Source organism: Sorangium sp. So ce131, from assembly GCF_051519095.1.
In the GTDB taxonomy this organism is placed as follows: Bacteria; Myxococcota_A; Polyangia; order Polyangiales; family Polyangiaceae; genus Sorangium.
In genome coordinates, this window is sequence record NZ_CP150455.1 from 9957218 (window position 1) to 10014888 (window position 57671).

Below are 57671 nucleotides of genomic sequence, written 5' to 3' on the forward strand. Positions count from 1 at the left end.
CACGCCGGTCGAGCCCGCCGCGAGGAAGCTGCAGATCCGGCTGCCCGGAGGCCTCCCCGAGCGCATGACGCTCCGCCTCGTGCGCCCCTTCGGCGAACACGCGCCGCTGGATCAGCTCTTCATCGCGGTCCGCGCGGACAGCGCGGCGTCCCCTGGCGTGCGCCGCATCGCGCCGCCCCCGGCGGACGCGCTCGCGCGCCCCTCCACGGCGGGCGTGCGCGCGCTCGGCGCGCAGCTCAGCACGCCCGTCGTGCTGGCGGCGCTGGCGGCGGTCGCGACCATCGTCGGGCTGCTCCTCGGGCGTTGAGGCGCCGCTGAGGCGGGCGCTCCGGCCGCGGCGGATCCGGGCGAGCAGGCCCGCGAGGGCGCTCGCTGCCGTGTGCTGCCCATGCTAGCGAAGGCCCGCGGACGCGCGCGGGAGCCCACCGCGCCTCACGCCCGCAGGAGAGAACGAGAATGAGCCTCAGCGAGCCCATGCGCGCCAGGATCGCGGCGATGATCCGCGACAGCGACGTCGTCCTGTTCATGAAAGGGACGCGCACCATGCCGCAGTGCGGTTTCTCCGCCACGGTGGTGAGGATCCTCGACGAGCTCCTGCCCGAGTACCAGACCGTGGACGTCCTCTCGGATGCCCAGCTGCGCGACGGCATCAAGGAGTTCTCGAGCTGGCCGACGATCCCGCAGCTCTACGTGCGGGGCGAGTTCGTGGGCGGGTGCGACATCGTGAAGGAGCTGCACGCGACCGGGGAGCTCGTGAAGACGCTCGGGGTCGCGCAGGAGGCGGCGAAGGTGCCGTCGCTGCGCGTGAGCCAGGCCGCCGTCGCCGCGTTCGCGGCCGCGCGGGAGTCCGACGCCGACTTCGTGCACATCGAGATCGACCCCTCCTACAACTACGGCCTCTACTTCGGCCCGCGGCAGGCCGGCGACGTCGAGGTCGACGCCGGCGGCGTCGTGTTCCTCCTCGACCGCGCGAGCGCGCGGCGCGCCGACGGGCTGTCGATCGATTTCGTGGAGGGCCCCTCGGGCGGCGGCTTCAAGCTGGAGAGCCCGAACGAGCCGCCGAAGGTCAAGCAGCTCTCGCCCGCCGCGCTCAAGGCGCTGCTGGACCGGGGCGAGGCGGTGGAGCTCTTCGACGTGCGGACCGTGCAGGAGCGCGCGATCGCCTCGATCGAGGGGGCGCGGCACCTCGACGCGGAGGGGCAGCGTTACCTGGAGGGGCTCGACAAGGACACGCGGCTCGTCTTCCACTGCCACCACGGCGGGCGCAGCCAGGCGGCCGCAGAGCACTACCTCGCGAAGGGGTTCAAGGACGTCTACAACCTCCAGGGCGGCATCGACGCCTGGTCGCACAGCGTCGACCCCACCGTGCCGCGGTACTGACCGCCTCCACAAACGTCGAAAACGTCGACCCCGCCCTGCCGCGGTGCTGACCGCCTCCGCTCTCGCCCCCGCGCGCGCGCCCCCGGTGAACACCTGCTCCCTTCTGGGGAGCCCGGGGATCATGTATGTCTTTGGTGTGATAGCCGACGATCAGACGGGGAAGGCCGACGACGCGGTGCGGGTCGTCCCGGAGCCGCCGGTGCCGGGTCTGGTCGTCATCTTCACCCGCGGACAGCCCGCCTGCGCGCCGCTCTCGCTCAGGAAAGGGGCGATCGAGCTCGGGCGCGCGCCCGCGGAGGATCTCGTGGTCCTCGAGGATGATCAGGTGTCGCGCCGGCACGTCCGGGTGGCGCTCTCTGGTCAGGGCATCGAGGTCCGCGATCTCGGGAGCAGGAACGGCACCTTCGTCGACGGAAGACGCGTCCAGCATCAGGTCTTCTCGTCGCTGCCGCGCGTGCTCCGGCTCGGGAGCACGCTGCTCCGCTTCGCCGCCGACATCGCGCTGTTCCAGCGGGGCGGCGTGCTGGAGCACGAGGACGGCCTGGTCGGCCCGACGTTGCGGCACGTGCGCGAGAAGGTGATCCGGGCCGGGGCGCGGGGCGACACGCTGCTGCTCACCGGGCCGAGCGGCGCGGGCAAGGAGCTCGCGGCGCGCGCCTTCCACGCGGCGACCGGGCGCGGCGGCCCCTTCGTCGCCGTGAACTGCGCCGCCGTCCCGGAGGGCCTGGCCGAGCGGCTGTTCTTCGGGGCGCGCCGCGGGGCGTACTCGGACGCGACCGCCGACGCGGAGGGGTATGTGCAGGCGGCGCACGGCGGCACGTTGTTCCTCGACGAGATCGCGGAGCTCGACCCCGCGGTCCAGCCGAAGCTGCTCCGCGTCCTGGAGACGCGCGAGGTGGTCGCGCTCGGCGACACGCGCCCGCGCAAGGTGGAAATTCGGATCTGCGCGGCCACGCTGCGGGATCTCCAGGCCGAGGTCGCGGGCCGCCGCTTCCGGCAGGACCTGTATTACCGGATCGGCCGGCCCGAGGTGCGGATCCCGCCCCTGATCGAGCGGATCGAGGAGCTGCCCTGGTTCGTCGCGGCGGAGCTCCGTCGCACGGGCGCGGGGCTCGCGCCGACGGCGCTGTTCCTGGAGGCGTGCGCGGTGCGCCCGTGGCCGGGCAACGTGCGGGAGCTGCTGCGCGAAGTGCGGCAGGCGGGCCTGTCGGCGATCGCGGCCGGGCGCGCGGCGGTGGAGGCGTCGGATCTCTCGCCGACCGCGGGCCTCGACATCACCGACGTCGAGGAGCGCCCGGAGGCGCCGGCCGACATGCGGCGGGTCGCGATCGAGGCGGCGCTGCGGCGCGAGCAGGGGAACATCACGCGCGCGGCCCGCTCGCTCGGGATGCACCGCAGCCAGCTGCGGCGCTGGCTCGCCCGCAACGGCGTCGACGCGGCGGCGCTGGCGGACGCGGGCGTGCGGCGCGCGCCGCCAAAACCTGCCAAGGAGCCCTGATGACCCGAGAGATCACCTACCGAACCACCGACCTGTGTGATGAGCACCCGGAGGCCGTCCTCGTCTCCGATCCGATCTTCCGCGACTACGGCGGGGCGCGGCTCTTTCACGGGCGCGTCGTCACGGTCAAGGTCCACGAGGACAACGTGCTCGTCCGCAAGACGCTCGAAGGGCCCGGCGAAGGGCGGGTGCTGGTGGTGGACGGCGGCGGCTCCCTGCGCTGCGCCCTGCTCGGCGACAACCTCGCCGCCATCGCCCACCAGAACGGCTGGGCCGGCCTGGTCGTGTATGGCTGCATCCGCGACGCGGAGGCGATCGCCCGCATTTCGATCGGCGTGAAGGCGCTCGCGACACACCCGCGAAAGAGCGGCAAGCAGGGCGCGGGAGAGCGCGACATCCCGGTGACGTTCGGCGGGATTACCTATGTTCCAGGCGGATTCGTGTATGCCGATCACGACGGGCTCATCCACACGAAGGAACCGCTGACCTGAGCTGCTGTCGTGGCGTGACGGCCGGCCGAGCGAGGCGAAAGGGCACCGGAGGAGCCATTTCGCCACACCCCGGGTGCGGCGGTCGCCGCGGATAACTGGTGGATTGATGGGCTCGTCTCCTGCGAGCACGCGTCGTGCGTCGCGCGCCGCGTCGAAGCACGCCACCTGGCGCGGCCAATGCATTCTCGATCGGACCACCACACCTCACAGAACAGGGAGGAAGGAATGAGCAACATCACGTCCGATCTGAAGAATGAGCTCCAGAACAGCCTGACGTCGCTGCAGACCCTGCGCGACGAGATCCGGGTGCGGCTGCACCTGGCCGGCATGGAGGCGAAGGACGCCTGGAGCAAGCTGGAGCCCACGATCCTCGACGCCGAGAAGCTGGCGGGGGACGTCTCCGAGACCTCGCGGAACGCGCTGCACGACATCCTCCAGAAGCTGAAGGATTTCCGCTCGTCCCTGCCGGAGCGCTCCTCGTAGTCGGCGTTCCCGCGCGTCGTGGCGGCGGCCGGGGTCACCCCCGCAGCGCCGCCGCCATGACGCGCGCGACGGCGCCCCACCCAGGATCCGCCGCGCAGGCCGCGAGCCGCTCCCCCACGACGTGGGCGCGCCGGTGGTCGCAGAAGCTGGGCGGCCGCGGGAAGGTGGTGAGCGGGGCGCGGGCGATGGTCTTCTCGATTGGACCGAGCATCGCCGGGTTGTGGACGAAGCCGAGCCCGCTGTGGACGTCGGTGAGCGTCGCGCTCGGGTGGCCGCCCCAGGGCAGCGCGGCGGCGGCGTGCACGGCGGCCGGCGGCTGGTTCACGGCGATCACGCCGTACCGGAGCTCGAGCAGGGCGCGGCCCAGCGCGGCGCCCACGGCGGGGTCCTCCTCGCTGATCGGGTGCGCCACGATCGACGCGCTCAGGGTGCCCGGGAGGTGGTCGTTGCAGAGGCGCGTGGCCGCCTCCAGGAACTCGACCGGGTCGCTCGTCCCGACCTCGACGACGGCGAGGGCGCCTGAGAGCGCCTCCACGTCGCGCAGGGCGTCGCCGGCGTCGGCCTCCGAGAGCCCGGTGATCCACGTCCACGGGAGCTCGCCTGACCCGGGCGCGCCGAGGCGCACGATCCCGGGCGGAAGCGGCGCGTCGGCGGAGCCCTCGAGGCGCTCGCCCTCGAGCGCCGCGCGGCCGGCCGCGAGCGCCTCGCGCCGCGCCTCGGCGTGCGGATCGACGGCCGGACCGGCGGGCGGCACGTGGAGGCGCGGCGCGCCGGCGAGCGCGCGGCGGAGCATCCGGAGGAGCAGCGGCCGCTGCACGAGGCCCCGCGGCAGCACGAGCGCCGTGGCCTCCTGGCCGCCGGACGAGGCGCTGCGCGCGAGCTGGCTCGCGAGGCTCCTCACCTGGTACCAGAGCTCTTCCTCGCCGTAGAGCCACGGCATCACGAGGACCGGGCTGACGCCGCCGAGCACGGAGGTGATCGGCTTGTGGAACAACGGCTCTCCCGCGGCCCGCCGGCGCGCCGAGAGCGGACCCGGCGGCCCCCAGACGAGGGCGTCGTGCGCGGAGGCCGGGCCGGTGATGTGCACCGCGGACACGGCCGGATGGCCCGCGAGGGCCGCGCCCGCCTCCGGGCCGCCGCGCACGACGCGGAGCAGCCCGCGCGCGAGCAGCGGCGCGAGGGCGCTCTCGAGGAGGGGCCCGAGGGCGGCGTGGCGAGGGCTCAAGGCGAGCGCGGCGACCCGCCCCTCGACGAACAGCTGGTGGAGCACGTCCCGGAGGGGAGCGCCCGCGGCGGCGCCCGCGTCGAGCACGAGCGCGACGCCGCCCTCGGGGTCGCGCTGCTGGTAGAAGCGCGCCTGCGCTTCCCGGACGGAGTCCGGCGTCGCGCCGGGCTGCATCAGCACACGCGCGCGGAGGTGCCCGTAGAGCAGGGCGTCCTTGCGGTCCGCCGGGAACACGTCGACCTCGATCCTGCCGTCCGCGCGGGCGCGCACCGCGCCGCGGCCGAGCCGCGGGCGGCCGCGCGCGGCGATGTCCTCGAGCGCCTCGGCCAGGCGGCGCACGTACGTGATCGTCGCGCACGGCCCTGCGAGCCACACGTCGCCGCTGGCCGCGGAGCCGGGGTCGAGCCCCCTTGCGGCGCACGACGCCTCGACCTCCGGCCGCGCCGCGGCGAGCAGACCCGGGAGCAGCGAGCGGAGCAGCGCGGCCTTCTCGCCCGGCGGCATCCGCGCGAACCCGAGCGCCGCGTCGCCGAGCTCGGCGAGCGCGCGATCAAGCTCGACAGGCGATGTCTCCGCCCCGCGCGCGGCCTCTGGACCGGCAGCGGTCTCGAGGAACGCAGCGCTGCCCGCGGGGGCGGCGGAGGAGACGGAGTCAGGAAAAGGCGGCATCGGCGGGGAGGTTACAGGCTGGAGATCGCGCACGCGAGCGCAGCGACGGGTTGCAGCGCGCGTGTAGCCGGCCTGCGCGGGATTCGGTAGAGTCCGTCGCATGGATTGCGCTTCCACCACGGGCCGGGGCTCCGCGCGCGCGCCCTTCGCCAGGACGGTCCCCCGCGCGGCGGCGTGCGGCGCCCTCCTCGGCGCGCTCCTCTTCGCGCCCGCGGCGGCAGCGCAGGCGCCCGGTCAGCCGCCCCCGCAAGGCCAGGGGCAGGGCGGCGGAGCTGCCCAGCCGCGGACCGGGTACCCGCAGCAAGGCTATCCGCAGCCGGGCTATCCGCAGCAAGGCTACCCGCAACAGGGCGCTCAGCAGGGGTATCCTCAGCAAGGTGCTCAGCAAGGATATCCTCAGCAAGGCTACCCGCAGCAAGGAGCCCAGCAGGGGTATCCTCAGCAAGGCTACCCGCAACAGGGCGCTCAGCAGGGGTATCCTCAACAGGGCTACCCGCAGCAAGGCTACCCGCAGCAAGGCGCTCAGCAGGGGTACCCCCAACAGGGATATCCTCAGCAGGGCGCTCAACAAGGGTATCCCCAGCAAGGCTATCCCCAGGGCGCTCAGCAGGGATATCCTCAGCAAGGCTATCCGCAGCAGGGCTACGGTCAGGCCTATGCGCTGCCGGAGGGACCGCCGCCGCCCCCCAAGCCGCCCGAGTCGGCCTGCTGCCGCTGGTCGGTCCGCTACAACGCCTTCGATCTGCTGCTCGGGAGGATGACCTTCGAGGGCGAGCTCGCCGTCGTCGGACCGCTCACCGTCGGCATCTCGCCGTCCTGGATCTGGGGCTCGCTACTGGATGAGCAGCTCGACACGACGGGCTTCGCGTTCGCGGCCGACGTCGGCGTCTATGTGGAAGGCAAGCCGCTGCAAGGGTTCTGGATCAAGGGGCGCCTCGGGTACGAGTCGTTCGAGGCGACCGTCACCTCAAGTTACTCGGGCATCGATCCGGGCGTGGGCGACGTGAGCAGCGTCATCCTCGGCGGCATGCTCGGGAGCACGAACGTGTTCGGCCGCGACGGCGGCTTCGCGATGTCCGGCGGGATCGGCCTCAGCGTCGCGCTGGCCGATCCGGTCCTGGTCGTCACCGGCACCGACGACGACGATCCGCGTTACAGAGAGGCTTTCCCGTTCTACAACAAGGCCGACAAGATCAAGCTCCTGGGCTCGCTCTCGCTCGGCGTCGTGTTCTGACGTGCGCACCGCTCGCCGCGGCGCCGCGCGCGGGCGCCGCCGCGGCCTCGCGACCGCCGGCGGGCCAGGCGCCGCGGGCGGCCCAGGTGTCGCCGGCCGCCTCCGGGCCTCGGGCAGGCGCCCTCTCCGCCGCCCCGCCCTGCCCGCCCCATCCTCCCCGCCCCCCAGAACTTGGCCCTGCGCCTTGCGCCGTGGGACGTCTGCACCATGCCCCCTCGCATCGCCCGCCGCCCCGGGCCGGCGCTGCTCCCTTTGCTCGCGGTGCTCGTGTCGATCGCGCTCGCTCGTCCCGCGCGCGCGTGGGTCGAGGTGCACGTCGCCGGAGACGACGTGCGGCTCGCGATCGACCGGGCCGGCGTCGCCAGGGTCGAGCACAAGGTCACGCTGAAGGTCTCGGGCGGGCCGCTCCGCGCGCTCGACATCCAGGGCGTCGATCCGGACGCCCAGCTCGATCCGGGCAGCTACGCCGTGCCCCTCAAGGCCGCGGAGGCGAGCTCGCTCGCGTCCGCGACGCCGGTCGCCCTCGAGCTGCTGCCGTCCGACGGCCGCCCGCGCGAGGACGGCTCGCGCCCCCTGCCGTCGCTGCGGGCCCGCATCGACGGCAAGGGCCTGAGCCGCGGGGTCTTCGTGCTCTTCTTCCGCTACCGCACCGACCTCATGCGGCGCGGGCTCATCGCGCAGGACGGCCCCAGCGCGCGCGTCTCGTGGGCCGGCCCCCTCTGGGACGACGGCTACGACGCCGCGCGGCTCATCGTCGAGCTCCCGGCGGCGCCCGACGCGCCGCGCGTCGACGAGGCGCGCGTCGACGAGGCGCCCGCCGGCGAGGGGTCGGCCGACGGCGCGCTCGCGCCGCCGGTGACGCTGTCGACGCTCCGCCGCTCGCTCGACACGGACGAGCTCGAGCTGCTCCGCCCGTACGCCCCGAAGGGCGATCCGCTCCGCTGGGTGATCCGCGCCGACGCGCGGGCGTTCCAGCCCGCGTCCGCCGCCGCGCCGCCGGCCGCCGACGCCCTCGGCCGCCTCGCGGACGCCGCGGCGGAGGGCCGCGATCGCGGCCGCACCCTGTATTTCGCCGCGGGCGCGCTCCTCTTCGCGCTCTACAGCGCCCTCGTCGCGCTCAAGGCGCGCGAGCACGAGCGCCTCGCGCGCGCCGCCGGCGTCGCGCCGCGGCCGCTCGTGCCGATCCCGCTCGCGCCGCGGGCCGCCCTCGCGGGGCTCGCGCTCGTCGCGGGCGTCGCCCTGCAGCTGCTCCTGAAGGACGGCACGGCCGGCGCCGCGCTCGTGGCCGCGGCGACCGCGCTCGCCGCGCACCGCACGCCCCACCCCGAGCGCGCCGGCGGGGCCCTGCGGCGCCCGGGCAAGTGGCTCCCCGTCGCCGAGGCCGAGGCGTTCCGCGAGCCGCCGCGGGTGCGCGGCGTCTACCTCGACGTCTCGACGCGCGCCGGCAAGGCGCTCTTCGCCGCGCTGCTCGCCGCGCTCGGCGCGGGCGTCTATGCCGCGCACGGCGCCTCGCCGTACCACGCCCACCTGCTCGCGCTCGACGCGACGGCGCTGCTCGCGATCTTCTGCACCGGCCGCCTCGCCGAGCTCCCCCCCGATCCGGCGGCGGCCCCGGTCGCCTTCCTGCGCGACGTCGCGCGGCGCGTGCGGCGCGCGCACGAGAAGCCCGCGAAGGCGGCGGGCCGCGGGAAGGCGGCGGCGGACGCGGAGCGCCGTGCATCGAAGGCGCCCGCGGACGCGGAGCGCCGTGCATCGAAGGCGCCCGCGGCGCCCGAGCTCCGCGTGGTCGGCCGCCTCCGCCTCCCGGAGGGCAGCCCCGACGCCGACGAGCTCCGGCTCGGCCTCGCGCCGCGCGCCGCGCTCCCCGGCTTCGTGTCGATCGAGGTCGGCGTCGTCTACGCGCCCGGCGCCGGCGGAGCCATCGCGTTGCCCGAGATCCTCCTGCGCGTCGCCCCGGGCTCGCCGTGCGAGCGCGCGGTCGAGCGGCTCGCGCGCAGCGCCCGGTCCTCGCGCGGCCGTCGCCCCACCGAGCGCGTGCTCGCCTTCACGCCGCGGCTGCCGACCGCGCGGATGACGGCGGCCATCGCCGCCGCGCTCGTCCGCGCCGTCTCCGCCGCCCCGCCCGCGGACAAGACGCCGACGAAGCCGCAGGGCGCCGGCGCGCGCTCCGCCGCGGCGCCGCGGAACGGGAAGAAGGCGGTCTCCGCCGCGGCGTAGCCGGATTCGCGAGAGACCCGCCCAGCGTCTGTACGCGCTGCTCGCGGCCTCGTCCACGTGCCGCCCATGGTCGTGGGCCAGCACTTCCGCACCAGCCAGGTTCGCTCGGCGATGACCGCCGCCATGCAACGAAGCAGGACGACGCCATGACGCAGGCGCTCTGCGCGCTGATGATCCTCCTCGGCCTGGTCACCCTCGGTGTGGCCGCGCTCGGCCTCCACGCCCTCCTGCGGCGCCGGTAGGGTCGCGGGGCGACGCTCGGCCTGCTCGCTGTGGCGGGCGGCGCCGCGTGTGGGGTGCTCCCCGTCGTGCTCGCGTCCGCCGCGACGTCGGGCAGCGCGGACCCGGCGCAGAAGGCGCGACTGCTGGCGGAGACCGTCTCGACGCTGCTGAACTGCGGCGCGGCGGGGCTCCTCGCTTTCCCGCTCGGGGGTGTCGTCGCGCTGGTGGGCCTGGTCGGCAGGCTGAGGTCGCGACGCTAGCACCGCGCGGTGGTGCGCGTGACCGATCCGTACGCGAGGGGCGCCCACGCGGCCCCGGGGGGGGTGGTGGCGACGAGTTCATGATCGTCCTCGGAAGCGCCGGGTAACGCGCCGAGGACCCATGCCCGGCCGACGAGGAGCTCCGCGCCAGGGACGCACGGCGCGCGCCGCCGCCTGGTCTCGCTCTCGCATCAGCTCCGGACGGAGGTGGACGATGTGCAGGATTGCTATACCGGTCGGGTTGCTCGGTTCGGGAGCGGTGCTCACCGGTTGCACGGTCGCAACGACGCCTGGTCAAGGCTCTTCCGAGACGGGAGAGGCGGGAGAGATCGAGGGTGTGCTGGAACCTTCGATGTGCGGCTACCAAGCGACATAGCGGAAGAGACCGTCATTCCGAGGATTGTTGCCGCTTTCGGCCTCGGCCTCATGTGCGCAGCGTTCTGAGCGGTTCGGTCGAGGCGCGAGAAGCGATGAATTCAACCCTGAGGTTCACGGGCATCGTAGTTTCCGGTGCGTGGCGCCTCTTCACCGCAATGAACTACGAGAGCGCAACGAACAATCCCCACGGAAACGTCTGGTTGCGCGGGCTGGTCGTCCTCGGGTTGGTCGTTGCTCCTTGCATCTTCGCCCGGTGTTGGCTGGCCGAAGGCCGCGCGCGGGAACGAGAAGTCACACGCAGGGCCACACATAAAGCAGGGAGACACGGCTCGCGCCGTGTCTCTGCGGTGGAGGCGCCGGGAATCGAACCCGGAGACGAATCTGCGGCCCGCATGCGCGGGCCGTCCCTTGCGATTTACTCAATGCCGGTATGTGGTGCCGTGATCTGTGACCGCGTGGTGGGGGTTGCTCCAGGTGGCCGCGCCCAGTCCGAGTGGTACTTCGCCGGGCCCTTGGGCGTGTCCTCCAGCGTCCATGTGGACTGGGCTGGCGGCAGTAGTCGCGTTCTCCCCGGAAGTCTGGTTGTGATGGTGACCACTGGACCTGTTTGGAGATTTAGGGCAAGGTCGAAATGAATAGGCTATTTATTGTTCTGTGCTTCGGGCTCGCAGCGTGCAATTACGATGTGGGAGAGTGCTGGGTCCGCGGTGAGGGGAAAAGGCGCCGGCGGTAGCATCATCACCCCGACAGGAGGGAATGGGGCCTTCGGGGATGTGCCGGCAAGGCCGCAAAACGCACCGGTGGGAAGCGGCCCCTCTGAGCCGATGGCAGGGTGCACCCCCGACTGCCTAGAGGCGTGCAAGGAGAAGTGTGACAAGATATGGGAACTCTGCCGTGACAACTGCCCAAGGGGCGACACGACCTGCCTAAAACAGTGTACTGATGAATATCGTCGATGCCTCAAAGACTGCGACAGGAGATGCAAGTGATGCTCGAGCTGACCTTTAAGCTGACCCCAGAAGAGGGCGAGCCGCGCGACATCGTGGTTCGCATCCACGAGCCGACCCGAAACCCTCCGGAAAAAAAGTGGCCTTGGGCTGTCACTGTTGACATCGATGGACGCCCATCTACTACATACGGGGTAGACCCTCTCGATGCGGTTGAAAACGGAGCCCAGCACGCCGCGATCGTGTTGCGCGGGGTCCATGGCGATGCGCTCGACCCGCCCATCGAGCCGCGGATGAAGGAGGGCCAATAATCGACTCACGTATGCGCCAAGCCTGCCCATCGTCGGGACCGAGACGTACTCGGCTTCAGCCCCCTGGGTGCTGCTCGAAGAGGGACGACTCGCTCGGCTGTAACGGCCAGCCTTTGGGGGTGCCCTGGATAGAGAAAGCTCTGGATCGCCGCAAGGAAAAGTGTGACGAGATTCATGATCGATGCCACGAAGGCTGCACCAAACATGACCGCACCCAAAGCTGTCGCAAGAAGTGTAACGACGAGTATGCCTCGTGCCTCATGGACTGTGACCGAAGATGGCTTCACGTGGTCCGCTGCCGTTGATGTGCTTGGATTCAAGCATGATGACAGTGTGCGCCTGAAACAGGTAGACTGGGCGGCTGCGATTGAAGATGCAGGGCGATTCATCAAGAAGATGGTGGCAGACAAGGTGGAGCTTGCGGGCGGAGGCACGCTCAACCCGCCTATTCTTCCTCCGGAAACATAGACCTTCGACTACGCGATGCGGCGCGGCGACCATGGGGCCGGCGGCATCCGCAGCCTCTGGAGAGTCTGCGGTAGGCTGCACGAGTGTGGCATCCCGCGTAAGGACATCGTTGTCGTCCGCAGCTCACCGGCGCCTCGTCAGCCGATGCCGATGATGAGCCAATCGCCGGGTCGCGGCTCCGGCCAGCGCCGCCTCACCGGAAGCGCGGGGGCGGCTGGCTCTCCGGGCGGCGCCGACGGAGGCTCCGCCGGCGGGATGGCGCTCCGCGTCCGCTCACGGGCACGGCGCGCAGCCGCCGCCGCAATCGACGCCGTCCTCACCGGCGTTCTTCACGCCGTCCGTGCACGAGGACTCCTGGCAAACCCCCGCCCAGCACACCCCGCTCTCGCAGCTCGCGTCCGTCCTGCAGCCCTGACCCGCCGCGCAGGACGGGCACGGCGTCGCCCCGCAGTCGATCCCGGTCTCCTCCCCGTTCTTCACGCCGTCGCCGCAGGTCGCCGGCGCGCAGCGCGCCGCGTCGCAGACGTTGCTCTTGCAATCGGCGCTCGATCGGCAGGCCTCGCCGACGATGCAGGGGCGGCAGAGACCTCCGCAGTCCCTCGCGGTCTCCCCGAGCGCGAGATCAGCGACATCGTTCACGCAATGGAACGGCACACACAGCACGTCAAGGCACGCGAGGCCATTGGGGCAGTCGTTCATGGTCACGTCGCCTGCGAAACAGGCGACGCACGCGCCCGCATGGCACATCCCCTCCCGGGACACCGGGCACGCCGCGGCTTCGAGCAGCGGGGCATTGACCGGTCCGCTCTCGCCGCAGCTGTCGTACGTGCACTGCTCGCCATCGTCGTAGACGTCGGACGGGTCGTCGAGCACGAGGAGCTCGCCCGCGGTCGTGCAATCCATCCGCCGGCAATCGCCCCGGCGCTGCGAGACGATAGGCCCGACGTGGATCTCCACGGTGCACTGCCCTTCCACGCACCGGCCGGCGCCGCACTCGCGGCTGGGCGGTCCGGGGCACTCCGCGTCGCTCTGGCAGCCTGTATCGACGCCGCCAACCCCCTCGCATCCCGTGGTTCCCGCGGCGCACTCCGAGCACGGCCTGCATGCCAGAGAGCACTTCGAGTCCCTCGCCTCGCTGGGAAGACAGCAGATGTGGTAGTCCGGATCTTGGCACTCGCACCGCTCGTCGATGCAGATCGTGCCGGGGATGTTCTGGTAGTCGCTGTGACAATGGGCGTCCTTGTCGCAGTAGCCCCCCAGCCAGGGCGGATCCCCATCCCCAGCGCACGAGCTCACGAGACACGCGCCGACCGCGACCACAGGCGCGGCGAGCACCACGGCACGAAGCAGGGTGTTCATCGATTCACGACCTCCGGGGATTCACAAAGACCAGGGAAGGGCACACGAGCCGTCACACGCAGCCGCTTCTATACAGGAGCGGAGTCCCCAACGCGCGTAAGAAATCGACAGAAGAACGCTCTTAAAGGCAGGAAACTCGAATCACGTTGTCGGAACGGGTCGAGATGCGCGCCTGATCATCAAATCGGCACGAGATCCCCCTCAACAAAGAAAAACTGATTCACGTCGTCGGAATGGGCAGAACGACGCATCGCCCGAAAATTTGGCCAAAACCGCCCTCGACGAGGGAAAACCGGCTTACGTCATCGGAATGTGTCGGAACGCGCGCTTGGCCAAGGGTGCCCGCAGGAGTACCAGTCGGCGCCGCAAGGCGGCAGCGGCCCGTCCTCCGTGAGCGGCGGCGCAGGGATCACGGGCGGCGATGACGGAGGCGCAGCCGGCGGCGATGACGGAGGCGCAGCCGGCGGCGATGACGGAGGCGCAGCCGGCGGCAGCGACGGAGCCGCAGCCGGCGGCGACGCCGCCTCAGGCGCGCGGATCGTCCTGCCGGGCTTCCCCGTCCGCTCGACGGCCCACGCCGGCTTCCGGCCCGGCGGGCGCTCGCTCTCGAGAGGCGGCTTATGTGCCGGCGGAGCGTCGGCCGGCCTCGGGACCAGCACGACGGGGCGCGGGAGGCGCGCTACGGCGGGCACACGCGGGGCCAGCAGCGAGGCCTGCTGACGCCAGGCGACGATCACCGCCGCCGCGAGGACCAGCACCCCCGCGAGCGCGAGCGCCCATCGGAGCGGCCCGCGGCGCGGCGACGTCGATCCCCCCACGCGCGCGGGGGGCGCCGGCGCTGGCTCCGGCTCCGGCGTCGCCTGCAGGGGAGCACCTCGCGGCGGCTCGGCCTCGTCCAGGGGAGACGGCGCACGTTGCCCCGCAGGGCGCAAGGGCACAGCCGGCGGCAAGCCCTCCGCGCCCGAGGGCAACGTCGGCGGACCGGACGGCGCCGGACCCGACAGCGCCGGACCGGACGGCGCCGGGACCCGCCGCAACCACGCCCCCCGCGACCCCAGCCGCACGCCGCGCAACGCCGGCCGCGCACCTCGCAACACCGGCCCCAGGCTCCGCGGCGCAGGCCTCGCCGCCAGCGACGCGAGCCCCCTCCCCTGCGGCGCCGGCCGCTCGCGCCGCGCCTCGAGGACCTCGCCCGGATCCTGCTCGCCGCGCCAGCGACACCAGCTCTCGAGCGCCGCGTGGAGCGCCGCGATGAGCTCCTCCATGTCGCGGTAGCGCGCGTCGGGGTGCCGCTCGGTCGCCCTCCTGACGACGCCCGCGACCAGCGGCGGCAGCGGCACGAACGTCTCGATCGGCAGCGGCGTGTTGTGCAGCACGCAGCGGACGAGCTCCTCCGGCGCCCGCTCCGCGAACGGCTGGCGCAGCCCGAGCAGCTCGTAGAGCAGCAGGCCCAGCGCGTAGACGTCCGTCCGCTCGTCCAGCGCCGCGGGCGCCGCGAGCTGCTCGGGCGCCCGGTACGCCGCCGCCTTCGCCGCGCCAGCCGCGTCGAGGCCGAAGAGCTGCGCGACGCCCAGCCCGGCGAGCTGGAACGATCCGTCGCCGAGCAGGACCACGGCCTCCGGGCAGAGATCGCCGTGGAAGACCCCCGACGTGTGCGCGACCCGCAGGACCTCCGCGACCTCGGCGACCTGCGTGATCGCCCACGGCGGCGCGAGCCGCCTTGGCTCCTCCTCGAGGAGCACCCGCAGCGACGCGCCCTGGCAGCGCGCCACCGCCAGCCAGCAGAACCCGTCGCCGAGGCCACCGCCGAGCACCGCCGGGACCTCCTCCATGCGCCCGCTCACGGCGCGCAGCCGCCCGAGCCGCTCGAGGAACCCGTCCGGCACCCCCTCGCGCACGTAGAGCAGCGCGCCTCGACCCTCGCGGTCGACCGCGGCGTAGACGTCCGCGTAGCCGCGGTCCTCCAGCCGCTCGACGATCCGGTAGCCGAGGCCGGCGCCGTCTACCACGTCGCCTCCAGGCGGAGCCGTGCCCCTGACGCGGTCGCCTCCAGGCCAAGCCGCGCCCCCGCCGCCGTCGGCTTCAGGCGGAGCCGCGCCCCCGGCGCCGCCGTCCCGGGGCCGTCGCTCCTCGGAAACAAGGCATACACCAGCGTCCCGCCGGCCACGAGCGCGCCCGCGGCCAGCGCGAGCGCCGCGCGCTCCTCGGCGCGCTCCATCGCCATGTAGGCGCCCTGCGCGCGCTGCAGCTCCGCCCCGGCGATCCGGTAGCCGCCGTGGTTCCGCTCGAGCAACCCGTCGAACTCGCGCTCGTTCTCGCCCGCCTCATCGAGGAACACCGCGCCGAGCACGACGCACGCGGCGGACGCGACGCCGCCGAGCGCGAGCAGCCCCGCCGCCGGCCCCGACCCCGCCGGCGCGGCGAGATCCAGGACGACGAGGCGCGCCTCGCCCGCGCGCACCTCCACCGAGACCTCCCTCGCCGCCTCGCCGAGCGCCACCCGCACACGGTGCGCGCCGGGCGCGACGAACACCTCGCGCCCGAGCGGCGCCCGCCCGAGCGGCCGGCCCCCGATCGAGAGCTCGGCCCCGCGCGGCGCGGCGAAGGTGAGCGCTCCGACCGCCTGCCTCGCCCGCGCCAGATCCAGCGTGCGGCTCGCGTGCCGCGCGCGCGCGTCGGCGTCCGTGGGCGCCGGCGCCCGCTCCCGCGCCAGGCACGCTGTGAGGAACTCGGCCGCTCTCGGCATGTCCGCGATGCGGAGCGAGAGCTGCCCGACATTGCACGCAGCCTGCTCCGACCGCTCGAGCTGCCAGATCTGGAGCCAGAGATCCCGCGCCTCCGCGAGCAGGCCGCTCGCCACCGCGCTGTCGGCCGAACGTCGGAGTCGCTCCGCCGGGCCGCCCGCGGCGTCGGCGCGGCCCGCGCTGGGCAGGAGAACCAGCGCCACCGCGATCCACGCCCGAACGAGAGCCCGCGAGACCGCCGTGTTCACGAGGCAGCACATACCAGAAGAGACCACACCCAGGGAAGCGTGTGGGATGTTGTGGATTGACCAGGAGAAGCGAGAAATCAGCCTGTGTCGACGGAATGCTCAAGGTTTTCCCGATTACCACTCTTGCGGTCAGAGCGCCCCGCTCGCCGCCGCCCGGCGCAGGACCCGGCTCCATGTGCGACGACGTCGCGCAAGACCACAGGACACCGCGCTCGCACGCGCCTGCACACCCGCTTGATGACAACCAGCGATGCCAGCGACGCGCGCGATGGGCGTGATCTGCGTGATGTGTGTGATGTCAGAATTGCGCGCGATGTGCGTGATGTCAGCAATGCGCGCGATGCTAGCGACACGACTGGCACCTCGCCGCGGCCTGGACGGCGCGCGCGCGCGCGCGCGCCGCTGACCCGAGACCCGAGACCCGAGACCCGAGACACCCGAAACCCGAGACCAGCCCCGACCGGCCAAGAAAACTCATCTGGCTCCGCGCGATCGTATGGCAGGACGATACGTGATCATGATAGCCTCGAGCTGATCGTCCTTATCGGACGTGTCAACACCGAAACGGATCGAATCGTGCATGGGCCGACGCACTCGCTGCCTCTTTTCTGCGCGGGCGCTGGGCGGCCAGTCGACGTTCACGACCCTGTCTCGGCACCGCGGTCACCTCCTGAGTCCGGTCACACGGCAACTTTACACGCCGCTGACCGCTGGAGAGCGCGGTGCCGGTCTCATCGCCTCTCTTGATGTCAGCCGTCCTCCGACAGGCCACCAACAGCCCGGGAGCGTTCATGGCAAGAAGACCCGTCCTCCGTAGATCCTCGTCTGCATCGCTGTCCGCGTGCGCCGCGGCGTGCGTCTGGCTCGCCTCGGCCGGCGCGGCGGCGGCGTACCGCTTCGACGCCTCCGAGGCGGCGTTCGACGCGACGTACGCGGCGACGCCCATCGATCTCACCGGCGTCGTGGTCGACGAGGCGGGCTCGCCGATCGCGGGGGCGGAGGTGACGGCCATCGGCTGGGGGAGCGGCGCGCTCAACGACGGCGAGATCGCGTTCACCGACGCGGAGGGCGCGTTCACGCTGGCGTCGCTCGCGCGGCGCTCGGTCCTCCTGCGCGTCGAGGTGGACGGCTACTACAGCGAGATCGTCCCCGCCGATCTGCACCGGCCGCTCGCCGAGCCGCGCGCCGACGCGGGGTCGATCGTGCTCACCGCGCAGCGCCTCGGCCGCGCGCGGATCCTCGTCGGCGGCGACACGATGTTCGGGCGGCGGTTCGTCGACGGCGACGAGGACGGCGTCGAGGGCGAGGACGGCGACCTGATCCGCCCCGCGACGCGCGAGGCGGACGCGAGCGCCGTCCTCACCTTCCTGCGCGATGTCCTGTCCTCGGCCGACTACACCCAGGTCAACCTGGAGTGCCCGGTCACGGACACCCCGACCACGGCACACCCGTACAAGTCCTATACGTTCTTCTCCTACCCGGAGACGGTCAGGGCGCTCGCGCTCGCCGGCGTGGACGGGGTGAGCCTCGGCAACAACCACATGTACGACTACATGGAAGACGGCGTCTCCGACACGCTCGTCCACGTGCCGAGCGCCGGCCTCGACTGGTTCGGCGCCGGCCTCGACGAGACCATGGCGAAGGGCACGGTGCTCTACCGGACGATCCGCGGCGTCGACGTGGCCTTCCAGGGGTTCAACCAGATCGTGAACGACGGGTCGACGCTGCCGGAATACACGCTCACCGCCTCCGACGGGCCCCCGCCGAAGGCGGGCGCGCTCGCGCTCACCGCGGGGGGGATCAGCGACTTCATGACGGAGGACGCGATCGGGCGCTTCGCGATCCCGGTGCTGCACGGGGGCAGCGAGTACTCCGACTATCCGACGTCCGGCATGCGGCGGCGGTTCGCCCAGCTCGTCCAGCTGGGCGCGGGCGTGGTCGTGGCGCACCACCCGCACACGATCCACGGCGTCGGGCTCTACGACGCCGGCGCCGGGCCGCGCTTCATCTTCATGTCGCTCGGCAACATGGTCTTCGATCAGGACGTCTTCGAGACCTACCAGTCGTACGTCGCCGTGCTCGACATCGACGAGGCGGCGGACGGCACCCGCGCGGTGCACCGCGTGCAGCTCATCCCGTTCCAGAACGAGGGCTACGTCCCGAAGCTCGTGAGCGGGGCCTGGCTGGCCCGGACCGGCAGGCACATCGGGCACCTCTCGACGACGCTGCCGGCGGCGGGCGCGGCCGGCGAGGCCGCGGACGGCCTCACCGGGGCGGTCGTGTTCCCGAGCGGCCCGCGGGTCGCCGCGGTGAGCGCCGCCGCGCAGTACAAGACGAGCGACCGCGCGGAGACGCGGACCGCGCCGCTCGCGAACCGGAGCACGGGGGCGCTCGCGCACGTGCGCTCGAGCGCCGCGGACTCGCTCGCCGGCATCAAGACGAGCGCCGCCGCGAGCTGCGATTACGGCCGGGAGATCATGCTCTACGGCGACTTCGAGGACAACGACGTCGACGACGTGTTCCACGAAGGCTCGATGTGGTCCCTGAGCGAGTTCCGCACGGTCCAGAACAGCGTGGTCCGCAGCGGGACCGGCGCGATGGTGTTCCTGCGCAAGTCGACCAGCACCTCGGACGTGTCGACCTACATGAACAACCGCATCAAGTTCGAGCCCGGCCGCAAGCTGACCCTGAGCGGCTACCTGAAGGGCGACAACGCCGGGCAGCACCGCGTCCAGGTCTACTGGTACACGAGCGGCGGGACGAGCCTGTCGAACACCACGGTGGTGACGCGCGCGGCCGGCACGTACGGCTGGGAGCGGTTCACCGCCGACCTCACCCCGCCGTCGAACGCGGGCTCCGTGCGGGTGTACTTCCGGGCCGCTCCGCCCGCGAGCGGCGAGGCCACGACGTACCTCGACGACGTGTCGCTGATCGAGTGGGAGGGCACGGTCGCCGACGCCTCCGCGGGCCTCGCGCTCGCGACGCCGAACGACTGGAGCTTCGTGCGGTGCACCGCCGCGAGCTCGACCCTCGCGAGCCTCGGCGTGACGACGACGCACCGGACCTACTCGCTGGCTCCGGCGACGCCCTGAGCGCCTCCCCCGCCGGCCCGCGGATCGGCGCCGGTCCGCGGGCCGGCGCGGGCTGGTCGACGACGCGCCGGTCCGGTACCATCGCGTGAGGGCGTAGCGCGCGCAGCGCGCCGCCCCTCGACACGACACCTCGACGGCGCCCGCGCGCCACGGACTCGCCCCCATGAGACGACCGCGGCACCCATCCCACCTCGCGACCGCGCTGGCCCTCTCCGCGATGGCGGCCGGCTGCGGCGACGATCAAAGGGGCGGCGACCTCGTGTGGCCGATCGGGGGGACGGACGAGATCCAGCCGATGTCGTCGAGCTTCGGCCCGCGCCTCCAGACCTCGCGCGACGGCGTCTACGACTTCCACCGCGGCATCGACATCCCCACCGTGATGGGGACCCCGGTGCACGCGGTCGCCGCAGGGAAGGTGATCCGCGCGGGGCGCTACGACGACTTCGACGACGTCGTGGTGCAGATCGAGCACTGCGACGAAAGGGAAGCGTGCGTCTACAGCACCTACGTCCACCTCACCATGCCGCTCGTCGAGGTGGGCGAGCAGGTCGGGCGCGGCCAGCACATCGCCTATACCGGGCTCGCCGCGACGAGCCTGTTCCCCCACCTGCACTTCGAGATGCGGGAAGGGGGCACCATGAAAGAGTATTGCGTGCACCCGCTCCGCTTCCTGCCGACGCCGCCCGGCCTCCCCCCGGCCATCGCCCTCCGGCGCACCGACGACGGCGCCACGTCGAGCCCCTCGGTCGAGGTCGAGGCCACCCTGCCCGGCGTGGCGCCGGGCCTCGTCGAGGTCGCGGTCTCCACGTCGGACCGCTCGACCGGGGAGATCATCGAGGAGCGCGTGTTCGACTACGACGCGTGGAACCGCGAGTACTCGTCGGACGAGCACGACGCCAGCACCATCGACGACCAGAGTCGGGCCGGCATCCGGATCGAGCCGGCGAAGTTCAACGCGCAGTCCTCGACGTACGTGATCCTGTTCCGCTTCGTCGACATGGACGGGCCGGCGTCGGCGGACGACCTCGAGATCACGGCGCGGGCGCGCGACGTGAACGGGCACGTGGTCGAGGCGCGCTTGCCCTGAGGGCCGCCCCGGGCGCGGCGGGCAGGACGCGCGTCACGCGTCGACGACGAGCGCCCCCGTGTCCGCGGTCACGGCGCGCGTCACGCCTCGCCGACGAGCGCCCCCGTGTCCGCGGTCACGGCGCGCGTCACGCCTCGCCGACGAGCGCCGCCATGTCCGCGGGCAGCGGCGAGGTCACCACGAACGCGGGCACCACGTCGCTGCCACCCCACCCGATGTAGTGCGCGTGCAGGGCGTGGCGGGCCAGCCCCTCGACCTGAGGCCCGCCGTAGAGCACGTCGCCGGCGAGCGGGTGGCCCACCGACGCGAAGTGCGCCCGGATCTGGTGCCGCAAGGCCCGGGGGGCGCGCGCCTCGACGAGCTCCCAGAGCCCCGCCTGCCGCACGCGCTTGTACATGGTCGCCGCCGGCCGCGGCGCGTACCGCGCCACGTCGCGCGGGTGGATGCACGGGTAGACCCGCTTCTTGTCCTTCGGGTGCGGCGCGAGCGGCACCTCAATCGAGCCCATCTCGGGGAGATCGCCGATCTGGCAGATCAGCAGGTAACGCTTGTCGAGCCGCCCCTCCTTCAGCCCGGCGCCCAGCGCCGCGAACGCCGCCGCCGTGCGCGCGGCCAGCACGAGGCCGCTCGTGTCGGTGTCCAGCCGGTGGCACAGCCCGGGCTCGCGCGGCGAGAACCCGATGTGCGCCATCTCGGGGTAACGGGCCACGAGCGCGTTCGCGAGCGTCCCGCGCTCGCCCGGATCGAGCGGCGCCGTCGGCATCCCGGCGGGCTTGTTCACCACGACGAGGTCGTCGCGCTCGAGCACCACCGAGAGCGGCACGTCGGGATCCGGCGTCGCCGCCCCGGACGCCTGGGCGGGATCGACGTCGACCTCCAGCACCTCGCCGGCCGCCGCCACGTCGCCCTTCGCCGCGCGCCGGCCGGCGCCGCTCTTGCCGGCGCCGTGCACCCGCACGCGCCCCTCGGAGAACAGCCGCTTCGCGCCCGCCCGCCCGAGGCCGGGCAAGAGCTGCACGAGCAGCTTGTCGAGGCGTGTCCCTGCATCCAGCTCGGTGATCGTGATCTTCATGGTTCCTATGGAATCGCCCCGTGCCACCCGAGGCCGAGCGCGGGGGCCCGCCGGCGCCCGACCACGCTCTCTCCTATCACTCCCACCACGGGCAAGCCGTACCGGTTCCACGACGAGCGCGCCCCGCGCGCGGCGGGAGCGGCGGGAACGCTGACAACCGCCGCCGACGGGCGCGTCACGTACCCCGCGACGCCCGCGCCCAGCAGCAGCCCCGCCGCGGACGCGCCGACCCAGGCCCGCTGCTGAGCCTGCGTCGGGGACCCGAACACGAGCGGGCTGGCGAGCGCGGCGGCGCCGAGGCCGCCGAGCAGCGCGCCCACGTCGATCGCCAGGACCTGCGACGCGGTCACGTCGAGCTGCGTCGCCGCGGCGGCGGCCGCCAGCCAGCCGAGCGCCGCGCCGTAGCCCATGCCCGCCCGCGGCGTCTCCATGACGTCGCCCTCCGCCGCCCACTCGCAGAGGCCGCCCAGCACGAGGCCCAGCCCGCCGCCCGAGTGCGCCATCAGCGCGCCCCCCTCGGACATGCCGCCGAGCGTGAGCCCCAGCGCGGCGAGCGAGACCCCGGCGGCCCCGCCGATCAGCCCGGCGGCCCAGCGCTCCTGCCCCGGATCGTGCGCGTAATCCGCGAAGCGGCCGCTGTAGATCAGGTGGCCCGCCATCGTCGGCCACCACGTGCCGGACGCGAGGAACCACGCGTCGGCCACGCCGACGTCCCACTCCTCCGCGATGATGATCGCGCCGCCGAGGCCGATGCCGGCCCCGACCGCGAGCAGCGGGTAGAGCAGGCGCGGATCGTCCGAGCCGCTCGAGCGCTGGATCGCGTAGCCGACGAGGCCGCCATAGAGGGTCGCGTTGGCCACGAGCGTCGCCTTCCCCGCGCTGCGCGCCGGGGTGGCCAGGCGCCCCCGGCACCGCTCGGCGCACGGCGCGTCCTCGCCGCCGCGGGGGCGGCCGCCGGCGCCGCCGTCGAGCTCGGCCACGAGGTCGCGGAGCATCACCGCCGCGCGCACCGCGAGCTCGCCGCGCGCGACACGCTCCACGCGCACGCGCAGCGAGCTCGCGCCGCCGGGCGCGAGGGCCAGCCGGAGCTCCACGTCGTCGCCGCGCAGCTCGAGGCTCGGCGCGATGATCAGCCGGTCGCCCGCCCGCGCGCGCGACGCGAGCTCGGCCTCCTCGACCCGCACGCGCGCGGCGGCGCGGCCGGCCAGATCCACCGAGAGCCCGAGGTCCTGCGCCGTGTCCGCGAGGAGCGCGTCGAGGGCGCTCGCGAGCGGCGCCGCGCGCTCCGCCGCGTCGGGCGCGACCGCCGTCGGGAGCACGACGGCCCGCCGCGCCGGCGGCGCGGGCGACGGCGGCAGCGCGGCCGGCGACGGCGAGGCAGCTGGCGACGGCGGCTCCGCGGGCGCCGGCTGCGCCGCCGCGGGCGCAGGCTCGGCCGACGCCGGCGCCGCCGCGGCGAGCGCCAGGGCGAGCGCCAGAGCGCCCGCGCGGCCGCGGAGGTGCCAGGGGTCGATCATGCTTCGCTGCTCAAGGCCCCGCGGCGCGCGCGGCGCTGGCCACCCGCGCGCGGCGTCGATCGGCTCAGAACATCACGGTGCCGCTCGCGAACACGTCGAACGTGTTGCTCTCGTTCACGTAGAAGCGGCGGCCGACCGCGTTGAGCGTGGGGCGGTAGTTGGGGTTGGGGCTGCCGGTGACCGTCAGGCTCCCGTCCTGGTTCTGGCGGCGGCAGGGCCCGGCCGTGTCGAGGCTCTGCTTGAACGCGGAGTTGCACGGCTGATCGCCGCCGATGCCGTGCCCCTGCTCGTGGCGCAGGCCGACGCCGAGCTGGAACTTCACGTTCTCGCTCGCCTGCCAGGCCACGCTCGCCGAGCCGCGGTACGTGCCGTAGGGCTGCACGTCGGTGAGCCCCGTGAAGTACGTCCGCTGCGAGCCCTGATCGACCACCGATGTGACGCAGGCGGCCTGGACGCCGCTCCTGCACGCCGCCGGGTCGTACGCGTCGTTCTTGCGGAACGCCGCCCACTGCGGCTGCCGCAGCGTGCCCGCGTCGCTCGATCCGAGCGCGTCGAACAGCTCCGAGTAGTCGCGCCCCTCGGAGTGGTACTCGCCGGCGAAGCGCAGATCGAACGTGAGCCGGCTGAACTTCTCGCGGTTCTCCCACGGGATGATCATCACGCCGAGCGTCACGGTGCCGACGAGCGGAGGGTGGTTGACCAGCGACGTCTCGACGTCGGTGAGGCCGTAGTCGCTCGACTCCTGGTGGAACTCGAACAGCGCCTTGAACCCGCCGTACGGCTCGATGTACTTGATCCGCTTGGAGAGGAACGTGTGCACCTCCAGGCCGATCGTGCCGCGCGAGACGCCGGCCTCGCGCGCGGCGAGCCGCTCGCCCTCGAAGGCGCCGTCGGTCTCGCCGTTCCGGTTGATGTCCCGCGGATCGGCGCACTTGATCTGGCCGGCCCGCGGCGACTCCGTGCAGGCGTGCATCGGCTCGCTCACCGGGAAGCGCCCCTCGATCCCGAACAGCCAGGTCGGCTTCGTCCGATCGCGCGCCTGGTTCATGATGTTCACGTCGAGGCCGACGGCCAGGTGCTCGATGCCGCTCCGGCTCGGCGACTTGAACGGCAGGTCGAACAGCCGCTCCCCCGGCGCGCCCGCGAGCACGACGTCCTGGGCCTCGGCGCTCCCGTCGAGGTCCGTGAGCTCACGCGCGTTGTTCAGGATGATCGGCAGCTTGAGGTAGACCGCCAGATCCTTGTAGAGGCCGATGTCGACGCGCGGCACGAGCTTCGAGGTCGTCTCGCTGTAGCTCGCGACGTTGAGCAGGTTCGACGTGTAGCCGCCCGTGGACAGCCCCGGCGCGGCGATGCTCGTCTCCCGCCGGATCTTCGCGCTCTTCGTCGAGTACTCGAAGCCGAGGCTCAGGTTGAGGTCGAAGGTGTCGCCGTCGTCGAAGGCGTCGATCACGCTCGTGACCTCGCCCGACTCCATCATGACCCGCGGCTCGGTGGCGCTCCGCGGCTCATCGGCGAGCGCCGCGGGCGCCGCGAGGAGCGCCGCCGCCGCGACGGCGAGCGACGCGAACGCCGGGCCGCAGTCCACGCGATCGGCCACGCTGATGGCGACGCGAGCAAGTTGGCCTTCGCCGTACCTTCTGCCGTGCATGATCATGGTTATCCGTCGGACGGACGCTACCGGCCGGGGTAGGAGGGTGTCAATCCGCGAATCGATCGCCGGGGACTCACGCTGCACGCCGCCTGCGTGCCGCCCGCGCTCCGTCCCGCATGCCCGGCCGCTCCGCGCGGCGGGGCGGCGGCGCGGATCACCGCGCCTGCGGGCGCTCCTCCGGCGCGAAGGGGCTCTTGCCCTCCTCGCTGTCCGGGAAGATCTCGCTCGTGATGTCCTCCGCGGCGAGCTCCTCGCGGGCGGTGGTCAGGTCGCGCGACGTCTGGTCGAGCCGGTCGGCGAGCACGCCGAGGAACTGCCAGAGCAGCTTGACGGCGAGCTCGTGCTCCTTGCGGAGGATCTCGAAGAAGTCCGCGCGCCGGACGGCGATGAGCTCGCTCTGCTCCACGGCCGAGACCGTGGCGGAGCGCGGCATGCTCCGGATGAGGGCCATCTCGCCGAAGTGCTCGCCCGGGCCGACCTCGCTCAGCACGGCGTCGCCGCGCACGATGCGGACGAGGCCCGAGAGCACGATGAACAGCTCGTCGCCGCGGTCGCCCTCGCGGACCACCACCTGGCCGGGCTCGAACGAGAGCACCTCGGCCACCTGCATCACGCGGAGCATCTCGCGCTCGTGCAGGCGCGCGAAGAGCGGCATCTTCGCGAGCACGTCGCGCTTCAGCGCGAGCAGCCGGGCGCGCACGCTGTCGCGGTGATCGCCCTGGCCGAGCCGCACGAGGACGGCGGTGATGTTGTCCTTGCCGCCCTTCCGGTTCGCGAGATCGATGAGGCCGTTCGCGGCGACCTCGCCGTTCTCCTCCTCGAAGAACGGCTCGAGCTCGGCGGTGTGCGCGATGTAGCCGTGGAGCCCGTCCGACGCGAGCAGGAACTGGTCGCCCGGGAGCACCTCGATCGTGAGCGTGTCGACCTCGACGCGCTCGTACACGCCGACGGCGCGCGTGATCGCGTTCTTCTGCGCGACCTTCTCGATCTGATCGCGGGTGAGCTTGCCGCGCTTGATGAGCTCGTTGTAGACGGTGTGGTCCTCGGTGACCTGCTGGATGCGGCCCTCGCGGAGCAGGTAGATGCGGCTGTCGCCGACGTGGGCGATGTACCCGTGCGAGCCCGCGATCAGGAGCGCCGACAGCGTCGTGCCCATGCCGCGCTTGGTCGCGTCGGCCTTCGCCTCCTCGTGGATCCGCGCGCACGCGCGCTGCACGGCGTGCTCGAGCAGGCTGAGGACCTCCTTCATCGCCGCGCGCCGCACGTTGCTGCGCGCCTGGTTCTCGATGAGGTCCCGCTCCTTCTTGAGCTCCTCGTGGATGATCCGGACGGCGAGGGCGCTCGCCACCTCGCCCGCGGCGTGTCCGCCCATTCCGTCGGCAACCACAAAGAGCGCGAGCTTCTTGTCGACGAGGTAGTTGTCCTCGTTGTGGTCCCGCATGCGGCCGACATCCGTGGCCGCATAAAACCTGATGTTTTCGGACAGGCCCATCGGTCCGGGCAGGCTAACCGAGGGCGCGGGAGGAAATCACTAGCGATTGCGCCCGCCGCGCACTGGGCGCGACCAGGGCGACATTCCGCCGTGCGTCCGCGTCCCGGGGAGGACACGCGCGCCGGGGACGCGCCGGCGGCGGCGGGAGGCGCTCGGGGGGCGGGTGGGGCATCGGACGCCATGGCCGCAGCGGCGAGCGGCGGTACATTCGGAACACGTAGAATGCAGACCGAGACCTCGCTGCGGCTCGTCCTCTTCGATGCCACCGACGTCGGCTGGGGCAGCGGCCTCTGGGTGAGCGGCCCGCGGCGGCAGGGCGAGGGCGCGGGCCGCGCCGCCGGCGAGCCCGCGGATCCGAACGGGACGGCGGGGGCGAGCTTCGGGCTGTCGCCGATCTGGCGCGCCGGCGCGGCCCTCCACCGGGCCACGGGCGCGGCGGACGCGTCGCTGGCCGCGGCGAGCTGGGCCGAGGGGCTCGCGTGGGCGGCGCGCACGGCGCGTGAGCGCGGCCGCAAGATCGCGTCGCTGCAGGCCTGGGGGCACGGCGGCTGGGGGTTCATGGGCCTCGGGGAGACGCGCCTCGACCGGGCGGCGCTCCGGCCGGGCTCCCCGCTCGACGCCGCGCTGACCGCCCTGCGGGGCGAGCTCGCGGGCCCGGACGCGGTCGTGTGGCTCCGCTGCTGCAGCGCCTTCGGCCACACCGGCCGGGACTTCGCGCGGGCGCTCGCCGACCGGCTCGGCTGCCGGGTCGCGGGGCACACGCACATCATCGGCTTCTATCAGAGCGGGACGCACTCGCTCCGCCCGGGCGAGGCGCCGGGGTGGGATCCGCACGAGGGCGTGCGCTTCTCCGGCGGGTCGCCGGACGGCGCCAGCTGGTCGTCGCGCGCCGCGCCGAACACCGTGACGTGCCTCGCGCGCGATCTTCCCCGCGGTTTCTGAGGCCGCTCCGGCGCTCGACCGGCCCGCGGGGGCCGGCGTACCCTGCCGCCATGGCGCCGCCGGACGATCTGCGGGATCGCGCGCTCGATCTGCTGAGCCGCGGGGACATGGGCGGCGGGATCGCCGGCCTGGAGGAGCACCTCGCGGCCGCGCCGGGCGACGGCGGGGCGTGGCTCGCGCTCGGGGCGGCGTACGCGGCGGTCGAGCGCTGGGCGGACGCGGCGCGGGCGCTTGCGCGCGGCGTGGACGACGCGCGCGGCGTGGACGACCCGCGCGGCGTGGACGACGCGCGCGGCGTGGACCTCGACGGCGGCGCGACCGAGGCGCGCCTCGCGCTCGCGCGCTCGCTCGTCCACCTCGGCCGGCTCGACGACGCGATCGCCGAGCTCCGGAAGGCCGCCGCGATCGAGCCGCCCGACCCGCGCGCGCTGCGCGAGCTCGGGATCCTGCTCTACGACCGGCAGCGCTACGACGAGGCGACCCTTTGGCTCGCGCGGGCGTGCGAGGCGGCGCCGGAGGACGGGCGCGCGGCCTTCGCGCTCGGGCTCGCGCACGAGGCGCGCCGCGACGTCGCGGCGGCGATCGCGGCGTACCGCGAGGCGGTGCGGCGGGCGCCGGCGTTCGCCGACGCGCGGCTCGTGCTCGCCGACGCGCTCGCGTCGATCGGCGAGCACGAGCAGGCGCTGCGCGAGCTCGAGGCGCTGCTCGCGCGCGAGCGGACCCACGAGAAGGCGGCGCACAACCGCGAGGTGCTCGAGCGGGCGCTCGCCGAGATGCGCGCGCGCCGGCTGCTCGGCAAGACGGAGCGGGAGCTCGCGCGGTCGGCGCTGTTCGTGGAGGCGCAGCTCAGGCGCCGCGACGCGCTGCCGGCGCCGGCGGGCGAGGCGGCGGCGCGCCGGGTGGTCCGTTATGCGGCGCCGCTCCTCGAGCTGTACGCGACCTTCGACGCGCGCGGGGGCGGCGGCGCGCCGGGCGACGGCGTGATCGAGGCGCTGCACCTCGCGCTCACCGATCCGGATCGCGCCGCCCGGTCCGAGGACGACGTCTTCAAGGTCACGGTGATCGCCGAGGACGGGCGGCAGGCGCCGGTGAACTACGCGACCGGCGCGTCGCTCACGTTCCTGCGCGAGGCGCTCGGCTGCCCGATGACGCAGGCGAGCGCGCTCTACGCGGCGCTGCTCCACGGGAGCCCCTCGGTCGACTGGGGCGGCGCGACGCTGCGGTTCGCGAGCGTGCCGGGCGCCGCGGAGCGTCCCGGCGGCGAGCGCCACGGCCTCCTCGTCAGCCTGCGCGTCTAGGCGCGTCGCGAGGCGCGCGCGCGCCGCGGCAGGGGCGCGCGCTCGGCGGCCGCGGGCTTCGCCTCGCCGCGCGAGATCATCCCGAGGTCGTGCAGCGAGGCGTAGTGGCCGTCCGGGGAGAGGATGATGTGATCGACGAGCGGCACGCCGACCACGTCGCCGGCCGCCACGACCGCGTCCGTCATGAGCATGTCCTCCGGAGAGGGCGCGGGGTCGCCGCTCGGGTGGTTGTGCACCAGCACGAGCGCCGACGCGGCGTCCGCGAGCGCGGCGCGCAGGATGTCCCGCGCCGCGACCGAGCACCCGTGCAGGCCGCCCTGCGCGACCCTGCGGGCCCCGCGCATCCCGTTGCGGCCGTCGAGGGAGATCACCCACATCTGCTCGTGGTCGAGCGGGCCGAGGTGCGCCGCGCACCACGCCGCGATCGAGGCCGAGGAGCGCACCGGAGGGCGCGGGCGCGCCGCGCGCTCGAAGGCGCGCCGCCCGAGCTCGAGCGACGCGGCGATGCGGAGCGCCTTGGCGAGGCCGAGGCCGGGGTGCTCGGCGAGCGCGTGCGGGCCGAGCCTCGAGATCCCCTCCAGCCCGGAGAAGCGCGCGAGGAGCGCGGCCGAGACGAGGGTCACCGGGGTGCCGACGAGGCCGCTGCCGAGCACGATCGCGAGCAGGTCGGCGTCGCCGAGCGACCAGATCCCCTCCTCGAGCGCGCGCTCCCGCGGTCCGGCGAACGCGGCGAGCGCCGAGGGCTCGTCGGCGTACGGGTCGGGGTCGGGGAGAGGTTCGGACGGCAGCGTGGTGCTCTTCCACAGGCTCATGCGCGGGCGACAAGCACGCGTCGGGCCCGGCGGCAGCGCGCGCGCTCTCCGGGCGAGGCGCGCGCCGGCGCGCGCCGGCGCGGCGGCGGGACCGGCGGCGGCCCTGGCGCCCGCCAGGGCCGCGTCCTCCAGAGCGGCGGTCACCCGCACAGGAGACGGGTCCAGATCGGCGTTTTCGGCGCGCAAGCGCACTCCTGTGCGCTGAGCACCGAAAACGCCGAGATGGGCCCGTATCCGAAGCGGGTGACCGCCGCTCACTCGACGCGGACGATGGTGTCCGGCGGCAGGCTCTCGGCGAAGGCGTCGCGCGCAGCGCGCACCTTCGCCTCGACGAGGCCGTCGAACGTGAGCTTCGTGCGGTACTCGACGCCGGCCCACCGGGGGTACGAGCCGATGTCCACGTCGCGGTGGGCCGCGACCACGCGGTCGAGCATGGGCTTGAGCTGCCCCTCGTCGAGCGTCGTGAACACCGCGTGCGAGACGAACGGCGTGCCGCCGGAGAGCTCCGCCTGGATGAGCGCCTGCTTCGCCCGGAAGATCTGCGGCACGCCGGGCAGCATCCACACGTTGCGCATCACCACCGCCGGCCACGCCGCGCTGCCGTCCGTCACGAGCCGCGCGCCCTCGGGGACGCGGGCCATGAGCAGGTGCCCCTCGGTGAGCCGCTCGCCGTAGTACTCCCGCAGCATGCGCTCGATGTTCGGCGCGCTGACCACCGGCACGCCGAACGCGCGCGCGACGCCCTCGATCGTGAGGTCGTCGTGCGTCGGGCCCACGCCGCCGCTCGTGAACACCCAGTCGTACGCCGCGGCGAGCGCCCGCACCTCGTCGGCGATCACGTCGAGCTCGTCGAGCACCATGACCACGCGCGTAAGCTTCACGCCGAGCGCGCGCAGGGTGCCGGCGAGCACGACCAGGTTCTCGTCAGCGATCTTCCCGCTGAGCAGCTCGTTGCCGATGATCAGCGCCGCTGCGGTCCTCATCTCCACCTTGCTCCGCTCAGCCCTCGAACTCGCGCGTCACCGGCCGCCCGTCGGCGTCCATCCCGAGCAGCTCCTCGACGCGCTTCTCCGCGCGGTCGAGGCGCTCCTGCGCCGACCGCGACAGCCGGATGCCCTCCTCGAAGAGCGAGAGCGCGCGCTCGAGCGGCAGGTCGCCGCCCTCGAGCTCCGCCACGATCTTCGCGAGCCGGCGCGTCGACTCCTCGAAGGAGAGCGCGCCGGCGCCCGCGGCGGGATCGCCGCTCGCCGGCGCGCCGGCGGCAGCCGACGCCGGCGTCGCGCGCGGCTCCGCGCCCGCGCCCGCGCCCACCTCGCCCTCGTCCGTCGCGTCGCTCATCGTCGTCATGGCGCAGCGTCCCCCGGGGGTGCGGCCGGCGCAAGCAGGACGGAGCTCACCCCGGGCGGCACCCCCGGCACGAGGAGCACGCCGTCCGGGTCCGCCACGACCGGGACGGCCAGCCCATCCGGGCGGACGAGCCGCGCCGCGCGGGAGGCCGCGCTCGCGGCCGCGCTCGGGTCGTTCGGGACGATCGCGATCCACACCACCCCGGTGGCCAGCGCGGCGCGCGGCGGCTCGAGCGGCCGCGCCTCGGCGCCGGAGAGGGCGGACCGGGCGAGCGCGCGCACGCCGTCGTCCGGATCGAGATCGCGCGCCAGCTGGAGGACGCGCCTGCGCTGCATCTCGGCGCGCCGGGACAGCCCGCGGACGATCGCGCGGCGCACCGCCGGGTCGTCCTCGAAGCGGTAGGCGCGCGCGAGGAGCGAGACGCTGTCGGGCATGGGGTCGCCCCCGAGGCCGAGCGCGACGTGCGCGCGCACCACGGGGTCGCTCCCCTCGAGCAGCCGCTTGAGCCTGCCGCGGATCACCTCGTCGTCGCGGGCCGCGAGCGCGCGGGCCGCGAGCGGTGAGAGCGGGCCGCCCGCCTCGGCCAGGGCGGCGAGCCGCGACGTCGTGAGCCCGCCGCCGCGCGGCGCCGCGAGCAGCGCGACGCCGGCCGAGATCGCCGCGGCGTCGGGCGCCGCGCCGGGGTCGCCGGGCGCGGCGAGCGCCTCGAAGAGCGGCGCGAGCTCGGCGAGGGCGGCGTCGCCGCGCGCGAGCGCGCCGCGCGCCGCCGCGTGGACCGCCGCGCGGTCGCACGACGCCGGGGCGCACGCGCCCGCGACCTCGCCCGCGCCGCGGAGGCCGAGCGCCACGGCGCCGAACGCCCCGACGGCGCGCTCGGCGGAGCCCCGCGGCGCGGCGAGCGCGGCGAGGAGCCGCTCCTCGAGCGGCGCGGGCGGGTCCCGCAGCGCGAGGGCGCGGACGACGCCGGCGCGCAGGGCGAGCCGCTGGAGCGCGCCGTCCTTCGCGGCGCGCGGGCCCTTGGCCGCCGCCCCGATTGCCGCTTCGATCGCCGCCTCGAGCGCGGCCCGCGCCTCGGCCCCCGGCATCGTCGCCAGCGCGAACGCGGCCGCCGTCGCGAGCGCGCCGCCCTCCATCAGCCCGCGCAGCTGCCGCGCCGCCTCCGCGCCGCCCGCGCGCCCGAGCGCCGCGACCGCGCGCGGCCGCGCGTCCTCCGGCAGCAGCGGGATCGCGCGCGCGAGCGCGGTCGCGAGCCGCGCGGAGGGCGCGAGCTCGGCCAGCCTGAGCCCCTCGAGCCGCGCCGCCTCGGATCCGAGCAGCGCGGCCACGGCGTCCGGCGCCTCCGGCGCGCCCAGGTAGACGAGGATCTCGGCCGCCGCCTCGAGGAGCCGCGGCTCCGGCTTGCGGATCCACGCGCGCGCCTTCGCGAGCGCCGCCTCGTCGCCGAGCCGCGCGAGCGCGCGCGCCGCGGCCACCTGCGCCGCGCGGTCGCCGCCCTCGAGCATCGGCCTGAGCGCCTCGATCGCCCGCAGGTCGCCGAGCTCGCCGAGGAAGCCGACGAGCGCCGGCTCGATCCGCTTGCGGCCCCCGAGCAGCAGCTGGAGCGACTCGGGCGGGTAGGCCCGGAGCGCGCGCGCCGCCGCCTCGCCCGCGGCGCCGCCCTGCACGATCGCGCCCGCGAGCGCGCCGAGCGCGCGCTTGTCGCCGGCGCGGGCGAGCGCGAGGGCGGCCGTGCCGCGCAGCACCTCGCCGAGCGGCGCGGCCGCCCCGCGCGCGGAGGCGCCGCCCTCCGAGAGCTCGCGCGTGAGGACCTGCCGCACGTTGTCGCGGTGCGCGTGCGGCGCGAGCGCCCGCGCCGCCTCGAGCCGCGCCCGGAGGTCGCGCGCGGCCGGGGATCCCTGCTCGATCGCCGCGAGCAGCGCGCTCACCGCCTCCTCGGTGCCGATCGTCCCGAGCCGCTCGATGCCGCGGAGCCGCGCCTCGGGGTCGCCCGACGAGAGCAGCCGCTCCGCGACCGGCACGCCCAGGCTCCCGCGCAGCGGCGCCGCCCCGGCGGCGGCCGGCGCGGCGCCGCGCGCCTCGGCGACCTGAGCCGCGCGCGCGCTCCCTCCCGCGCGCGGCTGCGGCGCGGCCGGACCGGCGATCGCGGCGGCCGCGAGCGCCGCGGCGAGGCCCAGGGCTCGAGGGGTTCCAGCGGGGAATCGCATGCGCTCCGCCGCACTATCCCGCGATCGAGGCCCCGCTGTCACTAGACCAGCCCGCGTCGGCGCGCCGCGGCGAGCCTGGAATTTGTTGGAAGCGCGCGCTACGTCGACCTACGGTGGGCGGCCGCGTGGCGGCGCCCCGCGCCTGTGGAATGAGGTGACGCTTGATCGACCTGGTACGGACACTGGAAAAGGCCATCACGGTATCCGCGAACAAGGCGTGGCCGGTCTTGCAGCAGCTGGCCCGGCTCGGGGCCGAGCCGGAGCCGTTCCACCCGAAGTGGAGCGACAAGCCGATCCCGCGGGGCCGCCAGCGCTCGAAGCCGCCGCTCGGCTGGCCCCGGGAGACGGACAGCCTGTGCCCGCGGTGCGTCAAGGAGGCCCGCGCCGAGATCCTGAGTGGCGAGGCGGACTGGACCAAGCTCATCCACGACAAGCCCGGGGAGATCCGCGCCCGCATCGTCGCGCAGGGCGGGCGGGTCGTCATGGAGAAGACCTGCCCGAAGCACGGCTCCTTCTCGGACACGATCTCGATCGACCCCGAGTTCCTCGCCCGCATCGAGCGCCTCTTCGGCGGCCGCGACGTCGAGATGACGCCGGACCGGATCCACAACCACGGCTCGAGCACCATCCGGTACGGCCGCGGCGCGGTGCTCACGGTCGACCTCACGAACCGTTGCAACATGATGTGCGACCCGTGCTTCATGGATGCCAATCAGGTCGGCTACGTGCACGAGCTCTCCTGGGAGGACATCACGCGGATCCTGGACGACGCGGCCGACGTGCGCCCGCGCCGCCAGATGTCGATCCAGTTCTCCGGGGGCGAGCCGACGCTGAGCCCGCATTTCCTCGACGCGATCCGGTACGCGCGCGAGAAGGGCTACTTCGCGGTGCAGTGCGCCACGAACGGGATCCGCTTCGCGGAGGAGCCGGGCTTCGCCAAGAAGGCCAAGGAGGCGGGCCTCAGGATGGCGTACCTGCAGTTCGACGGCGTGACGAACGCCGCCAACGGCCACCGGAAGATCGGGAACCTCTACGACGTGAAGCTGCGCGCCATCGAGGAGCTCTCGGCCGCCGGGATCGACGTCATCCTGGTCGTGACCATCGTCAACGGCGTCAACAACGATCAGGTCGGCCCCATCATCGACTTCGCGGTCCAGAACGCCGACAAGATCACGGTCGTGAGCTTCCAGCCGGTGAGCTTCACCGGCCGCGACGAGGACATCTCCGACGAGCTGCGCGAGAAGCAGCGCTACACGCTGAGCCACCTCGCGCACGACGTCGCCCGGCAGACCGGCGTGACCCACCCGCTCCGCGACTGGTTCCCCCTGTCCGCGCTCAGCCCCTTCGGCGACGTGACCGACCTGCTCGACGGCCCCGATCGCGACTGGGGACAGATCAACTGCGGCTGTCACCCGAACTGCGGGATCGGGACCGTGCTCTTCGTCCACAAGAAAACCAAGCAGATGGTCCCTCTGCTCGACTTCATCGATGTCGAGGGTCTGCTCGCCGATCTGCGCGCGATCTTCGACGCCGGGCGCGGGCGCGCGTTCACGAAGGCCCAGGTCGTCGCCGCGCTGCTGCGCCATTACCGGCCCGAGAAGGCGCCGGCGGGCTTCAACCTCGCCACGCTGGTGAAGCAGTTCATGAGTCAGACGGGCGCGGCGCACGCCGGCGAGGGCGACGCCCGCGAGTACGAGTGGCGGATCCTGTTCGTCGCGGGCATGTGGTTTCAGGACCTGTTCAACTACGACTTTCGCCGCACCGAGATGTGCATCATTCCGTACGGAACGCAGCTCGGCGAGATCAGCTTTTGCGCGTACAACACCGGCGCCGGGTGGCGGAACATCCTCGAGAAGATGAAGGCGAACGCCACGGTGGCGGAGTGGTACAAGAAGCACGGCCGGCACCCCGTGTATGCAAAGAATAAGGATCTTCCTCTACCGGCCTACGACAATCCCCTTACCATCGTGGAGCATGACCTTGCGCTCCGCGAGCGCGCGCAGGGCGGCGCCCGCGCGCGGCCGGCCAGGCGGCTGCCGATCGTGAGCTGATCGCGCTGAGCCGAGCGCCCTCTGCGCGCGTGTCCTCCCGTCAGTCCTGTCAGATTCCGTGAAGTTCCGTAAAGACGCGTCGGCCCGCGCGGCCGCGGCGCCGCGCCGGCGAGATCGCCCGCCGACGGTCGTACTAAGCCTCACATCGGAAGACCGAACATGATTTTCATCCTGGGCACGCGTCCGCGCCGTTCTGCGCGGGACTCGTGGAGAACGCACCTCTCATGGTGTAGTCTCGCCACGTGACCTTGCACGCGGGGCGCTATGAGACCGTGCGAGCCATCGCGTCGGGCGGCATGGCCACGGTGTATCTGGGTCGGTCCGTCGGCGCCGGCGGCTTCGAGCGCCTCGTCGCCCTGAAGATGATGCACCCGCACATCGCGGCGGAGCCCGAGTTCGTCGCGATGTTCCTCGACGAGGCGCGCCTGGCGGCGCGGGTGCGCCACCCGAACGTCGTCGCGACGTTCGACCTGGTCGAGGACCCGCTGTTCCTCGTGATGGAGTACATCGAGGGCCCGTCGCTGCACCTGCTCCTCCGCACGTGCGCGCGGGCGAAGCGGCCCCTCCCGCTCGGGGTCGCGCTCCGCATCTTCCTCGACGTGCTCGCGGGCCTCCACGCCGCGCACGAGCTCACCGGCTCGAGCGGCGAGCCGCTCCACCTCGTGCACCGCGACGTCTCGCCGCAGAACGTGCTCGTCGGCGCCGACGGCGTCGCGCGCATCACGGACTTCGGCGTGGCGCGCGCCGAGTCGAGGCTCGTCTCGACGCACGGCAACGCCCTCAAGGGCAAGCTCGCGTACATGGCCCCCGAGCAGATCCGCGGGCAGCCGGTCGATCGCCGCAGCGACGTGTACTCGGCCGGCGTGGTGTTCTGGGAGATGCTCACGGAGCAGCGCCTGTTCAAGGCGGACAACGACGGCGCGCTGCTCGCGCAGATCCTCGACGGCCCGCCCGCCGGGCCGCGGGCGGTGGCGCCGGAGGTCCCGGCCGCGATCGACGCGATCTGCCTGCGCGCGCTGCGCGCGGATCCGGGCGAGCGCTTCCCGACCGCGGCCGAGTTCGCCGACGCCCTGGAGCACGCGGCCGCGCACACGCCGGGCCTGGCCGTTTCGTCCCCCCGGGCGGTGGAGGCGCTCATCAAGGAGCTCGGCCTGCACGTGCCGCCGGAGCAGATCGCGGGGCCCATGAGCGTGCGCAACGGTCCGTCCTCGAGCTCCGCGCCGAGGTCGCTGCGCTCGCCGCAGAGCCAGCGCTCGACGCAGGGCCAGGCCCCGCCGCCGAGCCAGCGCCTGCCGCCGAGCCAGCGCCTGCCGCCGAGCCAGCGCCTGCCGCCGAGCCAGCGCCTGCCGCCGAGCCAGCGGGCCCTCCGGGCCGGGGCCGCGGGCTTCGAGGCGAGCGCGCCGGGTCTCGACGTCGTCGTCTCCGAGGCCGCGTCCCACCGGCACAGCGCCGTGCGACGGGGCGCGATCGCCGGCGCCCTCGTGGCCGTGCTCGGGCTGGGGGCCTTCTTCGCGGTCGGCGCGCGCGAGCCCGCCGCGCGGGAAGCCGCGGAGAGCGGCCCTGCCGCGGCGAGCGCGTCGCTCCTGCCGGCGGCCGTGGCGGACAGCTCGCTGGTCCAGGTGGACGCGCCGGCGCAGCCCGGCGGATCCGCCCAGGCCCCTGCCCCCGCCGCGAACGGCGCGGCGGCGCCGCCGACGCCCCCTGCGCCCTCGGCCGCCGCGCCCTCGGCCGCCGCGGCCCTCCAGCCGGCGGTGAACGCGACGCCGCGACCGAGCCCCGTCCCGGCCCCGCTCTCCGGGGTCGCGAAGCCCAAGGCGAGCCGGCCCGAGACGCGCACCGCGAGCGGGTCGGCCCCACGAACGACGGGCGGGGCCGCGACACGGACGCCGACCGGCGCCGCGGCGCGCCCCGCGACCGGCGCCGCGTCGCGGACGGCGACCGGCGCCGCGTCGCGGACGACGACAGCGAAGCCCGCACCCCGCCCGCCGGCCGCCCGCAGCGCCGCGCCGAAGGCACCGGCGCCGCCGCGGAGCGGCGCCCCGCGGACGACGTCCCGAACGCCCTACAGGCCCACAGATCTGTGAGCTCCACGCGCTGTCGCGCAGGGGAGCGGCCTCGCCTCCCCTCGCGACACGCCGCGCGTCCTCCGCGCGGCCGCCGCGAGTGGACTCCCCCGGCGCGCACGCGCCGCAGGCCCGCGCGACCGCCGCGTGGACCTCGCCAGGCGCCGCGTGGACCTCGCCGGCGCCGCGTGGACCTCGCCGGCGCCGCGTGGACCTCGCCGAGCGCCGTCCGCCGCTTCTGCTAGCGCCGCGCGCCGCTTCGGCTTCTGTCCGGCGAGCGCCGGCGTGCGCCCGCAAGAAAACGCCATCCAGAACGCCAGGATCCGGCGCGCCGCCGGGAGCGTGAAAGTACCGCACTAGCGGCAATATCCACCACCACCGGATTCAGCCCCCGTCGCTGGCAGGCCCATGATCTTCCGCGGAGGCCCATGATCCGGCGCCGAAGCACGTCCAACGCTCCGACGACGAGGCAGCCATCCGCATCCTCTCCGAGACGTGACGCCCGGCAGCACGCCCACATGCTGAAGGTGCCGCCGAGAGACACCTACATCCTCGCGACCTGCCGCAGATGGAGAGTCGCTATCGCACGAGCGTGGCATACGAGACAGGCTATTCTTGTGGTGGGCCCGGCAGGTGCTCGCCCAAGTGAAAGGCGCGCCGCGCGTCAGACGTTACCTCGGGGGAACCAGCTCATGCGCTCGCTGTTCGAGCAGATGGTCGAGTGCTGCGGCCTCGCGCCCGCATTCGCCAGGAAGATCATCCAGGATTCCTGCGAGCGCATCGGGGTCTCGCCGCCCGAATCGATGACGCCGGCCGATCTCATCCGCTCGCTCCCCCACGTCCGCCAGGCGCTCGGCGTCTTCCTCGATCCCGGCGAGGTCGCGCTGAAGACGGCCGCGATGCGCGCGCTCGTGAAGGGATCCTGGCCCAACATGCCCGCCGTCACGCCCCCCGCGCCGGAGCAGGAGAACCGGGCAGCTCAGGAGGAGCGCAAGGGCAGATCGAGCTCGTAGAGCTCGTAATGGGACCGTTGCATTCCAAGCGCGACATAGGTCGCCTGCGCCCGCGTGTTCGAGGTCTCCACGTAGAGGCGGATGCCGCATACGTTCCCCGCCTCCGCCGCCATCTCGTGGAGCCGCCGGTAAAGGGCGCGGTAGACGCCGCTGCGCCGTGATGCGGGAGACACGTAGACGGACTGAATCCACCAGAAAATGCCGTTTCTCCAGTCACTCCATTCATAGGTGATCATCAGCTGCCCGGCGACCTCCGCGCCGCGCTCGGCGAGCAGATAGAACCCCTTGCCCTCGTCGGCGATCAGGGCGGCGGCGCCGCGCAGGGTGACCGAGGTGTCCAGCACCTTGCCCTCGGTCTCGAGCGCCATCGCCCTGTTGTTCGCCGCGATCACCTCGACGTCGGAGGGCGTCGCCCGGCGGATGACGAGCTCGGTCACAGGGCCACCTCCTGACCGGTATTACAGGAAAGTCCTTCCTCCGCGCGGCGCGGGGACGGCGGACAGGGAAGCTCGGGTGCGCAGCGTCGGGTCCACATGGCTCGACCCATACCGCGGGCGGCGGGGCTGCTCAATGGCCTCACCTCGACGCGCGGCCGAGGCGCGCGGAGCGGAGAGGCGCCCCGAGGACGCCGCGGCGCGTTATGTTTCGAGATGGGATCACCGAGCGCGGCGCGGGGACCCGGCGCACGGCGCGTGGCGGGCCGTGCCTAGCGCAGCCTCCGCCCACGCCGGCAGCGCCCGCGCGCGCCACGCCGACAGCGCAGCGCCCGCGCGCCCACGCCGACAGCGCCCGCACGCGCCGCGCCGGCTGAGCGGGGGCCGCCGCGTGTTGCCCCGGCGGCGGTTGTGCTCCCCGCCCGATCGCGCGTACCCTCCGGGCGCCGAACGGGCGCCGAAGCCTCCGGAGGGTGACCCTTGACACTGCTCGTCAGCGACTCGATTGCCCAGCGCGTTCAGCGGCTGGAGATCCCTTTCAACAGCTTCGGGGTCGATCCTTACGGCATCTCCCAGAAGCACCTCGGCCTCTTCTTCACGCTGCTGGACTTCCTCTATCACCATTACTTCTCGGTGGGCGTGAGCGGCCTCGAGAACGTCCCGGGCCGGGGCCGGGCGATGCTCGTCGGCAACCACTCGGGGGGCGTCGCCATCGACGGGGCCATGGTGGTCGCGTCGATGTTCTTCGCGATGGATCCGCCGCGGCTGGCCGAAGGGATGGCGGAGAAATTCATCAATCGCCTCCCGTTCACCTCGCTCTGGTCGAGCCGCACCGGGCATATCACCGGGCTGCCCGAGCACGCGAGCCGCCTGCTCGAGGACGAGCGGCTGCTCATGGTGTTCCCGGAGGGCGCGCGGGGGACGGCCAAGCTCTACAGCGAGCGCAACTCGCTCGTGCATTTCGGCTCGGGGTTCGTCCGGCTGGCGCTCAAGACGAGGACGCCCATCATCCCGTTCGGCTTCGTCGGCGGCGGCGAGGCGGTGCCCACCATCGCCAACTCCTACGCGATCGGCCGGCTGTTCGGGGTGCCCTACATCCCGATCACGCCGTACCTCGTCCCGGCGCCGCTGCCGGTCCAGCTGGAGATCACCTATGGGGAGCCGATGAGCTTCGCCGGGACCGGCTCGGAGGAGGACGAGGTGATCATGGGCCACGTGGAGCAGGTGAAGGCGAGGATCGCCGAGCTCATCGAGGTCGGCCGGCAGCGGCGCCGACGGCAGCTCGCCGCCGACCTGCGCGGCGCCGCGCGGCCGGGGACCGCCTCCTCGAAGCCGGGGCCCCCCTCCTCGAGGCCGGAGCCCGCCACCTCGAAGGAGCGCGCGTGAGGGTCCTCATCCCCGGGATCACCGGACAGCTCGGCCGTATGGTCGCGACGCGCCTGCTCGCCGAGGGGCACGAGGTGATCGGCATCGACCGGCGCCCGTGGCCGACCGCCCCGGCCGGCATCGAGATGCACGACGTGGATCTGCGCAAGCGCGCCGCCGAGGACGTGTTTCGCAAGACCCGACCCCAGGCCGTCATCCACATGGCGACCGTGACGCACCTCGTGGAGCAGACGGAGGAGCGGTATCGGATCAACCTCGGCGGCACGCGCACCGTCTTCGACAACAGCCGCGCCTGCGGGGTCGAGCACGTGATCTTCGTCGGCCGGCACACGTACTACGGCGCTGGACCCGAGTCGCCGCTCTACCACACCGAGGAGGATCCGCCGATGGCGGTCTCCACCTTCCCCGAGCTCGCCGACCTCGTCGCGGCCGATCTCTACGCCTGCACGGCGCTCTGGCGCGCGCCCGAGCTGTGCACGACCGTGCTCCGCATGTGCTACACGCTCGGGCCGACGGGGCACGGCACGCTGGCGACCTTCCTCCGCGGGTCGCACGTCCCGTACGTGCTCGGGTTCGACCCGCTGTTCCAGTTCATGCACGAGCAGGACGTCGTGGCCGCCATCTGCCTCGCCCTCGAGAAGCGCATCCGCGGCGTCTACAACGTCGCCGGCCCGCAGCCCGTGCCGCTGTCGATCATCATCCGCGCGGCGGGGCGGATGGCGGTGCCGCTCCCCGAGTTCGTGCTGCGCAACGCGCTCGGCCGCTTCGGCCTGCCGAAGCTCCCGCGCGCGGCGCTCACCCACATCAAGTACCCCGTCGTCGTCGACAGCGCCGCGTTCCGCGCCGCCACCGGGTTCAAGCACGCCATCGACGAGGCCCAGGCGATCCGCGAGTACCGCGACGCGCACCCGATCCAGACGGGCTGATCCCGGCCGTCCGGCGCTCGCCGGACGTCGTCGACCGACGCCGTCACAGGCTCTGTTACCGACGCTGTCACCGAGGAGGTCCCGATGTTGTCCGACAAGGTCAAGCAGTTCGCGCCGGCGAGGCTCACCGCGGACGTCAGCCGGCTGCCGGAGGCGGAGCGGAAGGCGCTCGGCAAGCTCATCGAGGCGTCGAGGCAACTCGACCCGATCTTCGACCGCCAGGCGTGCGCCGAGAACCCCGAGATCCGCGAGCGGCTGCTCGCGGACAGCACCCCGGCGGGGCGCGACCGGCTCGCCTATTTCGACATCATGCGGGGCCCCTGGGACAGGCAGGATCACCACCGCCCCTTCGCCGTCGACAGGCCCCGCCCCCCGGGCGCCGGCTTCTACCCGGAGGACCTCTCGGCCGACGAGTTTCACGGCTGGATCCGGCAGCGCCCCGGCGACAAGGAGGCGTTCGAGAGCCTGTTCACGCTGATCCGCCGCGCCGAGGGCGGGCTCGTCGCCGTCCCGTACAGCGAGGCGTACGCGGCGTGGCTCGGCCCTTCGGCCTCGCTCCTGGGGGAGGCGGCGGCGCTCACCGAGAACGAGAGCCTGCGGCGGTTCTTGAGGTCCCGGGCCGAGGCGTTCCGCTCGGACGATTATTACGCCTCGGACAAGGACTGGATGGATCTCGACAGCCAGGTCGAGGTCACCATCGGCCCGTACGAGACGTACGAGGACGAGCTCCTCGGGCTCAAGGCCTCGTTCGAGTCGTTCGTCACCGTGAGCGATCCGGAGGCCTCGGGGAAGCTCTCCCGGTACAAGGAGCTCCTCCCGGAGATGGAGCGCAACCTGCCCATCCCCGACGAGGTCAAGACCGAGCGCGGCGGGGAGAGCCCGATCCGGGTCGTGGACCTGGTCTACAGCGCCGGCGACGCCCGCAAGTCGGTCCAGACGATCGCGTTCAACCTCCCGAACGACGAGCGCGTCCGCGCCGAGAAGGGGGCCAAGAAGGTCCTGCTCCGCAACGTCATCGAGACGAAGTTCGAGCTGATCATGCGCCCCATCGCCGAGCGCATCCTCGACCCGGCGCAGCTCGAGCACCTGTCGGCCGAGGCGTTCTTCAACGAGACGCTCTTCCACGAGCTCTCGCACAGCCTGGGCCCGGCCTTCACGGGCGCAGCGGGGGCGCGCGTCGAGGTGCGGCTCGCGCTCGGATCGACCTACGCCGCGCTCGAGGAGGCCAAGGCCGACGCGATGGGCGCCTACAACGTCCTCTTCATGATCCAGAGGGGCCACTTCCCCGAGAGCTTCCGGGAGAAGCTCCTCGTCTCGTACTTCGCCGGGCTCTTCCGGAGCACCCGCTTCGGCGTGGCCGAGGCGCACGGCAAGGGCGCCGCGCTCCAGATCAACCGCTTCCTGGAGGAGGGCGCCGCGCGCTTCGACCCCGGGTCCCGCCGCTTCGCCGTGGACACCGCCGAGCTCGAGGCCGCGATCGCCCGCCTCGTCCGCGATCTCTGCCTGGTGCAGCACCGCGGCGACCAGCAGGCCGCCCGCGAGCTGCTCGCGAGGTACGGCGACGTCTCGGAGCCCATGCGGCAGGCGCTCGGCGGCCTCGCCGGGATCCCGATCGACCTCCGGCCGATCTACCCGCTCGCCGGCGAGTGAGCCGGCGGCGCGGCGCTCACGGCGCGATCTGCACGAGGAACGCGTCGGCGGCGCCGAGGCTCGAGAGCGCGCCGTTGCCGAGATCGATGCTGCCGCTGAAGTGGCCGGTCACCCAGCTGTTGCCGAGCAGGTCCACCGCCACCGCGGCGCCCTCCTGATCGCGCGCGTCGCCGAACGACCGCGACCAGCGGTGGACGCCCTGCGGGTCGAGCTTGACCACGAACGCGTCGACGCCGCCCGCGCCCGGGTGCGCCGTCCCCTCGAAATCGACGCTGCCCGTGAACGAGCCCGTCACCACGACGTCGCCGTCCAGGTCGATCGCGACCGAGGCGGCCTGCTGGTCTCTCGAGTCGCCGAAGGCCTGGGTCCACTGCGGGACGCCGTTCGCGTCCAGCCGGACGAGCAGGATGTCCGCGTCCCCCTCGTTCCTGCGCAGCTGCTCGCCGAAGGTGACCGCCCCGCGGAACGAGCCGGTCACGAAGACGTTGCCGATGCTGTCCACGGCCACGCCGTGCGCCTCGGCCGCGTTGGTCGCGCTCGCCGTCAGGGCCCAGACGTAGTCCCCCTCGGGGGTGAGCTTCGCGATGAACATGTCGGACTTCGCGAAGCCGTGGATCTGCGCGTCCACGAGATCGATCGTCCCGACGAACGAGCCGACGAGGAGGATGTTGCCCTCGCGGTCGACGGCGACGCCGGTGCCCTCCTGGTGCTCGGCGTCGCCGAGCTGCTTGGCCCACAGGAGCTGGCCCTCTGCGTCGAGCTTGGCGAGGAACACGTCGCTGCCGCCGCGGCTCTCCAGGGTGACGCGCTCGCCGCCCCTGCGCTCGCCGAGATCGAGCGCGCCCCGGAAGCGGCCGGTGACGATCGCGTTCCCCGCCGCGTCCACGGCGACCGCCGCCGCGGACTGGCTGTCGTCGTCGCCGAAGCGCCGGCTGAACAGGTGCCGGCCGGCGGCGTCGAAGCGCGCGATCACGACGTCCTCGCCGCTGTCGCCGCCGCCCGCGAGCGCGCCGCCGCCGAAGTCGACGTCGCCGGACGCGCTGCCCACGAGCACCACGTCGCTGCCCGCGATCGCGAGCCCCCGGGCGACGCAATCGGCGAAGCGGTGGCTGAACCCGAAGCGCCGGTCGGGGGTGAACGAGGCGAGGAAGCAGTCCATGTGGCCGATCTCCCCGAGCTCCTCCGACACCCCCTGGCCGAAGGCGGCGGTGCCGGAGATCCGCCCGGCCACGAGGACGTCGTCGTGGCCGTCGCCCCTCTGGCCGACGGCGACGGCCAGGCCGCGCTGATCGCCGGTGCCGCCGAGCGGGACGCTCTGCACGGGGGCGCCGGTGCACCCCGTCCGCCCGTCGCAGTTCGTGTCCTCGCCCGCCGCGCAGCCCTCGAAGCCCGGCAGGACCTCGCCGTCGCAGGCGCCGAGCTCCGTCCCGTCGTCGTTGCACGTGGCGACGCCGGCCCTGCAACGGCCGACGCCCGCGGTGCCCTCGGGCCCGCCGTAGCAGGCCGCCTGGGCGCGCGGGACGCAGCTGCTCTGGCCCTCGCCGCCGCCGCCACCGCCGGTGCCGGCGTCGCTGCCCCCTGCCCCGCCGCCCCCGCCGGGCGGATCCGGCGCGAGCTCGGGGAAGGGCGCGATGAAGACACACGCGCCCGCGCTGGTGCAGGCCAGGGCGAGCGCCGCGAGCGCGCTCGCTCCCGCGCGGCGCGCGCGGCTCACAGCGACCCCCGCACGGCGACGCCTGCGCCCGCGGGGCCGACCCACGGTGAGAGCGCGGTCGCCCCGGCGGCGGTCGGGCCGGGCGCGGGCGGGCGCCCGGCCGCGCGCGGGGCGCTCAGGCGCGGCGGCGCGGAGGGCCAGAAGAGGTACGTGGCGTAGCCGCCCGCGAGCAGGGCGACCCCGGTGAGCGCCGTGCTCGTGAGGGCGAGGGCCTGCCCCCGATCGCGCAGCGCCTCCCGCTCGCCGCGCGAGCCCGGGGCCGGGTGGGCGTTCTTCTCGAGGTAGAGCTGCCGCGCGTCGTACGCGAGGGCGCCGGTGATCACGGCGCCCACGGCGAGCGTGGCCGCCGCCCCCGCGACGATCTCCGGCGCGAGGAGCGGCCCCGGCGCGGGATCACGCGGCGGGGCGGCGCGCAGCGGCGCGAGCGGCCGCGAGGCGACCGGCGGCCGCTTGCGACCGAGCTCGGCGCGGAGCTCAAGGACCGCGCCCGTCTCGGCGCGCACCGTGGCCTCGAACCGCTCCGCGTAGTTCTCGGCCCGCGCGGAGACGCGCCGCTCCCCCGGCGTCACGAGGATGGCCGCCCCGACGAGCGCCGGGTGGATCGGCTCGCCGTCGATCTCGACGCGCACGTCGGTCGCGTCGTCGGGCAGGCGCAGGACGATCTGCGACGTCTTGGTGCGGAGCTTCTCGATGCGCGACCGCGACTCCGCGGCCAGCGCGAGCTCCTTCCGCGCGGCCGCGCTGGACTGGGCGAGCTCGAACGCGTTGAGCGCCTCGACGACGTGGCCGAGCGCCTCGTGGCAGACGCCGAGGTGGTACCAGAGCGGCGGCGACACGACGATCTTGCGGATGCGCTCGTAGGTCTCCAGCGCTTCGGCCCAGCGGCCTTGATCCTCGGCCGCGAGGCCGAGCGCGAAGAGGCGCCGCGCGGACGCGAGCTCCGCGGCGCTCGGGTTCCGGGGCGCGGCCGGCGCCGCGCTGCCGGCCCCGCTGTTGTTCAGCGCGCCGGCGGGCGACGCGCCGGCGGGCGACGCGCCGGCGGGCGACGCGCCGGCGGACAACGCGCCGGCGGGCGACGCGCTTGAGGGCGACGCGCTCGCGCGCGGCGCGACGGCGAGCGGCTCGCTGGCGGACGGCGCGACGGCGAGCGGCGCGCTGATGGGCGGCGCGCTCGCGGGCGGCGCGACGGCCGGCGGCGCGCCCGCGGGCGACGCGGCCTCGGCGCCCCTCGGAGCCTCATCGGCGAGCGCAGCCGGACCGACGCCGACCATGGCGAAGAATACCACTCCGCCGATGGTGATCCGATGCTCCAACCACGCCCCCTTCCCAATGCAGCAATAGAGGCAAACTAACGGTAGTCATGCAGCATGAGTCTCGACAACAGGAAAAATGTTTGAGATTGGCGTCCGATCCTGGAACGCTTCTGCATCGCCCGGTGCCCCGTGTGGTCGCTGTGCGGACGCCGTGTCGCCCAGTGGGTCGCATCCCCTGTCGCGCACCGCGTTGCGCACCTCGTCACGCCTCCGTAACGCACGAACGCACGTCGCCACGCCCCCATCGCGTACCTTATCGCACAATCGCGCCGCCGTTAGGCCGGATGATCGCTCCATGAGACATTCAGCATGGTCGGATTCACAACGACACAGGAGTCGCAGGTACGAGCTGTGATACCGCCCGTCGATCTTGTGCCAGGCCAGATGCTCGGCCGCTATGAGCTGCTGATCGCGATCGCACAGGGCGGAATGGGCACCGTGTGGGCCGCCCGGGAGCGCGGCGGCCCGGCGGGCGACAGGATCGTGGCAGTCAAGACGATGCTGCCGGCGCTCTCCAGCGATCCCCGCTGCAAGCGCATGTTCCTCACCGAGTCTCGGATCGCGTCCCGGATCAAGCACCCCAACGTGTGTGCGATCCTGGACCAGGGTGAGCAGAGCGGGGTGCTCTACTTCGTGATGGAGTGGATCGACGGCGACGCCCTGGTGGCGCTGCTCGGCGGCAGCGCCCGGAAGCAGGGCAGGCCGCTCCCGCTGCCCGTCGCGGTGCGGATCGCGATCGAGGCCGCGCGGGGGCTGCACGCGGCGCACGAGCTCCGCGACGAGGGCGGCGCGCTGGTCGGGCTCGTGCACCGCGACGTCTCGCCGCACAACATCCTGATCACGCGCGACGGCTCGGTGAAGATCGCGGATTTCGGCGTGGCCAAGGCGGTGGCCCAGGCGGACAACCCGACGACGAACACCGGCCACATGAAGGGCAAGATCCTCTTCATGGCGCCCGAGCAGGTCTACAGCGACGACCTCGACCGGCGCTCCGACATCTTCGCGCTCGGGATCGTGCTCTACCAGCTGACGACGGGCACGCACCCCTTCGCCGCGAGCCACGACCTCGCGACGATGGCGCGCATCGCCCGCCCCGAGCCGGTCGATCCGCCGAGCTCGCTCGTCGCCGACTACCCGCCCGCGCTCGAGGCCGCGGTGCTGCGCGCGCTCGCCAAGGATCCCGCCGAGCGGTTCGCGACGATGGCCGAGCTGGCCGACGCGCTGGAGGCGGTGAACGCGACCCTCGGCGGCCGCGGCGAGGAGGTCACCGCGTACATCCGCGACGCGCTCGCGTCGCGCAGCGCGCGGCGCGCGACCGTGATCGAGGACGCGCTGCGGGCGGCGGACGGCAGGGCGCCGGGACGGTCGCCCTCCCGCCTGGATCCGCGCCGCCGCGCCCGGACGATCGCGACCGCCGCGGCGCTCGTGGCCTCGGGCGCGCTGCTCGGGGCGGCGACGCTGCTGTGGATCGGCCTCGGCGAGGGGCCCGCCGCGCCGGGCGTGATCGTGCCGGCGGGGACGTTCCCCGCGGAGGAGCCGGCGCCGCGGAGCACCGCCGGCGACGAGCGCGCGGCCGCGCCCGCGCCGGCGCCGACGGGGACGCCGGCGCCCTCCACGTCGCCCGCGGAGCCGCCGACCGCCGCCCCCAGCGCGAGCGCGAGCCCGGCCGCGCCGCCGGCGCGATCGCCGACCGACACCCGGCGCGCCAAGTTCCGCGATCCCGGGTTCTAGCGTCGCGCCGCGTCGCTGCGCGTCGCTACCAGCCGACCGGCGGCGCGCGGAGGCCGCCGGGGCCCGCCGCCGCGCTCGAGGAATATTCGGGCGGCGCCGGTTGTCCTCGGGCGGCCGGGCTTGCTATGAGCTCCCACCCGTTATGCACGACGTACGCGCCCTGAACGAGCTGGTCGCCAAAGAGAGCGCCTTCATCGACACCCTGCTGAGCGAGGTGGGCAAGGTCATCGTCGGCCAGACGTACATGATCGAGCGCATCCTCATCGGGCTGCTCACCGGAGGGCACGTGCTCCTCGAGGGCGTCCCGGGCCTCGCCAAGACGCTCACGGTGAGGACGCTCTGCGACGCGATCGAGGCGAAGTTCTCGCGGATCCAGTTCACGCCGGACCTCTTGCCCGCCGACCTCATCGGCACGGTCATCTACAACCACCAGAAGGGCGACTTCACCTCGAAGCTGGGCCCGATCTTCGCGAACCTGGTGCTCGCCGACGAGATCAACCGCGCGCCGGCGAAGGTGCAGAGCGCGCTGCTCGAGGCGATGCAGGAGCGGCAGGTCACGATCGGCGACACGACGTACCCGCTGCCGAGCCCGTTCGTGGTCATGGCGACGCAGAACCCGATCGAGCAGGAGGGCACCTACCGGCTCCCGGAGGCGCAGGTCGATCGGTTCATGCTCATGGTCAAGGTCGGCTACCCCGGGCGCGCGGAGGAGCGGCAGATCATCGATCGCACGACGTCCGTGATCGAGGGCAAGGCCGCCAAGGTGACGACGCCCGAGGAGCTGGTCTCGGCGCGCAAGGTCGTGCGCGACGTGTACATGGATGATCGCGTGAAGGACTACATCGTGGATGTGGTCTTCGCGACGCGCGAACCCGGGCAGAAGGGGATGCGGGAGCTGAGCAGCCTCATCGAGTACGGGGCGAGCCCGCGCGCCTCGATCGCGCTGGCGCTCGCGGCGCGCGCGCACGCGTTCCTGCGCCACCGCGGCTATGTCACGCCGGAGGACGTGAAGGCGATCGGCCCGGACGTGCTCCGGCACCGGGTCGTCCTCACCTACGAGGCGGAGGCCGAGGAGGTGACGTCCGAGCAGATCGTCCGCCGCGTGTTCGAGGTGGTCGAGGTGCCGTGAAGGCCGCCGGCGCGAAGAACCCGCTGCCCCCCGAGCTCCTCAAGCAGCTCCGGCGCATCGAGATCCGGACGCAGCGGCTCGCGAACGAGCAGCTCTCCGGGACGTACTCGTCCGTCTTCAAGGGGCAGGGCCTCTCGTTCCGCGAGGTCCGCGCCTACATGCCCGGCGACGACGTCCGCTGGATCGACTGGAACGTGTCGGCCCGCATGAGCGAGCCGTTCGTGAAGGTGTTCGTCGAGGAGCGGGAGATGACCGTCATGCTGGTCGTCGACGCCTCCCAGAGCGAGCAGTTCGGCACGCGGCGCGCGTCGAAGGCGCGCGTCGCCGCCGAGATCGCGGCGCTCTGCTCCTTCAGCGCGATCAAGAACAACGACCGCGTGGGCCTCGTGCTCGCGACCGAGGCCATCGAGAAGCTCGTGCCGCCCATGAAGGGCGACAAGCACGTGATGCGCGTCATCCGGGAGATCCTCGGGCACCAGCCGAAGTACACGGGGACGAACCTGAAGCTCGCGCTCGAGACGCTCGTCAAGGTCGCGAAGCGGCGGAGCGTGGCGTTCGTGATCAGCGATTTCTTCGCCGAGGGCTTCGAGCGCTCGCTCTCGCTCGCGAGCGCCAAGCACGACGTGATCCCGGTGATGCTGGTCGACCCGCGCGACGAGGAGCTGCCCGACGTGGGGCTCGCGACGTTCGAGGACCTGGAGACCGGGGAAGAGGTCGTCGTGGACACCGGGGACCGCGCGGTGCGCGACCATTACCGCGCCGCCATGCGCAAGATCCGGAGCGACCGGGACAAGCTCTTCAAGCGGCTCGCGCTCGACGCCGTCGTGGTGAAGACGGGGGAGAGCTTCGTGACCCCGCTGCGCGACCTGTTCGCCAAGCGGGCGCGGAGGCTCCGGCGATGAGGCGTCGCGGCCCCTCGGCGGGAGCGCGCGCGCTCGGCCGCGCGGCGGCGCTGGCCTCTCTGGCGCTCGCGTGCGCGGCGCCGGCGCTCGCGCAGCCGGCCGCGGGCGGCGCGCCGTCGAGCGCGCCCGCCGCGCCGGACGACGCCCCCCCGCCGCCGCCGGCGCTGCCGGCGCCCGCGCCCACGAAGGAGCGCGGCGCGGAGAGCGCGTGGGCCTCGTGCACGGAGCACGTGCCGCCGGGCGCGACGCGGCCCCAGCTGACGGAGGTGTTCCCGCGGAACGGGTTCAGCGGGTACGCGGCCCCCCTGGAGGTGACGGTCGCGCACGGCAAGGGCGAGACGGTGCTCCCCGAGGGCTTCAAGGTCCAGGGGGACAGCGACGCGGCGCGCGCCATCCAGCAGGCGGGGTTCGTCCTGCCCGAGGCGGACGCGGGCGCCGGGCCGACCAGCGAGACGACCGCGACCGACACGGGCGCGACGACCAAGCTGATCATCCCGTTCGTCCCGCTGCCGAAGGAGCCCGGGAGGAGCCTCTTGCGGCTGCCGCCGGTGCCGATCGCGGTGTCGCGCGCGAGCGGGGAGCTCGTCACGGTCTGCACCCGGCCGCACGAGATCGTGGTCGAGGACCCGATCGCCAACGAGCGGGATCCGAAGGTGAAGCCGAACCCGCCGCCGCGGCCGCAGCGGGAGGAGTGGGTGCTCGCGAAGCAGCTCGCGGCCGGCGTCGCCCTCGGCGTGGCGCTCGGCGCGCTGCTGGCGTGGCTCATCCGGCGCTGGCTGCGCCGGCCCCGGGTCGTGCCCGCGCCGCCGCCGAAGCTGCCGTGGATCGCCGCGCTCGAGGAGCTCGAGGCGCTCCGGCGCTCCAGCCTGCTCAGCGAGGGGCGGACGGACGAGTACTTCGATCGCGTGAGCGACTGCGTGCGCAAGTACCTCGGCGCGCGGTACGGCTTCGACGGCCTCGAGACGACCAGCGACGAGATGCGCGCGCTGCTCGCGCGGGTGCGCCCGCCCGTGCCGGTGCTGCCGCAGATCGCGCGGTTCCTCGCCGACTGCGACCTCGTGAAGTTCGCGCGCCTCCAGCCGAGCGAGGCGGACTGCCTTGAGGCGATCGAGCGCGGCGAGGTCATCGTGCACCGCACGACGCCGCCGGCGGCGCGGCCCAGCGAGGGCGCGGCGGGGCCGGGCGGCGCCGGGGCCGGCGGCGGCCAGGCCGCCCCCAAGCAGCCGCCGCAGGAGCGACAGCCGCAGGAGCGGCAGGGCGCGGCGGGGGAGGAGGCGCCGTGAGCCGGGCGAAGCGCGCCGCGCTCGCCGTCGTCGCGACGCTGGTCGTCGCCGCGCTCGCCTGCGTCTACCCCTACCTCGCGCGCCGCGACGCGTGGCTCGGCGCGAGCTGGCAGCACCCGTGGTTCCTGGTCGCGCTCGTCGCGGTGCCGCTCGTCTGGTACTGGGGCATCTTCGCCGAGGACGCGCGGCGGCCCCGGCTCCGGATCGGGACGGTGACGCCGCTCGCGCGCGGGCCGCGCGGCCTGCGGAGCCACCTGCGCGACCTGCCCGGCGTGCTGCGCGCCGTCGCGCTCGCGCTGCTCGTCCTCGCGATCGCGAGGCCGGTCAGCGTGCTCAGCGAGCAGCGCTCGGACGACAAGGGCATCGACATCGTGGTGGCGCTCGACCTGTCGGGCTCGATGCGCGCGATCCTCGACGCGAAGGCGAGCGACCTCCCCGGCCAGCCCAGGCTGCCGCGCAACAAGCGGCTGACCCGGCTCGACACGGCGAAGCTCGTCCTCCAGGACTTCATCAGCCGGCGGCGGACCGATCGCCTCGGCGTCGTCGTGTTCGGCAAGGCGGCGTACGTGCTGTCGCCGCCCACGCTCGACTACCACCTGCTCACGCAGATGGTCTCGCGGATGACGCTCAACGTGATCGACGGCAGCGCGACCGCGATCGGCGACGCGCTGGGCACGGCGGTCGCCCGGCTGCGCAGGAGCGACGCGCAGTCGAAGGTCGTCATCCTCCTGACCGACGGCGACTCGAACGCGGGGGCCATCTCGCCCGAGTACGCGACCCACCTCGCGACCTCGCTCGGCGTGAAGGTCTACACGATCCAGATCGGCACCGACGACGAGGTCGAGGTCGAGGACGGCGTCGATCTCTTCGGGCAGCCGCGCTACGTGCGCCACCGCTTCCCGGTGAACCCCGCGCTGCTCCGCGAGATCGCGCAGAAGACGGGCGGCGAGGCGTACGTCGCGACCGACGCGAAGGCGCTCGCGGACAGCATGCACGACGTGCTCGATCGGCTGGAGAAGACCCGGTTCGAGGCGTCGATCGCCGCGTACGAGGATCTCTTCCCCTTGCTGCTCCTGCCGGGGGTGTTCCTGATCGGGCTCGACGCGCTCCTGCGCGCCTGGCTGCTCCGGAGGTTCCCGTGAACTTCGCGGCCCCGTGGTTCCTGCTCGGGACGGCGTTCGCCGCGCTGATCGGCCTCTTGCTCATCCTCGGCGGCTTCGGCGTGGCCCGCGCGATACGGCGGTTCGGCGACGAGGACCGCGTGAAGGCGCTGACCACGGCCGACCCGTCGAAGCGGCGCGCCTGGAAGGGCGTCCTCCTCGTGCTCGCGACGGCGCTCGCGTTCGTGGCCGCGGCGCGCCCGCAGTACGGCAAGGGCACGCGGCTCGTGCCCGCGACCAACGTCGACGTGGTCGTCGTGCTCGACTACTCGAAGAGCATGTACGCGCGCGACGTCGAGCCGTCCCGCATCTTCCGGGCGAAGGTCGAGGTCGCCCGCCTCATCAAGGACCTCGAGGGCGCGCGCTTCGGCGCGGTCGCGTTCGCCGGCGAGCCGATGGGCTTCCCGCTCACGGCGGACGGCGCCGCGATCGCGCAGTTCTTCCGCCAGCTCGACCCGAACGACATGCCGATCGGCGGCACCGCCATCGCGCGCGCGCTCGACCAGGCGAACGATCTCCTGAAGCGCGACCCCAAGTCGGCCGACCACAAGCGGATCATCCTGCTCGTCACCGACGGGGAGGACCTCGAGGGCTACCCGCTGAGCGTGGCCCAGGCGATCGGCGCCCAGGGCACGACGATCCACGTCGTGCAGATCGGCGGGCGCACGCCGGAGCCGATCCCGGAGATCGGCCCGGACGGCCGCGTCGCCGGGTGGCGGACCGACCGCGAGGGCAAGCCGCTCACGACCGAGCTGTCGCTCACGGGCGAGCAGCAGCTCGCGTCGATCGCGCAGGCGACGCCGGGCGGGCAGATCGTGCGCGCGGAGAAGGGCACGACGGGCATCGAGACGATCGCCGCGGAGCTCAGGCGGCAGATGAAGAGCGAGTTCTCGGAGCGGGTCGAGACGGTCTACGCGGACGTCTACTTCTACCCGCTCGGCCTCGCGATCCTGCTCCTCATCGCCGAGGTGTTCCTGAAGGACGCGCCGCGGCGGCGCTTCGTGGCGACGAGGCTCGAGGCCGCGCCGCGGCGCGCGGCGCTCTTGCGCGGGCGCGGGGCGCGCGCCGGCGGCGCGGAGCTCGCGGCGGGGGCGGAGCCGGCCGCGGGCAGCAGGTCGGGAGGGCAGCATGCCGCGTCGTGATCGCAAGCGGGTGGATCTCGCCGGGTTCTTCACGCGCCACGGGCGCGGCCTCGCCTTGCTGCTCGCGGCGGCGTGCCTGACCGGCGCCGCGTTCTCGGCGGCGTCCGGGTGCAGCGGGTGGGACCCGACGTCCCCGTTCGAGCGGAACGCGCCGGAGGTCGACCAGGCGATCCGCGACCTCGACGCGGGCAACCTCGAGTCCGCCGAGCAGGCCCTGGAGAGCTACCTGGGGACGGGCCCGTGCAGCGACGCCGGCATCGGGCTGCCCGACGCCGTGCGCCAGAAGCCGAACGGCTCGTTCGACCTCGGGCTCACGTTGTTCCACCTCGCCGAGCGTTACGGCCAGCGGTTCGGCGACGAGGAGCTCGCGGACGGCGGGGCGGCAGAGAGCCCGGAGCAGGCGCAGAACGAGGCGCTGCGCGGGATCGAGATCGACTGCGCGCTGACCCTGGCGAAGGCGATCGGCGCCGATCCGAGCGTGCCGGCCGACCTGCGGGCGCGCGCCCGCTACCTCTCGGGCAACCTCGAGTTCCTGCGGCGCAAGTACGAGGACGCCGTGAAGTACTACGATCAGGCGCTCGCCATCGTCCCCGGCGTGCTCGAGGAGGCGGGCGGCGACGGCGTCGGCCGGGACGCGGCCTGGAACCGGGCGATCGCGCTGCGCCGCATCGAGGAGCAGAAGGACGCCGGGCCGCCGGACGCCGAGCCCGACGCGCCGCCGGACGCCGAGCCCGACGCGCCGCCGGACGCCGAGCCCGACGCGGGCGACGACGGCGGCCAGCAGGACGCGGGTGACGACGGCGGCGGCGAGCCCGACGCGGGCGACGACGGCGGCGAGCCCGACGCGGGCGACGACGGCGGCCAGCAGGACCAGAGCCCGGACGCGGGCCCGCAGGACCAGCAGCCCGACGCGGGCGCGCCCCCGCCGCCCGAGCAGCCGGAGCCGCCCGAGCAGCCAGAGCCGCAGCCGCGGACCGGGCAGCAGGACGACCGCATCCTCGACCAGCTCGAGGAGGCGCCGACGTACCAGGAGCAGGAAGCGAAGAACAAGGCCGCCGCGCGGCGCGGCCGCGCGATGGAGGACAAGTGAGCCGCCCGGCCGTCTCCCCTGCCCCGCTCGCGCTCGCGGCCCTCGCGCTCCCGCGCCCCGCGCCCTTCGCGGCGGCGCTGCTCTTCGCGCTGCTCGCGCTGCTCGCCCCGCTCCGCGCCGGCGCCGAGCCGAAGGTCACCGCGCGCGTGCGCCCCGCCGAGGTCGAGGTCGGCGAGCCGTTCTCGGTCGAGATGGAGGCGCTCGTCGAGCGCGGCGCGTCGATGCCGTCCGATCCCGAGCTGCGCCTCCCGGCGAACCTCTCCATCACGTCGGGCCCGAGCATCGGGACGCAGATGTCGACGCAGATCACGGGCGGCGTCGTGTCGACGCAGCTCGGCATCAGCGCGTCGTGGCAGGTCGTCGCGAGCAAGCCCGGCCGCTACACGATCCCGGCGCCGACGATCGCGTGGAACGGCAAGCGCTTGGCGGCGCAGCCGCTCCAGGTCAACGTCGAGCCGGCGACGGGGCGGCGGCGCCGCCCGAGCAACCCGTTCCTCCTGCCCGGCGGCCCGATGCAGGGCTTCCCGTGGCCGTTCGGCGCGCCGGGGAGCCTGTTCGACGACGAGGAGGAAGAGGTCGAGGACCAGGCGCCCGAGCTGTCGCTGCCGAGCGAGCCCGAGCCGGTGGCGTTCCTGCGGGCGATCCCCGACAAGACGACCGCGGTGGTGGGCGAGCAGGTGACCGTCTCGTTCTACCTGTACACCCGCGCCAGCGAGATCACGGACACCGGCGATCTCCGCCAGGCGCCCGCCGCGGACTTCCTCCGGTATCCGCTGCTCGAGGACCCGCGCAACGAGCGGCCCGTCGCGACCCGGGTCGGCGAGCACCGGTACATGGTGCGCCTCGCCGACAGGCTCGCGCTGTTTCCGCTCAAGGCGGGCGCGCTGCACACGGGCACCATGCAGGCGCGCGTCACGGCGCGCCGGATCGGCTCGCGCGTGCTGCGCCAGTCGAACGACGTGGTCATCCAGGTCAAGGAGCCGCCGATCGACGGGCGCCCGTCGGGTTACGCCCTCGGCGACGTCGGTCAGTTCACGCTGAAGGCGACGGTGCAGCCGCGCCAGATCGACCAGGGCGGCTCGGTGGCGGTGACGGTGCAGGTCACGGGCACCGGCAACTTCCCGCAATCGCTCCGCGTGCCGGAGCGGACCGGCCTCGAGTGGCTCGACCCGGAGAAGCGCGAGTCGATCGAGCCTCGCGGCGGCAAGATCGGCGGGTTCCGGTCGTTCGGCTACGTCGTCAGGATCCAGGAGAGCGGCGCCGTGGACCTCGGGAAGATCGACTTCCCCTACTGGGATCCGGAGCAGAAGCGCTACGTGGTCGAGAGCGCCCCGCTCGGCACGGTCGAGGTGAACCCGGTCGCCCCTCCGACGGTCGCGTCCTCCACGCCGGCCTCCCGGGCGCCGGGCGGCGACGCCGCCGCCCGCGGCGAGCCGTTCGCCGGGATGCCGGGGCTGCGCGCGTCGCTCGGCGCGTACTCGCCGCCGGCGACGATGCCCCTCGACGGCGCGCTGTTCTGGTGTCTGCTCGCCGCCCCGCCGCTCCTCGTGACGGCGTTCGGCGCGGGCGATCGGCTCGTGCGCCGGACGCGCGAGCGCCGCGCCGCGGGCGCGGCCTCGCCCGCGCGGCTCGCGGCGGTCGCGCAGCGCGAGGCGGAGGAGGCCGCCGCGCAGGGCGACCTCAAGGCGACGGCCGCCGCGATCGAGCGCGCCGTGCACCGGGCGATCGAGGCCGCGACGGGCCTGCGCTCCCGCGGCGTGCTGCTCGCGTCGCTCCCGGGCGAGCTCGGCCAGCGCGGGGTGCCCGAGGCCCTGTCCGCGCGCGTGAGCGAGGCGCTCGCCGCGTGTGAGGCGATCCGGTTCGAGCCGGCGGCGCAGGAGGGCGGCGGCGCCGCCGCGGCGGCGCTCGTCGAGAAGAGCCGCGCCGTCCTGAACGACCTCGCCCGATGGAAGCCGGCATGAACGGCCAGAAGCGGCGCCGCCTCGCCGCCGCGCTCGCCCTCGCCGCGTGCCTCGCGCCGGCGCTCGCGGCGCCGGGCGGGGCGCGCGCGCAGCCGGCGGAGCCCCCGGAGGCCCTGTTCCAGCAGGGCACGGCGGCGCTCGGCCGGGGCGAGTACGGCGCGGCGATCGACACGTTCGAGCTGCTCGCCGACCGCGGCTTCGTGCACCCGGACGCGAGCTACAACCGCGGCCTCGCCTACGTCACGCGGGTCCGCGAGGGCGCGGATCGCCCCGGCGATCTCGGCCGCGCCGCGGCCGCCTTCGAGGAGGCGCTGCGGCTCCGCCCGGGCGACGCGGACGCGGATCGCGCGCTCGACCTCGTGCGCGCCGAGATCACGCGCCGGCGCTCGCGCCGGGCCGCCGACGCGGTCGAGGTGCGCCCCACGCTCGACCGCGTCATCGTCGGCCTCGCCTCGGAGCGCACCTGGGCCGCGGCCGCGCTGCTCGCGTCGCTGCTGCTCTCGCTCGGCGTCGTCCTGCGGCGCCGCCCGGCGGGCCCCGCGCACGTCGCGGGCAGCGTGCTCGCGCCGACCGCGCTCGTGGCGCTGCTCGCGCTCGTGCCGCTCACCTACGCCGCGCGGCACCTCCGGCTCACCACGCGGCCCGGCGTCGTGGTCGTCCCCGAGGTCCGGCTGCTCGACGAGGGCGGGCGGGCGCTGCCCGCCGCGGAGCAGAGCCCGATCCCGGAGGGCGCGTCGGTCGAGGTCGGCAGGAGATCGGGCGGGCTCGCGCAGGTCCGCTGGGGAGCGACGGAGGGGTGGGTGCCTGCGTCGAGCCTCCGGATGCTCGCTCCATGAGCCGCGCCATCGTGTGCTAGGTTGTCCGCGTGTGGGTACGCCGCGCAGCCATCCGCCCCGTCCCCTCGTACGCTCAGGTGCCGGCGCGCGTCCTGTCCGAGATCGAGGATCAGCTCGCCGAGGATGACGACGACTCGCGCAAGCAGCTCGACGACGCGTTCACGCGCTTCGAGCAGACGCAGCCTGCGCTCGCGGACCGGATCTCCTCGGTGCTCTCCGGCCCGCTCGACGAGACGGCGCTCGCGCTCGGCTACTTCCTGACCCTGGCGATCTGGCTCGCCTTCGACGAGCTGTTCGGCCAGGACCTCGAGGAGGTCACCGAGACGGCGCTCACGGGCGTCGAGGAGTCGCTGAACCTGGACGAGCAGATCCGCCTCCACGACCCTGCCGAGGCGGTCGACTCGGACGACGTCATCGCGATGGAGCAGCCTGACGTCCTGGCCTTCGTGCAGGAGCACCTCGACGCGGCCCTGGAGGCGAACGCGCACGAGGTCGACGTCGACGACGTCCACGCGATCTACCGGGTGGTGCTGATCGAGGTGCTGGCGCTGAGTTATGCCGTGCGCCCGCCGTCGAACTGGGTGGCGCTGACGACGGAGTTCACGGCGTAACGCTGGCGCGCGGTCAACGCGCCGAGAACGTCGCGAGGAACGCCGGCATCTCGGCGCTGCGCCCGTCCTCCAGCAGGACGGTGCGGCGCGGGGCGTTGATGGCGTCGAGCACGGCGACGAGCTCGCGGAACGGGGTCTTGTCGTCGCTGTGGAGCACGGCCTGTTCGGCGCGGCGATCGCTCGGGCCGCGGCGCTCCCCGCTCCGCTCCCACTCGCGCTGGATCGCCTCGCCGAGCTCCCTGTAGCGGATCGCGGTGGCCCCCGCCGCGCCGACCTCCAGGGGGTGCTTGGGGACGGTCGCCTCGCTCAGCACGGTCGCCCCCTGCTTCCACACGAGGCTGAACGAGTCCTCTCGGACGTGGACGTGCATCGTCTTGAGGGGCTCCTTCTGGCACTCCTCCCCGCATCCGGCGGCGGCGGGCGCCTCCGCGCTGCTCCTCAGCCGCGCGTTCGTGACCCACACCGCGGTGATCAGGAGAAAGGCGATGGTCACCATCAGGAGATCGATGAACGGAATCATGTTGATGTCGCTGTTGCGTGCCCGCCTCTCGCCACCCCCCACGTCGACGCCCGCCATGGCTGCCTCCTTGTGTGTGCGTGATGTCGCGGCGCGCTGCGGCTCCGC

General features: G+C 73.8%; 46 protein-coding genes (1 of these 46 cut by a window edge). 30 read left to right on the forward strand and 16 right to left on the reverse strand.

All coding sequences use genetic code 11. The annotated features are described in order from the left end of the window. From WMF43_RS36160 to WMF43_RS36180, 5 genes are all read left to right on the forward strand, one after another. Positions 1–307 carry the 3' portion of a hypothetical protein gene (locus tag WMF43_RS36160; protein WP_437671775.1) on the forward strand. It extends 203 nt beyond the left edge of the window, so the window shows 307 of its 510 coding nt (coding positions 204–510); its start codon lies beyond the left edge, outside the window; its stop codon occupies positions 305–307. 149 nt (positions 308–456) lie between these two features. Then, positions 457–1380, forward strand: a complete 924-nt coding sequence (gene grxD, locus WMF43_RS36165; protein WP_437671777.1) for a Grx4 family monothiol glutaredoxin — start codon at positions 457–459, stop codon at positions 1378–1380. A gap of 136 nt (positions 1381–1516) precedes the next feature. Further along, positions 1517–2878, forward strand: coding sequence for a sigma 54-interacting transcriptional regulator (locus tag WMF43_RS36170; RefSeq protein ID WP_437671779.1), 1362 nt, complete (start codon positions 1517–1519; stop codon positions 2876–2878). Beyond that, positions 2878–3369 (forward strand): ribonuclease E activity regulator RraA, encoded by a 492-nt coding sequence (rraA, locus tag WMF43_RS36175; RefSeq protein WP_437671781.1) that lies wholly within the window; start codon positions 2878–2880, stop codon positions 3367–3369. Before WMF43_RS36170 ends, rraA begins: the two co-directional genes overlap by 1 nt. A 225-nt stretch (positions 3370–3594) precedes the next feature. After that, entirely contained in the window at positions 3595–3852 is a 258-nt protein-coding gene (locus WMF43_RS36180) for a hypothetical protein (protein WP_437671783.1), read from the forward strand. 34 nt (positions 3853–3886) lie between these two features. On the opposite strand, the gene WMF43_RS36185 is transcribed toward WMF43_RS36180, so the two are convergent. Then, on the reverse strand, positions 3887–5746 hold the full coding sequence (locus WMF43_RS36185; RefSeq protein WP_437671785.1) for a hypothetical protein: 1860 nt from the start codon (positions 5744–5746) through the stop codon (positions 3887–3889). A gap of 100 nt (positions 5747–5846) precedes the next feature. Here WMF43_RS36185 and WMF43_RS36190 point away from each other — a divergent pair, with 100 nt between their 5' ends. From WMF43_RS36190 to WMF43_RS36210, 5 genes are all read left to right on the forward strand, one after another. Beyond that, positions 5847–6980, forward strand: a complete 1134-nt coding sequence (locus tag WMF43_RS36190; protein ID WP_437671787.1) for a hypothetical protein — start codon at positions 5847–5849, stop codon at positions 6978–6980. Between the two features lie 207 nt (positions 6981–7187). Continuing rightward, positions 7188–9197 (forward strand): hypothetical protein, encoded by a 2010-nt coding sequence (locus WMF43_RS36195; protein ID WP_437671789.1) that lies wholly within the window; start codon positions 7188–7190, stop codon positions 9195–9197. 296 nt (positions 9198–9493) lie between these two features. Further along, positions 9494–9679, forward strand: coding sequence for a hypothetical protein (locus tag WMF43_RS36200; RefSeq protein ID WP_437671790.1), 186 nt, complete (start codon positions 9494–9496; stop codon positions 9677–9679). Between the two features lie 1366 nt (positions 9680–11045). Continuing rightward, the gene (locus WMF43_RS36205; RefSeq protein ID WP_437684157.1) at positions 11046–11315 is read left to right on the forward strand and encodes a hypothetical protein; all 270 of its coding nucleotides are present in this window, start codon (positions 11046–11048) and stop codon (positions 11313–11315) included. Positions 11316–11489: 174 nt separating this feature from the next. Beyond that, positions 11490–11783: a hypothetical protein gene (locus WMF43_RS36210; protein ID WP_437671791.1), complete on the forward strand. Its 294-nt coding sequence runs from the start codon at positions 11490–11492 to the stop codon at positions 11781–11783. A gap of 273 nt (positions 11784–12056) precedes the next feature. Here WMF43_RS36210 and WMF43_RS36215 read toward each other — a convergent pair whose 3' ends face one another. The 3 genes from WMF43_RS36215 to WMF43_RS36225 all read right to left on the reverse strand — a co-directional run bounded on the left by WMF43_RS36215 (position 12057) and on the right by WMF43_RS36225 (position 16089). Continuing rightward, on the reverse strand, positions 12057–13142 hold the full coding sequence (locus WMF43_RS36215) for a hypothetical protein (RefSeq protein WP_437671793.1): 1086 nt from the start codon (positions 13140–13142) through the stop codon (positions 12057–12059). Positions 13143–13444: 302 nt separating this feature from the next. Further along, complete coding sequence (locus WMF43_RS36220; RefSeq protein WP_437671795.1) at positions 13445–15151, reverse strand: serine/threonine protein kinase; 1707 nt, start codon at positions 15149–15151, stop codon at positions 13445–13447. Beyond that, positions 15145–16089: a hypothetical protein gene (locus tag WMF43_RS36225; RefSeq protein ID WP_437671797.1), complete on the reverse strand. Its 945-nt coding sequence runs from the start codon at positions 16087–16089 to the stop codon at positions 15145–15147. Before WMF43_RS36225 ends, WMF43_RS36220 begins: the two co-directional genes overlap by 7 nt. 836 nt (positions 16090–16925) lie before the next feature. Here WMF43_RS36225 and WMF43_RS36230 point away from each other — a divergent pair. Beyond that, on the forward strand, positions 16926–19226 hold the full coding sequence (locus WMF43_RS36230) for a CapA family protein (RefSeq protein ID WP_437671799.1): 2301 nt from the start codon (positions 16926–16928) through the stop codon (positions 19224–19226). A 163-nt stretch (positions 19227–19389) separates the two neighbouring features. Next, positions 19390–20313, forward strand: a complete 924-nt coding sequence (locus WMF43_RS36235; RefSeq protein WP_437671801.1) for a M23 family metallopeptidase — start codon at positions 19390–19392, stop codon at positions 20311–20313. Between the two features lie 127 nt (positions 20314–20440). Here the strand turns inward: WMF43_RS36235 and WMF43_RS36240 are convergent, their stop codons facing one another. The 4 genes from WMF43_RS36240 to WMF43_RS36255 all read right to left on the reverse strand — a co-directional run bounded on the left by WMF43_RS36240 (position 20441) and on the right by WMF43_RS36255 (position 26048). Then, positions 20441–21385 (reverse strand): RluA family pseudouridine synthase, encoded by a 945-nt coding sequence (locus WMF43_RS36240; RefSeq protein ID WP_437671802.1) that lies wholly within the window; start codon positions 21383–21385, stop codon positions 20441–20443. Between the two features lie 5 nt (positions 21386–21390). Beyond that, positions 21391–22902: a hypothetical protein gene (locus WMF43_RS36245; protein WP_437671804.1), complete on the reverse strand. Its 1512-nt coding sequence runs from the start codon at positions 22900–22902 to the stop codon at positions 21391–21393. A gap of 64 nt (positions 22903–22966) precedes the next feature. Continuing rightward, positions 22967–24553, reverse strand: coding sequence for a hypothetical protein (locus WMF43_RS36250; RefSeq protein ID WP_437671806.1), 1587 nt, complete (start codon positions 24551–24553; stop codon positions 22967–22969). 157 nt (positions 24554–24710) lie between these two features. Continuing rightward, the gene (locus WMF43_RS36255; RefSeq protein WP_437671808.1) at positions 24711–26048 is read right to left on the reverse strand and encodes a Stp1/IreP family PP2C-type Ser/Thr phosphatase; all 1338 of its coding nucleotides are present in this window, start codon (positions 26046–26048) and stop codon (positions 24711–24713) included. A gap of 222 nt (positions 26049–26270) precedes the next feature. Between WMF43_RS36255 and WMF43_RS36260 the strand changes: the two genes are divergently transcribed. Both WMF43_RS36260 and WMF43_RS36265 read left to right on the forward strand, forming a co-directional pair. Next, positions 26271–26990, forward strand: a complete 720-nt coding sequence (locus tag WMF43_RS36260; RefSeq protein ID WP_437671810.1) for a DUF4347 domain-containing protein — start codon at positions 26271–26273, stop codon at positions 26988–26990. A gap of 50 nt (positions 26991–27040) precedes the next feature. Then, positions 27041–28288: a tetratricopeptide repeat protein gene (locus tag WMF43_RS36265; protein ID WP_437671812.1), complete on the forward strand. Its 1248-nt coding sequence runs from the start codon at positions 27041–27043 to the stop codon at positions 28286–28288. Here the strand turns inward: WMF43_RS36265 and WMF43_RS36270 are convergent. The 4 genes from WMF43_RS36270 to WMF43_RS36285 all read right to left on the reverse strand — a co-directional run bounded on the left by WMF43_RS36270 (position 28285) and on the right by WMF43_RS36285 (position 32651). After that, complete coding sequence (locus tag WMF43_RS36270) at positions 28285–29100, reverse strand: JAB domain-containing protein (protein ID WP_437671814.1); 816 nt, start codon at positions 29098–29100, stop codon at positions 28285–28287. The two genes, WMF43_RS36265 and WMF43_RS36270, sit on opposite strands and share 4 nt — an antisense overlap. Positions 29101–29354: 254 nt before the next feature. Continuing rightward, the gene (locus WMF43_RS36275; RefSeq protein ID WP_437671816.1) at positions 29355–30083 is read right to left on the reverse strand and encodes a competence/damage-inducible protein A; all 729 of its coding nucleotides are present in this window, start codon (positions 30081–30083) and stop codon (positions 29355–29357) included. A gap of 16 nt (positions 30084–30099) precedes the next feature. Continuing rightward, on the reverse strand, positions 30100–30447 hold the full coding sequence (gene xseB / locus WMF43_RS36280) for an exodeoxyribonuclease VII small subunit (RefSeq protein WP_437671818.1): 348 nt from the start codon (positions 30445–30447) through the stop codon (positions 30100–30102). Further along, positions 30444–32651, reverse strand: coding sequence for a HEAT repeat domain-containing protein (locus WMF43_RS36285; RefSeq protein WP_437671820.1), 2208 nt, complete (start codon positions 32649–32651; stop codon positions 30444–30446). Before WMF43_RS36285 ends, xseB begins: the two co-directional genes overlap by 4 nt. A gap of 161 nt (positions 32652–32812) precedes the next feature. Between WMF43_RS36285 and WMF43_RS36290 the strand changes: the two genes are divergently transcribed. The 3 genes from WMF43_RS36290 to WMF43_RS36300 all read left to right on the forward strand — a co-directional run bounded on the left by WMF43_RS36290 (position 32813) and on the right by WMF43_RS36300 (position 37778). Next, positions 32813–34702, forward strand: coding sequence for a radical SAM protein (locus tag WMF43_RS36290; protein ID WP_437671822.1), 1890 nt, complete (start codon positions 32813–32815; stop codon positions 34700–34702). A 272-nt stretch (positions 34703–34974) separates the two neighbouring features. Beyond that, positions 34975–36786 (forward strand): protein kinase domain-containing protein, encoded by a 1812-nt coding sequence (locus WMF43_RS36295; RefSeq protein ID WP_437671824.1) that lies wholly within the window; start codon positions 34975–34977, stop codon positions 36784–36786. A 671-nt stretch (positions 36787–37457) separates the two neighbouring features. Beyond that, complete coding sequence (locus WMF43_RS36300) at positions 37458–37778, forward strand: hypothetical protein (protein ID WP_437671826.1); 321 nt, start codon at positions 37458–37460, stop codon at positions 37776–37778. Here the strand turns inward: WMF43_RS36300 and WMF43_RS36305 are convergent. Then, positions 37745–38215 carry an N-acetyltransferase family protein gene (locus WMF43_RS36305; protein WP_437671828.1) on the reverse strand — a complete coding sequence of 157 codons (471 nt, stop codon included), beginning with the start codon at positions 38213–38215 and terminating at the stop codon, positions 37745–37747. The two genes, WMF43_RS36300 and WMF43_RS36305, sit on opposite strands and share 34 nt — an antisense overlap. 477 nt (positions 38216–38692) lie before the next feature. Here WMF43_RS36305 and WMF43_RS36310 point away from each other — a divergent pair, with 477 nt between their 5' ends. The 3 genes from WMF43_RS36310 to WMF43_RS36320 all read left to right on the forward strand — a co-directional run bounded on the left by WMF43_RS36310 (position 38693) and on the right by WMF43_RS36320 (position 42174). Next, complete coding sequence (locus WMF43_RS36310; RefSeq protein ID WP_437671830.1) at positions 38693–39598, forward strand: lysophospholipid acyltransferase family protein; 906 nt, start codon at positions 38693–38695, stop codon at positions 39596–39598. Next, a complete protein-coding gene (locus WMF43_RS36315) occupies positions 39595–40524 on the forward strand; it encodes an SDR family oxidoreductase (RefSeq protein WP_437671831.1) in 930 nt (309 codons plus the stop codon). Before WMF43_RS36310 ends, WMF43_RS36315 begins: the two co-directional genes overlap by 4 nt. 84 nt (positions 40525–40608) lie before the next feature. Continuing rightward, entirely contained in the window at positions 40609–42174 is a 1566-nt protein-coding gene (locus WMF43_RS36320) for a dipeptidyl-peptidase 3 family protein (RefSeq protein WP_437671833.1), read from the forward strand. Positions 42175–42190: 16 nt separating this feature from the next. Here the strand turns inward: WMF43_RS36320 and WMF43_RS36325 are convergent, their stop codons facing one another. Both WMF43_RS36325 and WMF43_RS36330 read right to left on the reverse strand, forming a co-directional pair. Then, positions 42191–43888, reverse strand: coding sequence for an SBBP repeat-containing protein (locus tag WMF43_RS36325; protein ID WP_437671835.1), 1698 nt, complete (start codon positions 43886–43888; stop codon positions 42191–42193). Further along, entirely contained in the window at positions 43885–45174 is a 1290-nt protein-coding gene (locus tag WMF43_RS36330) for a hypothetical protein (protein WP_437671837.1), read from the reverse strand. Before WMF43_RS36330 ends, WMF43_RS36325 begins: the two co-directional genes overlap by 4 nt. A gap of 411 nt (positions 45175–45585) precedes the next feature. Here WMF43_RS36330 and WMF43_RS36335 point away from each other — a divergent pair, with 411 nt between their 5' ends. The 10 genes from WMF43_RS36335 to WMF43_RS36380 all read left to right on the forward strand — a co-directional run bounded on the left by WMF43_RS36335 (position 45586) and on the right by WMF43_RS36380 (position 57046). After that, complete coding sequence (locus tag WMF43_RS36335; RefSeq protein WP_437671839.1) at positions 45586–46932, forward strand: serine/threonine-protein kinase; 1347 nt, start codon at positions 45586–45588, stop codon at positions 46930–46932. 142 nt (positions 46933–47074) lie between these two features. Then, complete coding sequence (locus WMF43_RS36340; protein ID WP_437671841.1) at positions 47075–48061, forward strand: AAA family ATPase; 987 nt, start codon at positions 47075–47077, stop codon at positions 48059–48061. After that, on the forward strand, positions 48058–48963 hold the full coding sequence (locus WMF43_RS36345; RefSeq protein ID WP_437671843.1) for a DUF58 domain-containing protein: 906 nt from the start codon (positions 48058–48060) through the stop codon (positions 48961–48963). Before WMF43_RS36340 ends, WMF43_RS36345 begins: the two co-directional genes overlap by 4 nt. Then, on the forward strand, positions 48960–50246 hold the full coding sequence (locus WMF43_RS36350) for a hypothetical protein (RefSeq protein WP_437671845.1): 1287 nt from the start codon (positions 48960–48962) through the stop codon (positions 50244–50246). Before WMF43_RS36345 ends, WMF43_RS36350 begins: the two co-directional genes overlap by 4 nt. Continuing rightward, positions 50243–51388, forward strand: coding sequence for a VWA domain-containing protein (locus tag WMF43_RS36355; RefSeq protein ID WP_437671847.1), 1146 nt, complete (start codon positions 50243–50245; stop codon positions 51386–51388). The genes WMF43_RS36350 and WMF43_RS36355 overlap by 4 nt, the downstream gene beginning before the upstream one ends. Beyond that, on the forward strand, positions 51385–52548 hold the full coding sequence (locus tag WMF43_RS36360) for a vWA domain-containing protein (RefSeq protein ID WP_437671849.1): 1164 nt from the start codon (positions 51385–51387) through the stop codon (positions 52546–52548). Before WMF43_RS36355 ends, WMF43_RS36360 begins: the two co-directional genes overlap by 4 nt. Beyond that, positions 52535–53638 carry a tetratricopeptide repeat protein gene (locus WMF43_RS36365; protein ID WP_437671851.1) on the forward strand — a complete coding sequence of 368 codons (1104 nt, stop codon included), beginning with the start codon at positions 52535–52537 and terminating at the stop codon, positions 53636–53638. The genes WMF43_RS36360 and WMF43_RS36365 overlap by 14 nt, the downstream gene beginning before the upstream one ends. Continuing rightward, a complete protein-coding gene (locus tag WMF43_RS36370) occupies positions 53635–55599 on the forward strand; it encodes a BatD family protein (protein ID WP_437671853.1) in 1965 nt (654 codons plus the stop codon). The genes WMF43_RS36365 and WMF43_RS36370 overlap by 4 nt, the downstream gene beginning before the upstream one ends. Beyond that, the gene (locus tag WMF43_RS36375) at positions 55596–56435 is read left to right on the forward strand and encodes a hypothetical protein (RefSeq protein ID WP_437671854.1); all 840 of its coding nucleotides are present in this window, start codon (positions 55596–55598) and stop codon (positions 56433–56435) included. The genes WMF43_RS36370 and WMF43_RS36375 overlap by 4 nt, the downstream gene beginning before the upstream one ends. 29 nt (positions 56436–56464) lie before the next feature. Continuing rightward, on the forward strand, positions 56465–57046 hold the full coding sequence (locus WMF43_RS36380; RefSeq protein ID WP_044986562.1) for a hypothetical protein: 582 nt from the start codon (positions 56465–56467) through the stop codon (positions 57044–57046). Positions 57047–57059: 13 nt separating this feature from the next. Here WMF43_RS36380 and WMF43_RS36385 read toward each other — a convergent pair whose 3' ends face one another. Then, positions 57060–57623 carry an ExbD/TolR family protein gene (locus WMF43_RS36385; protein ID WP_437671856.1) on the reverse strand — a complete coding sequence of 188 codons (564 nt, stop codon included), beginning with the start codon at positions 57621–57623 and terminating at the stop codon, positions 57060–57062. Positions 57624–57671: the final 48 nt, after the last annotated feature.

Bases quoted from the DNA above. Each gene is read 5' to 3' on its own strand.
- WMF43_RS36195 (WP_437671789.1), top strand. From the start codon at position 7,188: ATGCCCCCTCGCATCGCCCGCCGCCCCGGGCCGGCGCTGCTCCCTTTG.
- WMF43_RS36275 (WP_437671816.1), bottom strand. From the start codon at position 30,083: ATGAGGACCGCAGCGGCGCTGATCATCGGCAACGAGCTGCTCAGCGGG.
- WMF43_RS36335 (WP_437671839.1), top strand. From the start codon at position 45,586: ATGCTCGGCCGCTATGAGCTGCTGATCGCGATCGCACAGGGCGGAATG.
- WMF43_RS36300 (WP_437671826.1), top strand. From the start codon at position 37,458: ATGCGCTCGCTGTTCGAGCAGATGGTCGAGTGCTGCGGCCTCGCGCCC.
- rraA (WP_437671781.1), top strand. From the start codon at position 2,878: ATGACCCGAGAGATCACCTACCGAACCACCGACCTGTGTGATGAGCAC.
- WMF43_RS36385 (WP_437671856.1), bottom strand. From the start codon at position 57,623: ATGGCGGGCGTCGACGTGGGGGGTGGCGAGAGGCGGGCACGCAACAGC.
- WMF43_RS36240 (WP_437671802.1), bottom strand. From the start codon at position 21,385: ATGAAGATCACGATCACCGAGCTGGATGCAGGGACACGCCTCGACAAG.
- WMF43_RS36250 (WP_437671806.1), bottom strand. From the start codon at position 24,553: ATGCACGGCAGAAGGTACGGCGAAGGCCAACTTGCTCGCGTCGCCATC.
- grxD (WP_437671777.1), top strand. From the start codon at position 457: ATGAGCCTCAGCGAGCCCATGCGCGCCAGGATCGCGGCGATGATCCGC.
- WMF43_RS36350 (WP_437671845.1), top strand. From the start codon at position 48,960: ATGAGGCGTCGCGGCCCCTCGGCGGGAGCGCGCGCGCTCGGCCGCGCG.
- WMF43_RS36180 (WP_437671783.1), top strand. From the start codon at position 3,595: ATGAGCAACATCACGTCCGATCTGAAGAATGAGCTCCAGAACAGCCTG.
- WMF43_RS36285 (WP_437671820.1), bottom strand. From the start codon at position 32,651: ATGCGATTCCCCGCTGGAACCCCTCGAGCCCTGGGCCTCGCCGCGGCG.
- WMF43_RS36365 (WP_437671851.1), top strand. From the start codon at position 52,535: ATGCCGCGTCGTGATCGCAAGCGGGTGGATCTCGCCGGGTTCTTCACG.
- WMF43_RS36210 (WP_437671791.1), top strand. From the start codon at position 11,490: ATGATCGATGCCACGAAGGCTGCACCAAACATGACCGCACCCAAAGCT.
- WMF43_RS36185 (WP_437671785.1), bottom strand. From the start codon at position 5,746: ATGCCGCCTTTTCCTGACTCCGTCTCCTCCGCCGCCCCCGCGGGCAGC.
- WMF43_RS36205 (WP_437684157.1), top strand. From the start codon at position 11,046: ATGCTCGAGCTGACCTTTAAGCTGACCCCAGAAGAGGGCGAGCCGCGC.
- xseB (WP_437671818.1), bottom strand. From the start codon at position 30,447: ATGACGACGATGAGCGACGCGACGGACGAGGGCGAGGTGGGCGCGGGC.
- WMF43_RS36265 (WP_437671812.1), top strand. From the start codon at position 27,041: ATGGCGCCGCCGGACGATCTGCGGGATCGCGCGCTCGATCTGCTGAGC.
- WMF43_RS36235 (WP_437671801.1), top strand. From the start codon at position 19,390: ATGAGACGACCGCGGCACCCATCCCACCTCGCGACCGCGCTGGCCCTC.
- WMF43_RS36340 (WP_437671841.1), top strand. From the start codon at position 47,075: ATGCACGACGTACGCGCCCTGAACGAGCTGGTCGCCAAAGAGAGCGCC.
- WMF43_RS36255 (WP_437671808.1), bottom strand. From the start codon at position 26,048: ATGGGCCTGTCCGAAAACATCAGGTTTTATGCGGCCACGGATGTCGGC.
- WMF43_RS36320 (WP_437671833.1), top strand. From the start codon at position 40,609: ATGTTGTCCGACAAGGTCAAGCAGTTCGCGCCGGCGAGGCTCACCGCG.
- WMF43_RS36270 (WP_437671814.1), bottom strand. From the start codon at position 29,100: ATGAGCCTGTGGAAGAGCACCACGCTGCCGTCCGAACCTCTCCCCGAC.
- WMF43_RS36375 (WP_437671854.1), top strand. From the start codon at position 55,596: ATGAACGGCCAGAAGCGGCGCCGCCTCGCCGCCGCGCTCGCCCTCGCC.
- WMF43_RS36260 (WP_437671810.1), top strand. From the start codon at position 26,271: ATGCAGACCGAGACCTCGCTGCGGCTCGTCCTCTTCGATGCCACCGAC.
- WMF43_RS36245 (WP_437671804.1), bottom strand. From the start codon at position 22,902: ATGATCGACCCCTGGCACCTCCGCGGCCGCGCGGGCGCTCTGGCGCTC.
- WMF43_RS36215 (WP_437671793.1), bottom strand. From the start codon at position 13,142: ATGAACACCCTGCTTCGTGCCGTGGTGCTCGCCGCGCCTGTGGTCGCG.
- WMF43_RS36230 (WP_437671799.1), top strand. From the start codon at position 16,926: ATGGCAAGAAGACCCGTCCTCCGTAGATCCTCGTCTGCATCGCTGTCC.
- WMF43_RS36190 (WP_437671787.1), top strand. From the start codon at position 5,847: ATGGATTGCGCTTCCACCACGGGCCGGGGCTCCGCGCGCGCGCCCTTC.